This is a genomic window from Gordonia sp. NPDC057258 (genome assembly GCF_042668985.1).
Classification (GTDB): Bacteria; Actinomycetota; Actinomycetes; order Mycobacteriales; family Mycobacteriaceae; genus Gordonia; species Gordonia hongkongensis.
In genome coordinates this window covers 1-56,423 of the sequence record NZ_JBHUXZ010000033.1, presented here as the reverse complement: position 1 = coordinate 56,423, position 56,423 = coordinate 1, and the positions used below count along the sequence as shown (strand labels likewise).

At 68.4% G+C, this 56,423-nt stretch carries 52 protein-coding genes and 2 tRNA genes; 34 read left to right on the top strand and 20 right to left on the bottom strand.

Annotated elements, in window-relative coordinates; genetic code table 11:
* Positions 1–141: 141 nt before the first annotated feature.
* Positions 142–1,335: a PQQ-dependent sugar dehydrogenase gene (locus ACFUEJ_RS19455; protein WP_388031272.1), complete on the bottom strand. Its 1,194-nt coding sequence runs from the start codon at positions 1,333–1,335 to the stop codon at positions 142–144.
* 108 nt (positions 1,336–1,443) lie between these two features.
* Between ACFUEJ_RS19455 and ACFUEJ_RS19450 the strand changes: the two genes are divergently transcribed.
* Positions 1,444–2,658, top strand: a complete 1,215-nt coding sequence (locus ACFUEJ_RS19450; RefSeq protein ID WP_137809001.1) for a DoxX family protein — start codon at positions 1,444–1,446, stop codon at positions 2,656–2,658.
* Between the two features lie 70 nt (positions 2,659–2,728).
* On the opposite strand, the gene ilvD is transcribed toward ACFUEJ_RS19450, so the two are convergent.
* The 3 genes from ilvD to ACFUEJ_RS19435 form a co-directional block, all read right to left on the bottom strand.
* Positions 2,729–4,573, bottom strand: a complete 1,845-nt coding sequence (ilvD, locus tag ACFUEJ_RS19445; RefSeq protein WP_065632696.1) for a dihydroxy-acid dehydratase — start codon at positions 4,571–4,573, stop codon at positions 2,729–2,731.
* A 269-nt stretch (positions 4,574–4,842) separates the two neighbouring features.
* Positions 4,843–6,189 carry a magnesium transporter gene (mgtE, locus tag ACFUEJ_RS19440; protein WP_065632697.1) on the bottom strand — a complete coding sequence of 449 codons (1,347 nt, stop codon included), beginning with the start codon at positions 6,187–6,189 and terminating at the stop codon, positions 4,843–4,845.
* A gap of 80 nt (positions 6,190–6,269) precedes the next feature.
* Positions 6,270–6,725 (bottom strand): PH domain-containing protein, encoded by a 456-nt coding sequence (locus ACFUEJ_RS19435; RefSeq protein ID WP_068972332.1) that lies wholly within the window; start codon positions 6,723–6,725, stop codon positions 6,270–6,272.
* Between the two features lie 348 nt (positions 6,726–7,073).
* Here ACFUEJ_RS19435 and ACFUEJ_RS19430 point away from each other — a divergent pair, with 348 nt between their 5' ends.
* From ACFUEJ_RS19430 to ACFUEJ_RS19415, 4 genes are all read left to right on the top strand, one after another.
* The gene (locus tag ACFUEJ_RS19430) at positions 7,074–9,038 is read left to right on the top strand and encodes an acetolactate synthase large subunit (RefSeq protein ID WP_058252142.1); all 1,965 of its coding nucleotides are present in this window, start codon (positions 7,074–7,076) and stop codon (positions 9,036–9,038) included.
* On the top strand, positions 9,035–9,538 hold the full coding sequence (gene ilvN / locus ACFUEJ_RS19425; protein ID WP_058252141.1) for an acetolactate synthase small subunit: 504 nt from the start codon (positions 9,035–9,037) through the stop codon (positions 9,536–9,538). The genes ACFUEJ_RS19430 and ilvN overlap by 4 nt, the downstream gene beginning before the upstream one ends.
* Before the next feature lie 118 nt (positions 9,539–9,656).
* Positions 9,657–10,670 carry a ketol-acid reductoisomerase gene (gene ilvC / locus ACFUEJ_RS19420; RefSeq protein ID WP_065632699.1) on the top strand — a complete coding sequence of 338 codons (1,014 nt, stop codon included), beginning with the start codon at positions 9,657–9,659 and terminating at the stop codon, positions 10,668–10,670.
* A gap of 172 nt (positions 10,671–10,842) precedes the next feature.
* Positions 10,843–11,688, top strand: a complete 846-nt coding sequence (locus ACFUEJ_RS19415; RefSeq protein ID WP_226513657.1) for an alpha/beta fold hydrolase — start codon at positions 10,843–10,845, stop codon at positions 11,686–11,688.
* Between the two features lie 137 nt (positions 11,689–11,825).
* Here the strand turns inward: ACFUEJ_RS19415 and ACFUEJ_RS19410 are convergent, their stop codons facing one another.
* Positions 11,826–12,491, bottom strand: coding sequence for a trypsin-like peptidase domain-containing protein (locus ACFUEJ_RS19410; RefSeq protein ID WP_058252132.1), 666 nt, complete (start codon positions 12,489–12,491; stop codon positions 11,826–11,828).
* A gap of 340 nt (positions 12,492–12,831) precedes the next feature.
* Between ACFUEJ_RS19410 and serA the strand changes: the two genes are divergently transcribed.
* Together serA and ACFUEJ_RS19400 are read left to right on the top strand one after the other, a co-directional pair.
* Positions 12,832–14,427, top strand: coding sequence for a phosphoglycerate dehydrogenase (serA, locus tag ACFUEJ_RS19405; protein WP_058252194.1), 1,596 nt, complete (start codon positions 12,832–12,834; stop codon positions 14,425–14,427).
* Positions 14,424–15,431: a 3-isopropylmalate dehydrogenase gene (locus tag ACFUEJ_RS19400; RefSeq protein ID WP_226513656.1), complete on the top strand. Its 1,008-nt coding sequence runs from the start codon at positions 14,424–14,426 to the stop codon at positions 15,429–15,431. Before serA ends, ACFUEJ_RS19400 begins: the two co-directional genes overlap by 4 nt.
* Before the next feature lie 71 nt (positions 15,432–15,502).
* Here the strand turns inward: ACFUEJ_RS19400 and ACFUEJ_RS19395 are convergent, their stop codons facing one another.
* Positions 15,503–16,732, bottom strand: coding sequence for an MFS transporter (locus ACFUEJ_RS19395; RefSeq protein ID WP_226513655.1), 1,230 nt, complete (start codon positions 16,730–16,732; stop codon positions 15,503–15,505).
* Positions 16,733–16,883: 151 nt separating this feature from the next.
* Here ACFUEJ_RS19395 and ACFUEJ_RS19390 point away from each other — a divergent pair, with 151 nt between their 5' ends.
* The 5 genes from ACFUEJ_RS19390 (at position 16,884) to ACFUEJ_RS19370 (ending at position 20,285) form a co-directional block, all read left to right on the top strand.
* Positions 16,884–17,654, top strand: a complete 771-nt coding sequence (locus tag ACFUEJ_RS19390; protein ID WP_211540657.1) for a fumarylacetoacetate hydrolase family protein — start codon at positions 16,884–16,886, stop codon at positions 17,652–17,654.
* Complete coding sequence (locus ACFUEJ_RS19385; RefSeq protein ID WP_065632710.1) at positions 17,651–18,475, top strand: alpha/beta fold hydrolase; 825 nt, start codon at positions 17,651–17,653, stop codon at positions 18,473–18,475. The genes ACFUEJ_RS19390 and ACFUEJ_RS19385 overlap by 4 nt, the downstream gene beginning before the upstream one ends.
* Before the next feature lie 46 nt (positions 18,476–18,521).
* The gene (gltX, locus tag ACFUEJ_RS19380) at positions 18,522–20,000 is read left to right on the top strand and encodes a glutamate--tRNA ligase (RefSeq protein WP_068970241.1); all 1,479 of its coding nucleotides are present in this window, start codon (positions 18,522–18,524) and stop codon (positions 19,998–20,000) included.
* Positions 20,001–20,086: 86 nt separating this feature from the next.
* A tRNA-Gln gene (locus ACFUEJ_RS19375) sits at positions 20,087–20,158 on the top strand.
* Positions 20,159–20,212: 54 nt separating this feature from the next.
* Positions 20,213–20,285 (top strand) — tRNA-Glu (locus tag ACFUEJ_RS19370).
* Between the two features lie 130 nt (positions 20,286–20,415).
* Here the strand turns inward: ACFUEJ_RS19370 and ACFUEJ_RS19365 are convergent.
* Both ACFUEJ_RS19365 and ACFUEJ_RS19360 read right to left on the bottom strand, forming a co-directional pair.
* Entirely contained in the window at positions 20,416–20,913 is a 498-nt protein-coding gene (locus ACFUEJ_RS19365) for a PPOX class F420-dependent oxidoreductase (RefSeq protein WP_058252126.1), read from the bottom strand.
* A gap of 60 nt (positions 20,914–20,973) precedes the next feature.
* Positions 20,974–21,708 (bottom strand): IclR family transcriptional regulator, encoded by a 735-nt coding sequence (locus ACFUEJ_RS19360; protein ID WP_058252125.1) that lies wholly within the window; start codon positions 21,706–21,708, stop codon positions 20,974–20,976.
* A 107-nt stretch (positions 21,709–21,815) separates the two neighbouring features.
* Between ACFUEJ_RS19360 and leuC the strand changes: the two genes are divergently transcribed.
* The 3 genes from leuC (at position 21,816) to ACFUEJ_RS19345 (ending at position 24,727) form a co-directional block, all read left to right on the top strand.
* Complete coding sequence (gene leuC / locus ACFUEJ_RS19355) at positions 21,816–23,279, top strand: 3-isopropylmalate dehydratase large subunit (protein ID WP_065632713.1); 1,464 nt, start codon at positions 21,816–21,818, stop codon at positions 23,277–23,279.
* A 51-nt stretch (positions 23,280–23,330) separates the two neighbouring features.
* Positions 23,331–23,924, top strand: a complete 594-nt coding sequence (leuD, locus tag ACFUEJ_RS19350; protein WP_065632714.1) for a 3-isopropylmalate dehydratase small subunit — start codon at positions 23,331–23,333, stop codon at positions 23,922–23,924.
* Positions 23,925–24,097: 173 nt separating this feature from the next.
* Entirely contained in the window at positions 24,098–24,727 is a 630-nt protein-coding gene (locus tag ACFUEJ_RS19345; RefSeq protein WP_159371140.1) for an HU family DNA-binding protein, read from the top strand.
* Between the two features lie 103 nt (positions 24,728–24,830).
* Here ACFUEJ_RS19345 and ACFUEJ_RS19340 read toward each other — a convergent pair whose 3' ends face one another.
* The 3 genes from ACFUEJ_RS19340 to cofC form a co-directional block, all read right to left on the bottom strand.
* Positions 24,831–25,763 carry an NUDIX hydrolase gene (locus ACFUEJ_RS19340; protein WP_065632716.1) on the bottom strand — a complete coding sequence of 311 codons (933 nt, stop codon included), beginning with the start codon at positions 25,761–25,763 and terminating at the stop codon, positions 24,831–24,833.
* Between the two features lie 44 nt (positions 25,764–25,807).
* Positions 25,808–28,006, bottom strand: a complete 2,199-nt coding sequence (locus ACFUEJ_RS19335) for an RNA degradosome polyphosphate kinase (protein ID WP_065632752.1) — start codon at positions 28,004–28,006, stop codon at positions 25,808–25,810.
* A gap of 74 nt (positions 28,007–28,080) precedes the next feature.
* Positions 28,081–28,818, bottom strand: a complete 738-nt coding sequence (gene cofC / locus ACFUEJ_RS19330; protein ID WP_065632753.1) for a 2-phospho-L-lactate guanylyltransferase — start codon at positions 28,816–28,818, stop codon at positions 28,081–28,083.
* A 144-nt stretch (positions 28,819–28,962) separates the two neighbouring features.
* Here cofC and ACFUEJ_RS19325 point away from each other — a divergent pair, with 144 nt between their 5' ends.
* The gene (locus ACFUEJ_RS19325) at positions 28,963–29,970 is read left to right on the top strand and encodes an NAD(P)H-dependent glycerol-3-phosphate dehydrogenase (RefSeq protein WP_058252120.1); all 1,008 of its coding nucleotides are present in this window, start codon (positions 28,963–28,965) and stop codon (positions 29,968–29,970) included.
* Positions 29,971–29,984: 14 nt separating this feature from the next.
* On the opposite strand, the gene ACFUEJ_RS19320 is transcribed toward ACFUEJ_RS19325, so the two are convergent.
* Together ACFUEJ_RS19320 and ACFUEJ_RS19315 are read right to left on the bottom strand one after the other, a co-directional pair.
* Positions 29,985–30,578 (bottom strand): DUF3515 domain-containing protein, encoded by a 594-nt coding sequence (locus tag ACFUEJ_RS19320; protein ID WP_068970242.1) that lies wholly within the window; start codon positions 30,576–30,578, stop codon positions 29,985–29,987.
* An 84-nt stretch (positions 30,579–30,662) separates the two neighbouring features.
* Positions 30,663–30,908, bottom strand: coding sequence for an Lrp/AsnC ligand binding domain-containing protein (locus ACFUEJ_RS19315; RefSeq protein WP_058252118.1), 246 nt, complete (start codon positions 30,906–30,908; stop codon positions 30,663–30,665).
* A 225-nt stretch (positions 30,909–31,133) separates the two neighbouring features.
* On the opposite strand from ACFUEJ_RS19315, the gene ACFUEJ_RS19310 reads away from it, so the two are divergent.
* The 3 genes from ACFUEJ_RS19310 to ACFUEJ_RS19300 are packed head-to-tail and all read left to right on the top strand — an operon-like array spanning position 31,134 to position 33,440.
* Positions 31,134–32,177 carry a thiamine-phosphate kinase gene (locus tag ACFUEJ_RS19310; RefSeq protein WP_338855458.1) on the top strand — a complete coding sequence of 348 codons (1,044 nt, stop codon included), beginning with the start codon at positions 31,134–31,136 and terminating at the stop codon, positions 32,175–32,177.
* 31 nt (positions 32,178–32,208) lie between these two features.
* The gene (locus ACFUEJ_RS19305; protein ID WP_338855457.1) at positions 32,209–32,730 is read left to right on the top strand and encodes a gamma carbonic anhydrase family protein; all 522 of its coding nucleotides are present in this window, start codon (positions 32,209–32,211) and stop codon (positions 32,728–32,730) included.
* 26 nt (positions 32,731–32,756) lie between these two features.
* Positions 32,757–33,440, top strand: coding sequence for a uracil-DNA glycosylase (locus ACFUEJ_RS19300; RefSeq protein ID WP_065632720.1), 684 nt, complete (start codon positions 32,757–32,759; stop codon positions 33,438–33,440).
* A gap of 229 nt (positions 33,441–33,669) precedes the next feature.
* On the opposite strand, the gene ACFUEJ_RS19295 is transcribed toward ACFUEJ_RS19300, so the two are convergent.
* Both ACFUEJ_RS19295 and rpmB read right to left on the bottom strand, forming a co-directional pair.
* A complete protein-coding gene (locus ACFUEJ_RS19295; RefSeq protein ID WP_159371137.1) occupies positions 33,670–34,509 on the bottom strand; it encodes an enoyl-CoA hydratase/isomerase family protein in 840 nt (279 codons plus the stop codon).
* A 107-nt stretch (positions 34,510–34,616) separates the two neighbouring features.
* Complete coding sequence (gene rpmB / locus ACFUEJ_RS19290; RefSeq protein WP_004023092.1) at positions 34,617–34,808, bottom strand: 50S ribosomal protein L28; 192 nt, start codon at positions 34,806–34,808, stop codon at positions 34,617–34,619.
* Positions 34,809–35,089: 281 nt separating this feature from the next.
* Between rpmB and ACFUEJ_RS19285 the strand changes: the two genes are divergently transcribed.
* The 3 genes from ACFUEJ_RS19285 to ACFUEJ_RS19275 all read left to right on the top strand — a co-directional run bounded on the left by ACFUEJ_RS19285 (position 35,090) and on the right by ACFUEJ_RS19275 (position 39,875).
* The gene (locus ACFUEJ_RS19285) at positions 35,090–36,739 is read left to right on the top strand and encodes a DAK2 domain-containing protein (protein ID WP_065632722.1); all 1,650 of its coding nucleotides are present in this window, start codon (positions 35,090–35,092) and stop codon (positions 36,737–36,739) included.
* A complete protein-coding gene (recG, locus tag ACFUEJ_RS19280; RefSeq protein ID WP_137808991.1) occupies positions 36,736–38,982 on the top strand; it encodes an ATP-dependent DNA helicase RecG in 2,247 nt (748 codons plus the stop codon). Before ACFUEJ_RS19285 ends, recG begins: the two co-directional genes overlap by 4 nt.
* Before the next feature lie 125 nt (positions 38,983–39,107).
* Positions 39,108–39,875 carry an HNH endonuclease family protein gene (locus tag ACFUEJ_RS19275; RefSeq protein WP_388031250.1) on the top strand — a complete coding sequence of 256 codons (768 nt, stop codon included), beginning with the start codon at positions 39,108–39,110 and terminating at the stop codon, positions 39,873–39,875.
* An 18-nt stretch (positions 39,876–39,893) separates the two neighbouring features.
* Here the strand turns inward: ACFUEJ_RS19275 and ACFUEJ_RS19270 are convergent, their stop codons facing one another.
* From ACFUEJ_RS19270 to ACFUEJ_RS19255, 4 genes are read right to left on the bottom strand one after another with little or no spacing between them, the layout of a single operon-like run.
* Positions 39,894–40,259 (bottom strand): multidrug efflux SMR transporter, encoded by a 366-nt coding sequence (locus ACFUEJ_RS19270; protein WP_336276194.1) that lies wholly within the window; start codon positions 40,257–40,259, stop codon positions 39,894–39,896.
* Between the two features lie 48 nt (positions 40,260–40,307).
* Positions 40,308–40,913 (bottom strand): hypothetical protein, encoded by a 606-nt coding sequence (locus ACFUEJ_RS19265; RefSeq protein ID WP_288814920.1) that lies wholly within the window; start codon positions 40,911–40,913, stop codon positions 40,308–40,310.
* Between the two features lie 34 nt (positions 40,914–40,947).
* Positions 40,948–41,352: a DUF302 domain-containing protein gene (locus ACFUEJ_RS19260; protein ID WP_288814919.1), complete on the bottom strand. Its 405-nt coding sequence runs from the start codon at positions 41,350–41,352 to the stop codon at positions 40,948–40,950.
* 53 nt (positions 41,353–41,405) lie between these two features.
* Entirely contained in the window at positions 41,406–43,568 is a 2,163-nt protein-coding gene (locus tag ACFUEJ_RS19255; protein WP_288814918.1) for an MMPL family transporter, read from the bottom strand.
* A gap of 127 nt (positions 43,569–43,695) precedes the next feature.
* Between ACFUEJ_RS19255 and ACFUEJ_RS19250 the strand changes: the two genes are divergently transcribed.
* From ACFUEJ_RS19250 to ACFUEJ_RS19200, 11 genes are all read left to right on the top strand, one after another.
* Positions 43,696–43,986: a metal-sensitive transcriptional regulator gene (locus ACFUEJ_RS19250; RefSeq protein WP_197414683.1), complete on the top strand. Its 291-nt coding sequence runs from the start codon at positions 43,696–43,698 to the stop codon at positions 43,984–43,986.
* A gap of 105 nt (positions 43,987–44,091) precedes the next feature.
* Positions 44,092–45,390, top strand: coding sequence for a glutamate-5-semialdehyde dehydrogenase (locus ACFUEJ_RS19245; protein WP_288814913.1), 1,299 nt, complete (start codon positions 44,092–44,094; stop codon positions 45,388–45,390).
* On the top strand, positions 45,390–46,334 hold the full coding sequence (locus ACFUEJ_RS19240; protein WP_288814910.1) for a MoxR family ATPase: 945 nt from the start codon (positions 45,390–45,392) through the stop codon (positions 46,332–46,334). The genes ACFUEJ_RS19245 and ACFUEJ_RS19240 overlap by 1 nt, the downstream gene beginning before the upstream one ends.
* On the top strand, positions 46,334–47,728 hold the full coding sequence (locus ACFUEJ_RS19235; protein WP_078112911.1) for a VWA domain-containing protein: 1,395 nt from the start codon (positions 46,334–46,336) through the stop codon (positions 47,726–47,728). Before ACFUEJ_RS19240 ends, ACFUEJ_RS19235 begins: the two co-directional genes overlap by 1 nt.
* Before the next feature lie 48 nt (positions 47,729–47,776).
* Positions 47,777–48,556: a nicotinate-nucleotide adenylyltransferase gene (gene nadD / locus ACFUEJ_RS19230; RefSeq protein ID WP_058252105.1), complete on the top strand. Its 780-nt coding sequence runs from the start codon at positions 47,777–47,779 to the stop codon at positions 48,554–48,556.
* Between the two features lie 10 nt (positions 48,557–48,566).
* Entirely contained in the window at positions 48,567–48,929 is a 363-nt protein-coding gene (gene rsfS / locus ACFUEJ_RS19225) for a ribosome silencing factor (protein ID WP_004023080.1), read from the top strand.
* Positions 48,926–49,639, top strand: a complete 714-nt coding sequence (locus tag ACFUEJ_RS19220; RefSeq protein ID WP_205333487.1) for a histidine phosphatase family protein — start codon at positions 48,926–48,928, stop codon at positions 49,637–49,639. The genes rsfS and ACFUEJ_RS19220 overlap by 4 nt, the downstream gene beginning before the upstream one ends.
* A 13-nt stretch (positions 49,640–49,652) precedes the next feature.
* Complete coding sequence (gene octT / locus ACFUEJ_RS19215; protein WP_205333488.1) at positions 49,653–50,477, top strand: diglucosylglycerate octanoyltransferase; 825 nt, start codon at positions 49,653–49,655, stop codon at positions 50,475–50,477.
* Between the two features lie 4 nt (positions 50,478–50,481).
* Positions 50,482–51,342 (top strand): DegV family protein, encoded by an 861-nt coding sequence (locus ACFUEJ_RS19210; RefSeq protein WP_205333489.1) that lies wholly within the window; start codon positions 50,482–50,484, stop codon positions 51,340–51,342.
* 116 nt (positions 51,343–51,458) lie between these two features.
* On the top strand, positions 51,459–52,460 hold the full coding sequence (locus tag ACFUEJ_RS19205) for a ComEA family DNA-binding protein (RefSeq protein WP_205333490.1): 1,002 nt from the start codon (positions 51,459–51,461) through the stop codon (positions 52,458–52,460).
* Positions 52,461–52,463: 3 nt separating this feature from the next.
* Positions 52,464–53,861 (top strand): ComEC/Rec2 family competence protein, encoded by a 1,398-nt coding sequence (locus ACFUEJ_RS19200; protein WP_288813996.1) that lies wholly within the window; start codon positions 52,464–52,466, stop codon positions 53,859–53,861.
* A 12-nt stretch (positions 53,862–53,873) separates the two neighbouring features.
* On the opposite strand, the gene ACFUEJ_RS19195 is transcribed toward ACFUEJ_RS19200, so the two are convergent.
* On the bottom strand, positions 53,874–55,286 hold the full coding sequence (locus tag ACFUEJ_RS19195; protein WP_165629845.1) for an amino acid permease: 1,413 nt from the start codon (positions 55,284–55,286) through the stop codon (positions 53,874–53,876).
* A 165-nt stretch (positions 55,287–55,451) separates the two neighbouring features.
* Here ACFUEJ_RS19195 and holA point away from each other — a divergent pair, with 165 nt between their 5' ends.
* Positions 55,452–56,420 carry a DNA polymerase III subunit delta gene (holA, locus tag ACFUEJ_RS19190; protein ID WP_068970238.1) on the top strand — a complete coding sequence of 323 codons (969 nt, stop codon included), beginning with the start codon at positions 55,452–55,454 and terminating at the stop codon, positions 56,418–56,420.
* Positions 56,421–56,423: the final 3 nt, after the last annotated feature.

Sequence of the window (56,423 nt, the reverse complement as noted above, 5' to 3'; positions counted from 1 at the left end):
GACACAGGTCAGCGAATACCACACGCCCACAACACAATCAGGCGATCACGCGCCCCAACCCCACCCCACCTGAACTCCTTCCACGGATCCAGGCTGAGGTGCGAGGAGCGCCAGCGACGAGCCACGAAGGGCGCGTCCCGGTCACGTCCGGTCGTTGCCACCGCCGGAGGGCAGGAAGCGGAACACGCGATCGTCGGTGGGCTTCGCTGAACCCACCTCCTTGTTGACGGTCGCCACCTGCAGCAGCCCATTGGGGAGCGCGGCCATCCGGCCGAGCGCACCGTACCGCCGGTCGAGCACGACAGCAGGAGCGGTGATCGTCGGCTCCTCGCGAGTGGGCTCGTTGATGGCCTCGATCCGTTGGGTGCGCGTCGTCGAGACGAAGATGCTGCCGCCGGCGACCCCGCAACCCGCGATCTGCGGCCGGTCCGGCCACGTCCACAGCACCTTGGGCCCGCCTTCTTCGAGCACCTGCACGCGATCCTCGGTGGCCGTCTGGTCGGCGACGTAGACCGTCCCCGTGGAAGCGTTGGGACACAACGCCACCGACGACCCGAAGCCGGATGCGAGGATCGCCGGCCGAGGGCCGTCGCCAGAGGTGAACGAGGTCACCAGCAGTACCTTGCCGGCGAGGGACGACGGATCGTCCGCGGCCGCGGGATTCCCCGCATTGCCGGTGGCGACGACGAGTTCGGTCGGCGACCGGAAGTACATCGCGCCCATGTTCCCGGTGGCGCCCTTGGGGATGCCGGTCAGGATCGGCTTGGGCACGTCTCCCGGTGCCAGGCGGACGATGCGGTTGTCCGACGGGGTCGTGATGTAGGCGTAGATCAACCGGTCCTGAGAATAGGTGGGGGAGTAGGCGAAATCGATCAGACCGCCGTCACCGGACGCATCGACCGGCGTCTCTCCCAGGGTCCGGGCAGGCCCGTAGCGTTTGGTTGTGATGATCTTGCCGGTCGTACGTTCGGCGACCACGGTGACCTCGCCCTGCTCGTCGCCGGGCATCACACCGCCGGTGGACGCGAGGCACGTCGCGATCACCGCGGGGTCGGGGTCGACGCACGGGCCGGTCGGTGGCGGTTGCGTCTCGCGCGGGGTCTCCGGCGGTGGCGTCGGTTCGGGCTGGCCGCTCGGCCGGTTGTTGGGGCTGAACGCACCCGCCTCGCGTTGATTGTCCTGGGCGCTGAAGTCCGCGCAGCCGCCGACCAGCACCACGACCGCCGTCAGCAACGTCACCAGCACTCGCCACCGGGCCCACACCCGGCGGTCCGCCGTCGCGGCTGAACTCGTCCGGGCATCGTCGCGCGTGCCCGTCGGGCGCCCCTTCCACATGCCGTCCACAGTAATGGTGCTCCGGGTGGCGGTGCCCCGAGCGTAGTGCCCCGACTCACCCCGTCGGGGTCCGGTGACCGCAGTCCGCGAGCCTCTAGAGTCGGGCGTGTGAGCGAACGCGACACGTCGGGCACCAGCGAGCGCGACACACCGGCGACGAGCCCCTACGACGAACCGACCGGACAGATCCCGGTCCCGGGCGGCGCGACCGGCGCACCCGGCACCGGACCCGGGGCGGGCAGTTCGAGTCCCGACGCCGGCCCGCCGACGCCACCCGCGGTGACCGACCGAGACGACTTCTACAACCGGCACGCCCGGCGGTCGCCGGCCCCCTACTCCCGGGTGGACGACCTCGACGACCTCGATCCCGGCGACGTCGAGACCCGTTCGGTCGCCGCTGGTCCGGCCGCGACTCCTCGGCCCGGCCCGGCGCCGACGCGACCGGTCGCGGCGACCTCACGGCCTCCCGCCGGAACGGGTGCACCGTCCGATGACGACTTCGAGACCGTACAGTTCGCCAAACAGCCCGGCCCCGCGCGCGTGCAGACCGCCGACGACGCGGTCACCACCCCGGAGCCCGCCCTGCCGCCGGTCGGCACCGCGCGCTACGACTTCGTCGATGACGACGACGATCTGATCTCCCGCGCCCGAGCGCACGACGCCGCGTCCGACACCGAGGTGCTCGACGACGAGCCGCGCGGTCGACGTCGGTTCGGGCGGCGCCGAACCGACGACGACACCGATGATCGGCGCGGTGCCGGGGCCGACGACGACCTCGAGGACGCGCTCGCGAAATCGCGGCGCGGCACCATCGACCTGGGTTTGCTGCTGTTGCGTGTTGCGCTCGGCGGCCTGGTCGGTGCGCACGGCCTGCAGAAGCTCTTCGGGTTGTGGAACGGTCCGCGGTTGAGCGGCTTCGAGTCCATGCTCGTCGACGCCGGCTTCACCGCCGACTACGCCCAGATCCTCGCCATCGTCGGTGCGCTGTCGGAGACGATCGGTGGACTGATGGTGATCCTCGGGCTGCTGACCCCGATCGGGGCGTCGGCGATCCTCGGCACCATGCTCGTCGCCGCGGCCTACAAGATGTCGATGGCCGATGGCTTCTCGTTCTTCGCCGCCGCCGGCGGGGTCGAGTTCGAGCTCTTCCTCGCGGTGGCCGCGGCGGTCGTCATCCTGACCGGCCCGGGTCTGTACTCACTCGACTATCCGCGGGGTTGGGCGCGACGGCCGTTCGTCGGCTCGTTCCTCTGGCTCATCGTCGGCGTGGCGGCAGCCGTCGCGGTCTGGGTCCTGGCCAACGGGAGCAACCCGCTCATCTGAGTCGGCACCGACACAGAACGCGGGGGACGTATCGGAATCCGATACGTCCCCCGCACTCTGTGGTGAGGAGTCAGTCGACCTGACGCACCGCGCCGCGGTCGGCCGACGTCGCGAGCTTGGCGTACGCGCGGAGTGCGGTGGTCACCGTGCGCTGACGGTCCTTCGGCTGCCACGGCCGTTCGGAGGCCTCCATCTTGGCGCGGCGCTCGGCGAGCACCTCGTCGTCGACCAGGACCTCGAGGCGGCGGGTCTTGACGTCGATGAGGATCGGGTCGCCGTCCTCGACGAGTCCGATGGCACCACCCGACGCGGCTTCGGGGGACATGTGACCGACCGACAGGCCCGATGACCCGCCGGAGAACCGGCCGTCGGTGATGAGGGCGCACTTCTTGCCCATCCCGGTGCCCTTCATGAAGGCTGTCGGATGCAGCATCTCCTGCATGCCGGGGCCACCCGCGGGACCCTCGTACCGCACGACGAGTACCTCGCCGGCCTGGATGGTCTTGGAGAGGATGACCTGGACGGCGTCTTCCTGGCTCTCGACGACACGGGCCGGGCCCTCGAAGTGCCACAGGTCCTCGTCGATGCCCGCGGTCTTCAGGACAGCGCCGTCGGGGGCGAGGTTGCCGCGCAGCACGCACAGACCGCCTTCGACGGTGTAGGCGTGCTCGAGGTCGCGGATGCAACCGCCTGCGGCATCGGTGTCGAGCGAACTCCACCGGTTCGACGTCGAGAACGGAGTGGTGGTGCGGACGCCGCCCGGTGCGGCGTGGAAGAGTTCGACGGCCTCGTCGATAGCCTTGCCGCCGCGGATGTCCCAGTCGTCGAGCGCTTGGGCCATGGTCGGGGTGTGCACGGTCGACGCGGTGTCGTCGAGCAGGCCCGCGCGGCGCAGTTCCCCGAGGATCGCCGGGATTCCGCCGGCCCGGTGGACGTCCTCCATGTGGTAGTCCGAATTCGGCGAGACCTTCGACAGACACGGCACGTTGCGGCTGATCTCGTCGATGACTCCGAGGTCGAAATCGGCGACCTCTCCCTCCTGCGCGGCGGCGAGGATGTGCAGGACGGTGTTGGTCGAACCGCCCATCGCGACGTCGAGGGCCATCGCGTTGCGAAACGCGGTCGGCGTGGCGATGTTCCGCGGCAGCACCGATGCGTCGTCGTCGCGATACCAACGTGTCGCCGCATCGACGACGACCGTGCCGGCGCGCGCGAACAGGGCGCGGCGGGCCTCGTGGGTGGCCAGCGTCGAGCCGTTGCCGGGCAGTGCCAGTCCGAGAGCTTCGGTCAGACAGTTCATCGAGTTGGCCGTGAACATGCCCGAGCACGAACCGCACGTGGGGCACGCCGACCGCTCGACCTCGTCGAGTCCGGCGTCGTCGACAGCACTGTTCGCCGACGCCGAGATCGTGGTGATCAGGTCCGACGACGGATGTGCGACATCGCCGACGACGACTGCCTTGCCGGCTTCCATCGGCCCGCCGGAGACGAACACCGTCGGGATGTTCAGGCGCATCGCGGCGTTGAGCATGCCGGGAGTGATCTTGTCGCAGTTGGAGATACACACCAGCGCGTCCGCGGTGTGGGCGTTGACCATGTATTCGACCGAGTCGGCGATGATCTCGCGGCTGGGCAGCGAGTAGAGCATGCCGCCGTGACCCATCGCGATGCCGTCGTCGACGGCGATGGTGTGGAACTCCCGCGGCACGCCACCGGCGGCCCGCACGGCCTCGGCCACGATGTCGCCGACGTCCTTCAGGTGCACATGCCCCGGCACGAACTGGGTGTAGGAGTTGGCGATGGCCACGATCGGCTTGCCGAAGTCGTCGTCGGTCATCCCGGTGGCGCGCCACAGGGAGCGGGCGCCGGCGGCTTCGCGGCCGACGGTGGTGGTACGTGACCTCAGAGCAGGCATGGGTTCCTCGAATCGATCGTGTGGCTCAGGCGGCCCGGCGCGATCGGACGTGCGGTGACGGACCGGCGCCGGACTCTTCGGCTCAACACCGCGACCCCGGGTGTGTTCCCACGGGCTGTGGCCGGGGGTGAAACTGTGTTGACGGGCGCCGCCTCGCTGAGGGTGGGCGTGAGGGAGCACCGAGAAGCAGGCTACTCCGCTGTGACGATGGGTAACAAAACCATTCGGGCGTGCGGGCCGGGCCGCGCCGGTGCCGTCCTCGGTCGGGGTCAGATCCCCAGCACCGTCTTGGCGATCGAGAAGTAGAGGAGAAGGCCGGTGGCGTCGCAGAACGTCGAGATGAACGGCGTGGAGAACACCGCGGGATCGACGCGGATCGACTTCGCGATCAGCGGCATCACGCCGCCCACGGTCGCGGCAAGGGTGCACACCGACAGGATCGTCAGGCCGATCACCACACCGATCTCGAGGCCGTAGACGAGTGCGGCGACGGTGAACCCGGCGAGTCCGAGTAGCGCGCCCATGGTCAGTCCGACGCGGACCTCCTTGGCGGCGACGCGGGCGACGTCGCGCGGGGCGACCTCGTCGGTGGCGAGTGCGCGGGTCACGGTCGTCGCCGCCTGCGAACCGGTGTTCCCGCCGATCCCGGTGAGCAGCGGGATGAACAGTGCCAGCGCGACCCGCTGCTCGAGGGTGCCCTCGAAGATCTCCAGCACGTTGACGGTGAGGATCGCCGACACCGCGAGCACGAACAGCCACACGATCCGGGCGCGCGTGATCGACAGGATGGACGAGAACAGGTACGGGTCGCGGAGGGGTTCACGCGCGCCCGCACGGGCCTCGTCGGTGTCCCGGGCCTGCTCGACGACGTCGACGGCATCGTCGATCGTCAGGACGCCGACCAGGCGGCTGTCGCTGTCGACGACGGGCATGGCGAGGATTCCCCGGTCCACACACCTCTGTGCGGTGGCCTCGGCGTCATCCTCGGCATGAGCGAACATCGGCTTGTTCATCAGGTCGTGGACGGGTTCGGCCGGGTCGGCCAGGAGGAGGTCGCGCAGGCTGACCACACCGCACAGCGAGCGAGCGCCGTCGAGGACGGGCACCGTGTAGATCGTCTCCGCGGCGTGTCCGCGTTCTCGCACGCGGGCCAACGCGTCGCCGGCCGGTTCGTCCTCTCGGGCGTGGACGAACTCGGGACTCATCCGACGCCCCACCGAACCGCGCGGGTAGCCGAGAACCACCGCGGTCATGTCGCGTTCGGCCGGGGTTAACTGCTGGATCAGCGACTTGGCGACTCCCGCGGGCAACTCGTCCAGCAACTCGGCGCGATCGTCGGGGTCGAGGTGGTCGAAGGCGGCGGCCACGTCCGCGGTGCCCAGATCGTCGATGAGGCGGCGCTGCGAGCCGGCCGACAGATCGTCGAACACCTCCACCGCGAGGTCCTTGGCCAGCAGACGGAACGCGACGCCACGGGACTTGTGGGGGAGCCGGTCGAGCAGGGCGGCGATGTCGCCCGCGGGCATCGCGGACAGCGTCGTCCCGACGTCTGCGAGGCGACCTGCCGAGATCAGTTCGTCGAGTTCACCGGCGTCGAATGTTCGGGTGTGCTCCACGGCCGCACTCTATCGCCGGCAGGTGGAGGCCTCTGAGACCGAGCGGAGTCGGATCCGTGCCGGAAACGAGGAGACCGTGACTACTCGGCAGAGCGGGCCGCCTCGAAGGGGTCCGGAATGCGGCCACCACTGACGAGCGACAACGCGGGAAGATCACGGAAACCGATGGCGGGCAGACGAACTCGACTGCCATCCGTCAGGACCGCACGCACCGAACTCCACTTCGGGAACTGCAGTCCGGCGATGTCGGACCAGGCGATCTCGGTGGTCGAGAACATCCGCACCGAGGTGAGTCCGTTCTCGGTGACCACGGTCCGCAACCGGTGGATCCACAACCAGACCAGGACCGGGACGATCAGGGCGAAGGCAAACCACGGGGAGGCGCCGACCAGGAGCACGACCACCAGCGCGGCCATCGGGACCGTGAAGTAGGCGGTCCGGTTGATACGGAACGTCACCGGATAGTCGAATGCGACGTCGTCGGCAGGGGTCGCGCTGGTCTTCGGGTCTACGGGGTCGGTGGAATCAGTCGGCACCGCTCCATTGTGCCAACCGGCCCCGAGGCCTCTCGCCGACGGGTTCGTCGCGCCGGACCGAAATCGAAGGTGCGCAGACAACCGACTCGACCAGTGTTTTCCCAGATGGTGAGACGGCGTGGTCCGGAGTTTGACTCAGAACCGAACACAGTCCTACCGTGAACCCGTGATGCAGAACGGGATCCTCGTAGTAATCGGCTGGCGCGTCTTCGCCTGACCGGTCACCTCGCAGACCCCCAACCGGCATCGACGCGCCACCCTCGAACAGCGGAAGCTGTCGGGGGTTTTTTCATGCCAGGTACTTCCATCACCGATATCGGATTCCACAACCAAGATGAGGATCGTGCAGTGAGCGCACCAACAGCACGCACCGACGCCGGCCGCAACGAGCCGACGCGCAACGCAGGACTGCGGCAGCAGTCTCCGGCGGCGGGCAACCTCCGTGCGGTAACCCAGCACACCGTTGCTCCCGAGCGTGTCAGCGGCGCCCAGTCTGTGGTTCGTTCCCTCGAGGAGCTCGGTGTCGAGGTCGTCTTCGGCATTCCGGGTGGCGCGGTCCTGCCGGTTTACGACCCGCTGCTGGACTCGCAGAAGGTCCGCCACGTCCTCGTCCGTCACGAGCAGGGCGCAGGTCACGCCGCGACCGGGTACGCCCAGGTCGCCGGACGCGCCGGCGTCATGATGGCCACGTCCGGTCCCGGTGCCACCAACCTGGTGACCCCGCTGGCCGACGCCCAGATGGACTCGGTGCCGGTCGTCGCGATCACCGGCCAGGTCGGTCGCGCGCTCATCGGCACCGATGCGTTCCAGGAAGCCGACATCTCGGGTATCACGATGCCCGTCACCAAGCACAACTTCCTGGTCAGCCGGGCGATCGACATCCCGAAGACCATCGCCGAGGCGTTCCACATCGCCGAGAGCGGTCGTCCCGGCGCGGTCCTGGTCGACATCCCCAAAGACATCTTGCAGGCGCAGACCACGTTCTCCTGGCCGCCGCAGATCGACCTCCCCGGTTACCGTCCGGTGACCAAGCCCCACGGCAAGCAGGTTCGCGAGGCGGCCCGCATGATCAACGCCGCGAAGTCGCCGGTGCTCTATGTCGGCGGCGGTGTCATCAAGGCGAACGCGTCGGCCGAGCTGCTGGAACTGGCCGAGCTGACCGGCATCCCGGTGGTCACCACGCTGATGGCACGCGGCGCGTTCCCCGACAGCCACCAGCTGCACCTGGGCATGCCCGGCATGCACGGCACGGTGGCGGCGGTCGCGGGCCTGCAGCGCAGCGACCTGCTGATCACCCTCGGAGCACGCTTCGACGACCGGGTCACCGGACAGTTGTCGTCGTTCGCGCCGAACGCCAAGGTCATCCATGCCGACATCGACCCCGCCGAGATCGGCAAGAACCGGCCCGTCGACGTGCCGATCGTCGGTGACTGCAAGGCGGTCATCGCCGAGCTCACCGAGGCGCTGCGCGAGGAGCGGGCGACCAGCGGCTCGACTCCCGACATCTCGCAGTGGTGGTCCTACCTCGACAACCTGCGTCGGACCTATCCGCTGAGCTACGACCGTCAGACCGACGGCTCGATGTCGCCGGAGTTCGTCATCCAGGCCCTCGGCAAGGCCGCCGGCCCGGACGCGGTGTACTGCGCAGGTGTCGGCCAGCACCAGATGTGGGCCGCACAGTTCATCTCCTACGAGAAGCCGCGCACCTGGCTCAACTCCGGTGGTCTGGGCACGATGGGCTACGCGGTGCCCGCCGCCATGGGCGCCAAGGCCGCCGACCCCGACGCCGAGGTCTGGGCGATCGACGGTGACGGCTGTTTCCAGATGACCAACCAGGAACTCGCCACCTGCGCGATCGAGGGCATCCCGATCAAGGTGGCGCTGATCAACAACGGCAACCTGGGCATGGTGCGTCAGTGGCAGACGCTGTTCTACGAAGAGCGTTACTCGAACACCGATCTGTCGACGCACTCGCGGATGATCCCGGACTTCGTCAAGCTCTCGGAGGCGCTGGGCTGCGTGGCCTTCCGCGTCGAGCGCGAGGAGGACGTCGACGAGGTGATCGCGAAGGCGCGGGAGATCAACGACCGCCCGGTGGTCATCGACTTCATCGTCGGCAAGGACGCCCAGGTGTGGCCGATGGTCGCCGCCGGTACCGGCAACGACGAGATCATGGCCGCCCGCGACATCCGGCCGCTGTTCGACGACGACGAATCGGCGTCGGGTCCGGTGGAGATCCACCAGGCGATGGATGGCCATCAAACGGTCGACAACGCGCCGGCCGATCGCGCAAACCAGAAGGACGAGCAGTGAGCACCACCCATACCCTCAGTGTCCTGGTCGAAGACCGACCCGGCGTCCTCGCGCGGATCTCGGCGCTGTTCTCGCGGCGCGGATTCAACATCGAGTCACTCGCCGTGGGCCCCACCGAGCTCAAGGGCATCTCGCGGATGACCATCATGGTCTCGGTAGAGGACTTTCCCCTCGAGCAGGTCACCAAGCAGCTCAACAAGCTGATCAACGTGATCAAGATCGTCGAGCAGGACCCGGCGAGCTCGGTCTCGCGCGAGCTGATGATGGTCAAGGTGCGGTCGGATTCGACGGTGCGCACCGAGGTCATCGAGGTGGTGAACCTGTTCCGCGCCAAGGTGATCGACGTCTCGCCCGAGTCGCTGACGATCGAGGCCACCGGCACGTCGGAAAAACTCGAAGCACTTCTGCGGATGCTCGATCCGTATGGAATCCGGGAGATCGCGCAATCGGGCGCGGTGACCCTCGGTCGGGGACCGAAGAGCATGTCGGCCAACCGCTGACAGAGAATCCCGCTGTCGTCGCGCTCATCTGAGCATCGGCGAGGAGCGACAAGGGAATTACGAATCCCGACGGATTCCGAGAATCCGCCAGGGACACCACATATCGAAGGGAAACATAGTGGCCATCGAACTGTTCTACGACGACGACGCGGATCTGTCGATCATCCAGGGTCGCAAGGTCGCGGTGATCGGCTACGGCAGCCAGGGCCATGCGCATTCGCTGTCGCTGCGCGATTCCGGCGTCGACGTCGTGATCGGTCTGCGTGAGGGCTCCAAGTCGAAGGCCAAGGCCGAGGAGCAGGGCCTCAAGGTGCTCACCGCATCCGAGGCCGCCGCCTGGGCCGACGTCATCATGGTGCTGGCGCCCGACACCTCGCAGGCGAAGATCTTCACCGAGGACATCGAGCCGAACCTGCAGGACGGCAACGCGCTGTTCTTCGGCCACGGTCTCAACATCCACTTCGGCCTCATCAAGGCGCCGGAGAACGTGACCGTCGCGATGGTCGCCCCGAAGGGCCCCGGCCACCTCGTGCGCCGCCAGTTCGTCGACGGCAAGGGCGTTCCCGCGCTCATCGCCGTCCACCAGGACCCCAAGGGCGAGGGCCAGGCGCTTGCGCTGAGCTACGCCAGCGCCATCGGCGGTGGTCGTGCCGGAATCATCAAGACCACGTTCAAGGAAGAGACCGAGACCGACCTCTTCGGCGAGCAGGCCGTGCTGTGCGGCGGCACCGAGGAACTGGTCAAGACCGGCTTCGAGGTGATGGTCGAGGCGGGTTACGCCCCCGAGATGGCCTACTTCGAGGTGCTGCACGAGCTCAAGCTGATCGTCGACCTCATGTACGAGGGCGGCATCGCGCGCATGAACTACTCGGTCTCGGATACCGCCGAGTTCGGCGGTTACGTGTCGGGCCCGCGGGTCATCGACGCCGACACCAAGGAGCGCATGCGCGGCATCCTCACCGACATCCAGGACGGCACCTTCGTCAAGCGCCTCGTCGCCAACGTCGAGGGCGGCAACAAGGAGCTCGAGGGCCTGCGCAAGGACAACGCCGAGCACCCGATCGAGGTCACCGGCAAGAAGCTGCGCGACCTGATGAGCTGGGTTGATCGTCCGATCACCGAGACCGCCTGAGTCGCAGCGGTATTGCGCTGAACGTAGCGCCGACAGCGGGTCCGCACCGATGTGGTGCGGGCCCGCGTGCGTCTCCGCAGACCCACCCCTTTTCGGCAAACCCACCGGGGTCGCGGGGTGAGGAAATACCGAAAATGGGTGGGTTCGGCTCGACGGGTTTAATGTCTGACTCGTGGACAGCCAAGGGATCGTTCTGCCACCGCCGGTCTATGTCGACGTGGAGCGTGTTGCGACATATGTTCTCGAGCCGGCGGGGCACACCGACATCGATGTGGTGATGTGCCACGGGACTCCGTGGTCGGCGTACGTGTGGGCCGGCGTGGCGCAACAGATCGGCCTCGGTCGCCGAGTCTTCCTGTGGGACATGCCTGGATACGGGCAGTCGATGGTCACGGACGCACCGGTGGATCTGGCGACCCAGATGTCGAGATTCGCTGTGCTGCAGTCTCAGTGGGGTCTGACGCGGCCGCACGTGATCGCACACGACATCGGGGGCGCGGTGGCACTGGGCGCGCATCTGCTCCACGGTCGCGAGTACGCGTCGTTGTTCCTCTGGGACATCGTGACTCTCGATCCGTGGGGGTCGCCCTTCTTCCGACTGGTCGCCGACAACACCGAGGTCTTCGAGCAACTTCCCGACCCCTTGCACGCGGCGTTGGTGCGCGAGTACATCGCCGGTGCCGCGCGGCACCGGCTGACGGACAATGACCTCGACGAGCTGACTCGTCCGTGGCTCGGCGGGGACGGCAAGGCCGGGTTCTATCGTCAGATCGCGGCATTGCGGCCGGAGCATACCAGACCCGTCGCGGAACGCCTGTCTCAGGTTCGATGCCCGACGCGGATCGGCTGGGGCGCCGACGATCCGTGGATTCCCGTCGAGCAGGCCACGCAGCTACGAGACCTCCTGCCCGACCGCCGCGACCCCGTGATCCTCGACGGTGTCGGACATCTCGCACCCCTGGAGGTGACGGCAGCGGTCACCCGGGAGATCGAGGACTGGCTCGGGGTCACCCGGTGACCGAAGCCGGCTGACCACCCGGGTCGTGCTCGGCCCGAGCAGTCGTCCCGGCGCCTCACTGCGCACGTCACCCCGCACACGACGACGCCCCGGAGGGAAACCATCCGGGGCGTCGGTGGGGGTGGGACCCAGAGTCGTCAGGCGACCCGGAATCCCTTGTAAGCGTCGAGCGAAGCGATCCGCTTCAGGATCGGCTGGATGTTGGTGCCGGTCTCGGGGCCGAGGCAACCGAGGAAGTAGTAGGCGTTCACCATGCCCACCAGCCGGTCGCCGACGACCACGGGGCTACCGGAGTCACCTTCGATGACGCACATCTGGCTGACGTGCACGTCGCCGTCGGAGAACCAGGCGATGCCGCAGGTGTTGCCGGTGGTCCGGCCTTCTTTGCAGGCGATGGTCGGGAAGGCGAGCGGCGCCTGGTCGACCGAGCGGATCGTCACGCCGCGGACCGTGCGCAGCGGCACGACTCGCGAGGCGTCGAGTTCGATGATCGCCATGTCGAGATCCGGCGCGGTGTAGGTGATGGTGCCTGCCTGGCCGCGGTCCTGGAACGTCTCGGAGTAGACCTTCTGGCCGGGAGTGCCGCAGTGTCCCGCGGTGACGCCGATGAGCTTGTTGGTCTTCGAGCGGCCGATGGTGGTCAGGGTGCAGGCCGCGGCGGAGTTGCCGCCCTTGAGCACCAGGATTCCGGACCCGCCTCCCATGAAGATCTTCGCCGGTGCGGCGACCGCGACGCCCCCTCCCCAGCCGGCCAGCACCGTCGCAGCCAAAACCGCCAACAGTACTGTCAGCTTCTTCGTCATCCGCACTCCACTTCTCGGGTCTACCAGTTCTCGATCACGGGCATCGCCGCCCGTCGGGAACTTAGCGATGGGCGGCAAGCACACCGTACCGGGCGCCCCACGCGCGCACGGCGGCGTGGGATCGAGCCGCGGTCGGTTTGCAACACTTCTGTGATGCGCCGCGCGAGTTTGCCGTAATGCGCGTCACACTCTACTCGTGCCGGGGGACAGGGCTCTCGTTTCGGGGTAGACCGCATGCTCGACGGCACCTACCACACCTTTAAGCTGTCGTACGGAGTCGTCATCGACACTCCGTACCGACGTTCGTGAAACCGCACTCCCCGAACCTGGAGAAATGACTGTGAGCTCTGCTGGCCGCCCGGTTGTACTCATCGCCGACAAGCTGGCGCCGTCCACCGTGGAAGCACTCGGTGACGGTGTCGAGGTGCGATGGGTCGACGGCCCGGATCGTCCCAAGTTGCTCGAGGCGGTCGTCGACGCCGACGCCATTCTGGTCCGCTCCGCGACGACCGTGGATGCCGAGGTCCTCGACGCGGGCAAGAAGCTGAAGATCATCGCCCGGGCGGGTGTCGGTCTGGACAACGTCGACGTGCCTGCCGCGACCGAGCGCGGCGTCATGGTCGTCAACGCCCCGACCTCGAACATCCACACCGCGGCCGAACATGCCGTCGCGCTGCTGATGGCAGCGTCGCGCCAGATCCCGGCCGCGGACGCCACCTTGCGCGAGAAGACCTGGAAGCGTTCGTCGTTCAACGGCGTCGAGATCTTCGACAAGACCGTCGGTGTCGTCGGACTCGGCCGCATCGGCCAGCTGGTGGCCGCGCGGCTGGCAGCCTTCGAAACCCACATCATCGCCTACGACCCCTACGTGTCGCCGGCTCGTGCGGCCCAGCTCGGGATCGAGCTCGTCAGCCTCGACGAACTCCTCGAGCGCGCCGACTTCATCACCGTCCACCTGCCGAAGACCCCGGAGACCCTGGGCCTCATCGGCGCCGAGCAGCTCGCCCGGACCAAGAAGGGCGTCGTCATCGTCAACGCCGCCCGCGGTGGTCTCATCGACGAGCAGGCACTGGCCGACGCGATCAACTCCGGTCAGGTCCGCGCGGCCGGCCTGGACGTCTTCGCCACCGAGCCCTGCACCGACTCGCCGCTCTTCGAGCTGCCGCAGGTCGTCGTGACGCCCCACCTCGGCGCATCGACCAGCGAGGCGCAGGATCGCGCGGGCACCGACGTCGCCAAGAGCGTCCGGCTGGCGCTGGCCGGTCACTTCGTCCCCGACGCCGTCAACATCACCGGGGGCGCCGTCGACGAAGAGGTCGCACCGTGGCTCGAGGTCGCTCGCAAGGCGGGCGTGCTCGTCGGGGCCATCAGCAAGGAGCCGCCGACCTCCATCGTCGTCGACGTACGGGGCGAACTCGCCGCGAACAACGTCGACGTGCTCGGCCTGTCCGCGCTGCGCGGCCTGTTCTCCGCAGTGCTCGACGAGCCGGTCACCTTCGTCAACGCCCCCGCGGTCGCCGAGGGACGCGGCGTGACCAGCGAGGTCACCACCGCGCCGGAGAGTCCCAACCACCGCAGCGTGGTCGACGTGAAGGCCGTGTTCGCCGACGGCTCGACCCACAATGTCTCGGGCACCCTGTCGGGTCCGCGCCTGGTGGAGAAGATCGTCAACATCAACGGCCGCAACTTCGACCTGCGTGCCGAAGGGCACAACCTCATCGTCAGCTACGCCGACCAGCCGGGTTCCCTCGGCAAGATCGGAACGCTGCTCGGGAACGCCGGCATCGACATCCTGGCGGCCGGTTTGTCGCAGGACGCCGAGGGTGGCGGCGCGACCATGATGCTGCGCGTCAGCAGCGTCCTCGACGACGAGGTCGTCGCCGCGATCGGTGACGCGGTCAGCGCAACCCTCATCGAACAGGTCGACCTCGCATGAAACTCGCAGTCATCGCCGGCGACGGCATCGGTCCCGAGGTCATCGGCGAGGCGCTGGGCGTCCTCGACTCGGTCGTACCGTCGGTGAGCACCACCGAGTTCGACCTCGGCGCACGCCGCTACCACCGCAACGGCGAGCTGCTCACCGAGGACGACCTCGAGTCGCTTCGTCGTCACGACGCGATCCTGTTGGGCGCCATCGGCGATCCGTCCGTACCGTCGGGCGTGCTGGAGCGCGGTCTGCTCCTGACGATGCGATTCGCACTCGACCACCACGTCAACCTGCGGCCGTCGCGCCGCTTCCCCGGTGTCTCCTCGCCCCTCGCGGGCGACCCCGACATCGACTTCGTGGTCGTTCGGGAGGGGACCGAGGGGCCCTACACCGGCAACGGTGGCGCGATTCGTGTCGGAACCCAGCACGAGGTCGCCACCGAGGTCAGCGTCAACACCCGGTTCGGTGTGGAACGCGTCGTGCGCAACGCATTTCAGCGTGCCCAGCAGCGTCGCAAGAAGCTGACGCTGGTCCACAAGACCAACGTGTTGACCTTCGCCGGGTCGATGTGGAGTCGCGCGGTCGAGGAGGTGGGCGCCGAGTTCCCCGACGTGACCACCGACTACTGCCACGTGGACGCGGCGACCATCTACCTGGTCACCGACCCCGGCCGCTTCGACGTGATCGTCACCGACAACCTGTTCGGCGACATCATCACCGACATCGCCGCCGCGGTGAGCGGTGGTATCGGGCTGGCCGCGTCGGGCAACATCGACGCCACCGGCGCCAACCCGTCGATGTTCGAGCCGGTGCACGGCTCGGCACCCGACATCGCCGGGCAGGGCAAGGCCGATCCGACGGCCGCGATCCTGTCGGTCGCGCTCCTGCTCCAGCATCTCGGCGACGACGACGCCGCGGCCCGGATCGAGAAGGCCGTCGCCGACGACCTCGCCGAGCGCAGCGGTACGTTCAGCACCTCCGAGATCGGTGCGCGTATCCGCGAACGGCTCTGATTCGCAGGCAGATTCACCAGCAAGGGACGAACCCGCCACCGATTCGGTGGCGGGTTCGCCCGTTGGTGGGGTTACACGTCGACCAGCTCATCGGCTGCCCGCATCCGGTCGCGCGGGACCAGGGGCGTCGCGACAAGCGGTGCCAGGGCGGTCGCGGCAAAGGCGATCGGGAAACCGACGGTCGCGATGAGTGCTCCGAGAAGCGGTGTGGTCGCCGCGGTCACCAGATACTGTCCGGTGTTCTGCACGGCGAGTCCGCGTCCGCTCCATTCCGGTCCGACGTACTCGGCTATGGCGGTGAACGCCAAGCCGTTGTCGGCCACCGAGATGACACTCGCCACCGCCATGAGCGCGGGCGCGAGTGGGCTGTCGAACCAGTCGGCGATCGCGAGCGCGGACATGGCGGCGACACCGGCCACCGCGATCACGCGGACCGGTCGCATCCGCGACATCCAGGCGTCCGACCACCGTCCGGCGACGATCCGGCCCAGTGCACCGATGATCTGGGTCACGGTGATCAGGGTTCCGGCGCCGGCCGGTGACCACCCGTGCGCGACGATCAGCCAGGTCGGTACGAAGGTCCACAGCATGGACTGGGGGATGACCAGCAGCATGCTGACGATGTGGATGCGTGCGAGGAAAGAGTTGTCGCGGTAGGGATTCGTGCGCGGGGGAGGGTTGCCGACCGTCGACGCGGGAGCCGGCCGACGCGGCGGATCGGTGATGCCGACGACCACCGCGACGAGTCCTGCAGCAGTCACCACGGCTGGGATCGCCAGTGCCGCAGCGGGTCCCGAACTCGCTGCGACAACCGGCATGGTGAGAGCGCAGACGCCGATCCCCAGCGGTTGTGCCATCTGCCGGATGCCCATCGCAGTCCCACGCTGGTGTGCGGGAAACCAGCCGACGACGATGCGACCGCTGGCCCCGTTCGCCGCCCCCGAGCCGAGACCGCCCACGAAGAGCGCGGCACCCACGACGGCATAGGACGCATCGGCTGACGCGGCGACGGTCGCCCCGGTCGCGCCGGCGAGCGAGATCGACAGCGACAGCAGGAGGATCCGTCGTTCGCCGTAGCGGTCCAACAGGATTCCCCACGGGATCGTCGCCGCCATCAGTCCGACCGTCGGGATCGCGGCAAGCGCCGAGGCCTGGGTGAGGGTGAGTCCGGCGTCGGTGTGCAGCGTGGGGATCAGGTAGGCGACACCGCTGACCACACAAGTCGTGGTGAGCGCGGCGAGCAGCGAGCACCCGAGGATGATCCACCTTCGGGCAGTGGTGATGTCGTCGACATCGGTCATGGTCTACTCACCTCGCTGCCTGTCCGGACCCGGTGAACCGGGGTTGGATATCTCAATATATGAAACAGTGTGACCAAATTGTAAAACCGGCACCGACGTCCGCCAACTCGTCTCCCAACGTGTGGGATCGGCGGTGCGATAGGGTCTGGACATGCGCTTAGGTCGAATTGCGAGTCCTGACGGCGTGGCCTTCGTGTCCGTCGAGGGCGACGGAGACGACGCCGTCGTCAAGGAGATCGCCGAACATCCCTTCGGTACGCCGACGTTCACCGGCCGGTCGTGGAAGCTGGCGGATGTTCGGGTGTTGGCGCCGATCCTCGCCAGCAAGGTGATCTGCATCGGCAAGAACTACGCCGCACACGCGGCGGAGATGGGCGGCGAGGCGCCGGCCGACCCGGTGATCTTCCTCAAGCCCAACACCTCGATCATCGGCCCCGAGGTACCCATCGTGCGTCCGCCGTCGTCGCAACGGGTCGATTACGAGGGAGAACTCGCGGCCGTCATCGGACGCCCGTGCAAGGATGTGAAGGCCGCGCAGGCGAAGGACGTGATCCTCGGATACACGGTCGCCAACGACGTGACCGCCCGCGACCACCAGCAGGCCGACGGGCAGTGGACCCGGGGGAAGGGCTACGACACCTTCTGTCCGCTCGGCCCGTGGATCGACACCGCGCTCGACCCGACGGACGTCGAACTCGTGACGGAACTCGACGGCGAGGTCAAGCAGCGGACCCGGACATCGCTGATGCTCCACGACGTCGGTGAGATCGTCGAGTGGATCTCGCGCGTGATGACCCTGCTGCCCGGCGACGTGATCCTCACGGGCACCCCGGAAGGGGTCGGGCCCATGGTCGCCGGTCAACGAATCTCGGTGACCGTCGACGGTATCGGTACGCTCTCCAACCCGGTGGTGGACAAGTGACAGCTCCCAGCACGGCCCGTGTCAACGGGATCGACATCTCCTACAGCCTCGCCGGGTCGGGCCCGCTCGTGGTCATGGTCATGGGAACCGGAAGTCCCGGCCGCGTCTGGAAGGCGCATCAGGAACCCGCGCTGGTGAAAGCCGGCTTCACCGTCGTGACGTTCGACAACCGCGGTGTCGCACCGTCGTCGGAGTGCGCCGAGGGTTTCACGCTCGACGACATGGTCGCCGACACCGCGGCTCTGATCGAACACCTCGGCCGCGGTCCGGCGATCGTGATCGGCACCTCGTTGGGTGCCCGGATCACCCAGGAGCTGGCGCTGGCCCGCCCCGACGTGGTCAAGGCGGCGGTGATGGTTGCGACGTACGGCCGCAACACCCCACTGCAGGAAGCGATCTCGGCCGGTGAGCGGGCCCTCTACGACAACAAGATCAAGCTGCCACCGGAGTACGAGGCCGCCATCACCGCGCATCTCAACCTGTCGCCGCACACGCTCGACGACGACCGCACCGCGCGAGACTGGCTCGACATCATCGGGTTCTCCCCGCAGACGATCACCCCGGGCGTCCGCGCACAGCTCGAACTCCACAACAAGGAGTCCAACCGTCTCGCGGCGTACCGCGGCATCACCCGGCCCGCGCTGGTCGTCGGATTCGCCGACGACCGGACCCTGCCGGCGAAGCTGGCGCGCGAAGTCGCCGAAGCCATTCCAGGCGCGGAGTACGTCGAGATCGAGCGGGCCGGTCATTTCGGTTATCTCGAACAGCCGGCCGAGGTGAACCGGGTCCTGGTGGAGTTCTGCGAGCGCCACCGGGCCTGACGGCGGGCGTGCGGGGGCGGCGGTCGGCTTCGATACGCTGAGCCTCATGACCAGTAGTGAGGCCGTTCGCGTCCGATTCTGTCCATCCCCGACCGGCACTCCCCACGTGGGACTCGTGCGGACCGCGCTCTTCAATTTCGCGCAGGCCCGGCACGACGGTGGCACCTTCGTCTTCCGCATCGAGGACACCGACTCGTCGCGAGACAGCGAAGAATCCTACGAGGCCATCCTCGACGCCTTGCGCTGGCTCGGTCTCGACTGGGACGAGGGGCCGGAGGTGGGCGGACCCTACGGTCCCTACCGGCAGTCCGAGCGGCGGGAACTCCATGCCGACGTCGTCGCCCGCCTTCTCGAGGCCGGCGAGGCCTACGAGGCGTTCTCGACCCCGGAAGAGGTGGAGGCCCGGCACCGCGCCGCCGGACGCGACCCCAAGCTCGGGTACGACAACTTCGATCGTGACCTGACGCCCGAGCAACGTGCGGCCTACCTCGCCGAAGGACGTAAACCCGTTGTCCGCCTGCGGATGCCGGACACCGACCTCACCTGGGACGATCTCGTGCGCGGCACGACGACGATCAAGGCGGGTACCGTTCCCGACTTCGCGCTGACCCGTGCGACCGGCGATCCGCTCTACACGCTGGTCAACCCGGTCGACGACGCGATGATGAAGATCACCCATGTGCTGCGCGGCGAGGATCTCCTGTCGTCGACTCCGCGGCAGCTCGCGCTGTACGACGCGCTGATCCGTATCGGCGTCGCCGACGCCGTGCCGGCCTTCGGGCACCTGCCCTTCGTGATGGGTGAGGGCAACAAGAAGCTCTCCAAGCGCGACCCCCAGTCGAACCTCTTCCACCATCGCGACCGCGGTTTCATCCCCGAGGGTCTGCTCAACTACCTCGCGCTGCTCGGCTGGGGTTACAAGAGCGATGTCGACGTCTTCAGCCTGGCCGAGATGATCGCGGCTTTCGATGTGCGACAGGTCAACTCGAACCCCGCACGGTTCGATCAGAAGAAGGCCGACGCCATCAACGCCGAGCACATCCGGATGCTCGAGGTCGCCGACTTCACGGCGCGGCTGCGCTCGTATCTCGTCGCGCAGGGCAAGCTCCCCGAGAGCGCCGACGACGAGACCTTCGCGGCTCTGGCCGAATTGGTGCAGACGCGTATCCAGGTCCTCGGCGACGCGTGGGACCTCATCTCCTTCGCCTACGTCTCCGACGACGAGTTCACGATCGACGAGAAGGCGGCGAGCAAGAACCTGGGCGCCGACGCGGTGCCGGTCCTGGACGCCACCATCGCCGCGGTCGAGTCGCTGGACTCCTTCACCACCGCCGCACTGCAGGACGCACTGAATGCTGCGCTGGTGGACGATCTGGGGCTCAAACCGCGCAAGGCGTTCGGTCCGGTACGCGTGGCGGTGACCGGCTCCCAGGTCAGTCCGCCGCTCTTCGAATCGATGGAGATCCTGGGTCGCGACAAGACGCTCGCGCGGCTGGCCTCGGCACGGGAGATCGCAGCCAAATAGTGCCGCTGAGCTGCACGTTTGTGGACTTACGGTGACCCTTTGATACTCTCTTTCTCGGCAGTTTTCCGCAAGGAGAATCAAGCCAATGGGGTATGGTGTAATTGGCAACACAGCGGTTTCTGGTACCGCCATTCTAGGTTCGAGTCCTGGTACCCCAGCGGACAGAAAGAGATCGAGACCGTGCTAAGGTCTTGATCGCCGGAAGTTCCCATGGCCCCGTCGTCTAGCGGCCTAGGACGCCGCCCTCTCAAGGCGGTAGCGCGGGTTCGAATCCCGTCGGGGCTACGAGAAACACCCTTCCTCTGCGATGCAGGGGGAGGGTGTTTTTCATTGCGCGACAGACCATCTCGTCCGTGTTGCGATGATCACACCGAAACACGGACGAGGGTCAGAAGGTGTCGCGCCGGGACTGCGGTCAGAGGAATTCGGCGGTGGTGCCCGAGGCCGGCATCTCGGGGATGCCGAGCTTGCGGTGGTCCCAGGAACGGGTGCGGGACGGACGGATCCGGACGGCGACGCGCTTGTTCATCATCTGCTCGACGAATGGTCGCGATTCTTCGGTGTAGGGCGCTGTGTAGCGTTCCCAGACGCTGATGCCGACCTTCAGGCACGAGTCCGGGTCGTCGAGGATCTCGGCAGTGCCCTCGAAGGTGACGCCGCGCAGTGTGTCGTAGGTGTCACCGTCCTCGATCATCACCGAGCACCGGTTGTTGCGACGGATGTTGACCGCCTTCTGCGACTTGGATTTGGTCTCGAACCAGATCTCGCCGTCGATGATCCCGTACCACATCGCCACGAGGTGGATGCTCCCGTCCGCTCCGGTGGTGGCGAGGGTCGCGGTCCGACTGCGCGCCACGAACTCCGCGATCTCGGCCTCGGACATGACGATCTGATTGCGTTGGTTGACTCCCATTCCCCGACGCTAGCCCACCGGCGGGTTCATCGGAACCGCTCCGGGTGCAACGGCTCTGGGTCAGGGACGTGCGGCCTGGAGGCGTTTGTGGATGGCGTCGGCGGCGGCGAGCAGATCGGCGGCCCAGCGTGCACCGGGTCGCCGGCCCATTCGGTCGATCGGCCCGGACACCGAGATCGCGGCGACCACGTCACCGTTGCCGTCGCGCACGGGAGCCGACACGCTCGCGACTCCGGCGGCGCGTTCACCGGCGCTCTGGGCCCACCCGCGCCGGCGGATCTCGTGCAGTGCGCGCTCGCTGAAGACGCTGTCCGGCACGAGCGCGCGCTGGGTGGCGGGGTCGGCCCAGGCGAGGAGGACCTTCGCCGCGGACCCTGCGCTCATGGGGAACCGGGTGCCCACCGGCACGGTGTCACGCAGGCCGGTCGGTGGTTCCATCGCGGCGACGCAGACGCGTTCGGCCCCTTCGCGGCGATAGACCTGAACCGATTCGCCGGTGATGTCGCGGAGCCGGGGGAGGACCATGAGAGCGGACTCGGTGACGGGATCGTGTGCCGAGGAGGCGAGTTCGCCGAGGACGGGGCCGGGCTGCCAGCGGCCGGTGACATCCCTGGTCAGAAAGCGGTGCGTCTCGAGTCCGACGGCGAGTCGATGTGCCGTCGCCCGGGGCAGACCGGTGCGCTCGCAGAGCTCGGAGAGATTGCACGGCGCCTCGGCGATCGCGTGCAGCACCGCCACGGACTTGTCGAGCACTCCGATTCCGCTGCTGACCGCGGATGCGGTATCCTTTCCCATAGGACGATACTAGCTGTCCAAATAGTGAGATGCACGTTCGAAACACAGCCAGAACGTCAACACCGCGTGCAGAGTCCGAAGAACCCGAGCAGATAACGAGTGAAGCCATGAGCAACAGCCCAGCCCAGCCGCTGACTCTCGCCGAGAAGGTGTGGCGCGACCATGTCGTCGTCCCCGGTGACGTCGATGCGTCCGGCAACACCAATCCCGACTTGATCTACATCGACCTCCACCTCGTCCACGAGGTCACCAGTCCCCAGGCCTTCGAGGGCCTGCGCCTCGCCGGTCGTCCGGTCCGCCGACCGGATCTGACCATCGCGACCGAGGACCACAACGTCCCGACGGTGGACATCGACAAGCCCATCGCCGATCCCGTGTCGCGGACCCAGGTCGACACGCTGCGCAGCAACTGCGAGGAATTCGGCGTCCGCCTTCACCCCATGGGTGACGCCGAGCAGGGCATCGTCCACGTGGTCGGGCCGCAGCTGGGCCTGACCCAACCCGGCATGACCGTCGTGTGCGGTGACAGCCACACCTCCACACACGGTGCCTTCGGAGCGATCGCGATGGGTATCGGTACCAGTGAGGTCGAGCACGTCCTGGCGACGCAGACCCTCTCGCTGCGCCCGTTCAAGACGATGGCGATCAACGTCGACGGCGAGCTCCCGCCCGGCGTGACGAGCAAGGACCTGATCCTCGCGATCATCGCGAAGATCGGCACCGGCGGCGGGCAGGGTTACGTGCTGGAGTACCGCGGGGAGGCGATCCGCAAGCTCTCCATGGAAGCGCGGATGACGGTGTGCAACATGTCGATCGAGGCAGGCGCCCGGGCGGGGATGATCGCACCCGACGAGGTCACCTACGAGTTCCTCAAGGGCCGCCCGCATGCCCCCTCGGGTGCCGATTGGGATGCTGCCGTTGACTATTGGGACAGTCTGCGCACCGATCCCGGCGCCACCTTCGACGCCGAGGTGCACATCGACGCCGCCTCGCTGACCCCGTTCGTCACGTGGGGGACCAATCCGGGACAGGGTGCCCCGCTCGGCGCGGCGGTACCCGACCCGGCGGAGTACGGCGACGAGGTCAAGGCGAGTGCCGCGGCCAAGGCGCTCGAGTACATGGGCCTCGAGCCCGGAACGCCGCTGCGCGACATCAAGGTCGACACGGTCTTCGTCGGCTCCTGCACGAACGGCCGGATCGAGGACCTGCGCGAGGTCGCCGGCATCCTCAAGGGGCGCAAGGTCGCGGACGGGATGCGGATGCTCATCGTGCCCGGTTCGATGCGGGTGCGTGCACAGGCCGAGGACGAGGGACTCGGAGAGATCTTCCTCGCGGCCGGCGCCGAGTGGCGGCAGGCCGGGTGCTCGATGTGCCTGGGCATGAACCCGGACCAGCTCGCCCCGGGGGAGCGGTGTGCGTCGACCTCCAACCGCAATTTCGAAGGGCGCCAGGGCAAGGGTGGCCGAACGCACCTCGTGTCTCCGGGAGTGGCAGCGGCCACCGCGCTGCGCGGCACCTTGTCCGCGCCCGCCGATCTGGACTCGCAGCCGGCGCCCGCCGATCTCGGTTGAGTCACGGTCCGACCCACATTCCTGCCACATCATTCGAACAGGGGCTTTCTCATGGAACCGTTCACCGAACACACCGGAATCGGTGTCCCGCTGCGTCGCAGCAACGTCGACACCGACCAGATCATCCCGGCCGTCTATCTGAAGCGGGTGACGCGCACCGGCTTTGAGGACGGTCTGTTCGCCGGTTGGCGGACCGATCCCGATTTCATCCTCAACAACGAGCCCTGGAGCCGCGGGTCGGTCCTGGTTGCCGGTCCCGACTTCGGCACCGGGTCGTCGCGTGAGCACGCGGTCTGGGCGCTGTCCGATTTCGGCTTCCGCGTGGTGATCTCGTCGCGTTTCGCCGACATCTTCCGCGGCAACTCGGGCAAGGCGGGTCTGGTGGCCGCGCAGGTCGAGCAGTCCGACGTCGAACTGCTGTGGAAGCGCCTCGAGGAGACTCCGGGCCTCGAAGTGACGGTGAGCCTTGTCGATAAGACGGTCACCGCCGGAGACCTCGTGGTGCCGTTGGCAATTGATGACTACACGCGGTGGCGCCTGATGGAGGGTCTCGATGACATCGGACTCACGTTGCGCCAGGTAGAGGCGATTTCCGAGTACGAGTCGGCGCGTCCGGCATTCAAGCCGCGCACCCTCGCGGACTGATTTCGCACCGCCGCGGCGGGGTCATCTCGCCGCGGCGGCACCATCGTGAGCTGCCATGCCATTTCGCAACACGGCGTCCTAATTGGCGTGGAAGATGGACGTTTTCACATCCGACGTTTACCGTGTGTTGGTAGCTGGCCGAAACTCGGTCAGATCAGCTTGCGGAGGTACTCATGAACAAGGCGGAGCTCATTGATGAGCTGACCAAGAAGCTCGACGCGGATCGCAAGACTGCGACTGAAGCCGTCGAGCTCGTTGTCGACACGATCGTGCGCGCGGTCAACAAGGGCGAGAGCGTGACGATCACCGGCTTCGGCGTATTCGAGAAGCGGAAGCGCGCACCGCGCGTCGCCCGTAACCCGCGCACCGGCGAGACCGTCAAGGTCCGCGCGACCTCGGTGCCGGCGTTCCGTCCGGGCGCTCAGTTCAAAGCCGTTGTGGCGGGCAAGCAGAAGCTGTCCGCGACCGGTCCGGCTGTGAAGCGCGGAAGCGGAGCCACCACCACGGCAGCCAAGAAGGCTGCGCCGGCGAAGAAGACCGCCGCCAAGAAGACGACCGCCGCCGCCAAGAAGACCACCGCGGCGAAGAAGGCCCCGGCCAAGACCACGGCGGCCAAGAAGACCACCACCGCGGCGAAGAAGGCTCCGGCCAAGACCACGGCGGCCAAGAAGACCACCACCGCGGCGAAGAAGGCTCCGGCCAAGAAGGCGGCGCCGGCGAAGAAGGCCACCGCCGCAAAGAAAGCTCCGGCCAAGAAGACTGCCGCGAAGAAGACCGCGGCGAAGAAGACCACCCGTCGCTGACCTGCGGACAACCGCGGTCGACGATCCCTATTCAGCCCCCGGCGTACTTCCCCCGCCGGGGGCTGAATCGTGTTCGGGGTCAACCGGCGGGGGGCGCGGGAACTCAGGCTGTCGGGAGCGGCCCGGCGATGTGATCGGCCGCCACCAGCCGGCCGTCGAACAGGGACAGAACCCACACACTGCCCTTGCGGTTGGAGGCCTTGGGAAGCGGGATCGAGTCGCGCTCGGACCACCAGTCCATGAGGGGCGGGATCACCTTGCCCTGACTGCAGACCGCCAGGGTCGACGTCGTGTCGGCGGCGAGTTCGAGGATCCGGCGTTGCGCCGCTGCCGGATTGGTCCGATACGTCTCCTCCGACAGATCCGGCTCGCTGTGCAACTCGACCCCCAGCCGGTCGCGTAGCGGTTCCAGGGTCTGCTCACAGCGGACGCGATCGGCCGAGTGCACCCGGCTCGCCCCGAACGCGATCAGCAATGGGGCGAGGGCGGCGGCTTGCGCCCGGCCGAGTTTGTCGAGGGGCCGCAACCGGTCGTCGCCCTTGTAGGTCGAGCGCCGGCCGGCCTTGGCGTGCCGTACCAACAGGAACGTGTGCAGGTCCGCGGGTAGCCGCACGAACTCCTCGAGGATCGTGCGATCGAGCGGATAGCTCAACATCTCCCGGGCCTCGTCGACGGAGAGCCACCGCAGCTCGTCGACCTCGTGCCCGGCGACGAACTCTCCGTCGGACGCTCGCGCCGACCAGTAGCGCACATGCTTGCGGGTACTGCCGAGGTCGTAGTGGACGTCGTCCAGGTGCCGGCCGAGAACGACGTGTTGGCCCGTCTCCTCGGCGATCTCGCGCACCGCCGTGTCGATGAGGGTCTCGCCCGGCTCGGCCTTTCCCTTGGGCAGCGTCCAGTCGTCGTACTTGGGGCGGTGGACGACCGCGATCTCGACATCGTCGATCTCGGCGGCATCGTTCCCGGTCGGACCTGGGACAACCGGTCGCCAGACCACACCGCCGGCGGCCCACACCTCATTCGTCTTCTTCGCCATGTCGATGGTGATCGTAGAGGTCGAAGGTTACGCGTCGGTGCCGGTCACGAACTGGTCTCCGGCCGACGACGATTGCGCCGCATCATCTGTCGCTGATGGTCGCGCACCTCTTCGCCCTCGGCGGGTGAGGCCACCCAGCTCCCGTCGGACTGCAGGACCCAGCAGCGGGTCCGCGGATCGAGGGCGGAGGCGAAGATGTCACCGAGTTCACCGGCCAGACGCTCGTCACGGACGTTCACCATGACCTCCACGCGCCGATCGAGATTGCGGTGCATCATGTCCGCGCTGCCGAACCAGTACTCGTTCTGCGCACCGAAATACAGGATTCGGGAATGCTCGAGGAACTGCCCCAGGATCGACCGCACGTGGATGTTGTCGCTGTAACCCTCGACCCCGGGCCGCAGCGCGCTGATGCCACGGACGACGACGTCGACGGGTACCCCGCTCTGCGAGGCCCGGTACAGCGCATCGATCACCTGCTCGTCGACCAGTGCATTCGCCTTGAGCTGGATTCTCGCGCGCGTGTCGCCGTCGCGGAACAGCTCGATCTCGCGATGGATCCGTTTGATGATGCCCGCCCGGATGCCGTGCGGCGCAACGAGGATGTTGCGGTATTCCTGCTTGCGGGAGTAGCCGGTCAAGGTGTTGAACAGATCGGTCAGGTCGGCGCCGATGTCGGGGGCGGCGGTCAGCAGGCCCACGTCCTCGTAGAGCCGCGCGGTCTTCGGGTTGTAGTTGCCGGTCCCGATGTGGCAGTACCGCTTGATCGTCGAGCCCTCGCGACGCACCACCAGGCAGGTCTTGCAGTGGGTCTTCAAACCGACGAGGCCGTAGACGACGTGGACGCCGGCCTGTTCCAGTTTGCGGGCCCACTTGATGTTCGCCTGCTCGTCGAAGCGGGCCTTGATCTCCACCAGCGCGACGACCTGCTTCCCGGCCTCGGCGGCGTCGATGAGCGCGTTGACGATCGGGGAGTCGCCGGAGGTGCGGTACAGCGTCTGCTTGATGGCCAGGACCTGCGGGTCGGCCGCGGCCTGCTCGATGAACCGCTGCACGCTCGTCGAGAACGAGTCGTACGGATGGTGGACGAGTACGTCACCGTCGCGAAGAGTAGAGAACACGCTCTTGGGTGTCTCTCGCTCGCCGAACGCGGGGTGGGTGGCGGGGACGAACGGACGGTCCTTGAGATGCGGGCGGTCGAGCGCGTAGATCTCGAAAAGTGATGACAGATCGAGGAGTCCGGGCACCTGGATGACGTCGGCGGGGTCCACCTCGAGCTCGCGCAGCAACAACTCGAGCATGTGCTCGCTCATGTCGTCGGCGACCTCGAGCCGCACCGGCGAGCCGAACCGACGGCGCGCGAGTTCTCGCTCGAGCGCCTGGAGGAGGTCCTCGTCGCGGTCCTCTTCGACCTCGAAGTCGGCGTTGCGGGTGATCCGGAAGACGTGGTGCTCAACGATTTCCATACCCGGGAACAACGTCCCGAGGTTGGCCGCGATCAGACTCTCCAACGGTAGGAACACCGCGCTCCTGGCGGCCTTGTCGTCGTCGGACGCCCGAGCGGGCGACAGCCGGTCGACGCGGATGAAGCGGTTCACGTTGTCCGGTACCTTGACCCGCGCGAAGTGCTCGCCGCTCTCGTTGACGTCGCGGACCGTGACCGCGAGGTTCAGCGACAACCCGCTGATGTACGGGAACGGATGAGCGGGGTCGACCGCCAGGGGCGTCAGGACCGGAAATACCTCGTCCTGGAAATAATCGGTCATCCGCGCCTGCTGCTCGGCGGTGAGCTGCGACCAGGACACCACGTAGATGTCGTTGTCGGCCAACGCCGGTCGGACCGAATCGAGGAAGACGCGCGCGTGCCGGTCGGCGACGGTCTGCGCGCGTCCGGCGATGCGCATGAGTTGTTCTCGCGGCGACAGGCCGTCGGCGGACCGGACCGACAGGCCGGTCTCGTCGCGCCGCTTGAGTCCGGCCACCCGCACCATGAAGAACTCGTCGAGGTTCGAGGCGAAGATGGCGAGGAACTTCGCACGATCGAGGAGCGGCAGGGAGGTGTCCTCGGCGAGTGCGAGCACCCGGGAGTTGAAGTCCAGCCAGCTCAATTCCCGGTTGAGGTAACGGTCCTCGGGCAGGTCGGCGGATTCGTCGGGCACCAGGGTGGCGGCCGGCGGGGCATGCGGGATCGGTGTCGTGGTGACCGTGGCGGTCTGCGATACGTCATCGTCGGCGGGGCTCACCCCCCAATGATGACCCATCGCCGTCCCCGGCGTACACGCCCGCCGGTCGGACGCTTGTCGATTGCGGGTCGGGGTCAGAGATGACGCAGCGCAGCGACGGTGTGCGGTCCGAGGCCGAGCTCGCGGGCGACGCCCAGGTCCGCCGCGGTGTCGACGTCGGTGCGCAGGTCGGCCCACTCCCGGCCGGCCGGGTCGAGTTCGACGGCGCCGGCGGCCCGGTGGGCGGCCGCCGAACCGGGACCGAAACGGGGAGCGGGGACGCCGGTACCGGTGCCGTGCAGCAGCACCGTCCCGGATCCGTCCCGGTCGGTGACGAAGCTCGAGCGGTGTTCACCGGCGGCGCGCAACACGGCGGCGACGGACGTGCTCGTCGCCGCCGGCAGATCGGCCTGCACGTACATCAGGCCCGTCGACTCGGGCCACGCCTCGCGCGCCCAGCGCGCACCCTCGACGAACGCGGAGTTGAGACCGGCGTCCGCGGGTGCCCGGTGCGGCGACTCGCTCAGGCCGCGCATGCCCGAGCGCCGCGCCGCGGCGAGCACCTCGTCGTCGGGGCTGACGACGACGAGCCGAGAGATCCCGGCGCCGCGCAAGGCGTCGACGGTGTCGAGGAACATCGCCAGGACGAGGGAACCCCGGGCGACGGGGTCGTCACCCTCGAATGCGGTGGACAGCGTCGCCGCCAGTCGTGACTTCGCGCGGTGCAGATTCTTGACCGCCAGCACGGCCGCGACCGACGTCGCGACGGGCTCGTTGCCCCCCGCGTCGACGACCGTCGAGTCGGCGCCCGCGCCGACGGTGCTGTGTTCCATGCCGACCATCATGATGCACCGACCCCTGGTCGGTGACATTCCGGGTCGGCCATACCCGGCAGGCACTAGGGTGAGCAGGGTCGGCCGTCCGGCCGGCGCCGGCGGTGGGAATACGGAATTGGGCTTGCCCGGTGGGAGGTTGCGGTGCGCGCAGCGGTGATGGGTGCGGGTTCCTGGGGAACCTCGGTGGCGAAGGTGCTGGTCGATGCCGGTACCGACACCGTGATCTGGGCGCGGCGACCCGAACTCGCCGAGGCGATCAACACCGAGCACGTCAACGCCGACTATCTACCCGGCATCGCGCTGCCCGCCGCGCTCACCGCGACGAGTTCGGCGGTCGATGCCCTGCTCGGCGCCGACGTCGTCGTCTGCGGTGTTCCGTCGCAGTCGTTGCGCCCCAACCTGACGCAGTGGACGCCCTACATCGGGTCGGATGCGTCGTTGGTGTCGCTCGCCAAGGGCATCGAATCCAACACCCTGCTGCGGATGAGTGAGGTCATCGCCGAGGTGACCGGTGTCGCCGACGACCGGATCGCGGTGCTGACCGGGCCGAACCTGGCACGCGAGATCGCGGAGGGTCAACCGGCGGCGACCGTGATCGCCTGTGCCGACGAGGCGCGGGCGGTGACGCTGCAGAGCGCGTTCAGTACGCGATACTTCCGGCCGTACACCAACACCGACGTCGTCGGATGTGAGATCGGCGGCTCTGCGAAGAACGTCATCGCGCTGGCCTGCGGGATGGCCAGCGGCATCGGGTTCGGTCAGAACACCCTGGCGACGATCATCACTCGTGGGCTCGCCGAGACGATCCGGTTGGGCGTCGCGGTGGGCGCGCAGATCGAGACGCTGGCGGGTCTCGCCGGGATCGGGGATCTCGTCGCGACGTGTTCGTCGCCGTTGTCGCGCAACCGCACGTTCGGCGCGCGGCTGGGGGAGGGTGCCACCATGGCGCAGGCTCAGGAGGCCACCAACGGGCAGGTCGCCGAGGGCGTCAAGTCGTGCTCGTCGGTGCGTGCGCTGGCCGAGCGACACCAGGTGCCGATGCCGCTCACCGACGCGGTCCACCAGGTCTGTCACGACGGCATGTCGGTGGCCGACGCGGTCAATTCGCTGTTGGGCCGCAGCACCAAGCCGGAGATCTACCGGGACTGAGCGCCCGCCGCCGATCAGCCGAAGTCGAGCGGTCCCCGTTCGAGGGTGCGGTCGATCAGTCCCGAGATGTCGGTGATGGGTCCGTTGCCGGCGTTCGTCGGAATCCACATCGCGACATAGGGCCGGTGGTCGACGCACACATAGGCCTGGCCCGAGCCGTCGACCGTGTCCGTGATGAACCACTGGACCCCGGCCTGGCCGGCGGCGTGGATCTCCTGGAGATTGCTGGTGGGAGACAGCTCGGCAGGTCGGGTCACCCCGCACCGAAGTGTCATGTCGTCGCCCGGGCCGGTCGACGGCCACGTCGCGCGGTCGCCGGAGACCTCTTTGGTGCCGAAACCCTCGAAGGTGTCCGGTGCTTCGGTGAGCAAGCGGGTGCACTCCGCGGCGACCGGGCCGACGGAGTCGTAGGACTCGATCGGGGTCACCGGATCGGGGCGCATCGCGGCGAACACGATGAAGCCGGCGAGCACCATCACCGGAATGGCTACCAGGGTCGCGACGAGTGCGGGGCTGAGACGTCCGCCGCCGCCATACCGCGCGGAGTCCTCGGCGGATTCGCCGTCGACGGGATCCTGCTGGGTGTCATCCGAACCTGCTGACGTCACCCCACAACAGTAGGAGTCGGTCTGCCGAACCCGCGCACGGGGACCTGTCACGATCACCCGTCGTGGGCGGCCGGCCGACGCCCCTCAGCGCGTCGTGGGGACCACCGGGCAGGTCAGGGTGCGGGTGATCCCGTCCACCTTCTGGATCTGCGGAACCACGTTCTCGGTCAGGTGGGTGGCATCGGAGGCGTCGACCCGGACGATCACGTCGTACGGCCCACTGACCTCTTCCGACGAGGCGACCCCGGCGATCTCGGCGATGGTCGCGGCTGCGAGGGCGGCCCTGCCGACCTCGGTCTGGATCAGTATGTATGCCTGAACCACGGACATCCTCTCCGTCTGTGTCGTTCCCGGGCCACATCGTATGGGGCACATCGTCGACACGGGCTGTCGTACCGGCGGCTCGGCGCATGCGCGGTCGTCGGGCAGTGCACGACTGCCGCGGGCGGCCGGACTGTTGCGGATCGCTCTCGCCCGGCGGCCCCATACACTGTGGCACACATTGTCACCGACAACCCCGTGCGCGCGCGACCGGAAGAGGAAAGGCCCCGACGAGTGACCTTCGACGAGACAGGTCGGCAGGACCGCGCGATCGACCGGACCGACACGGCCGGGGCGATCGGTGAGCGTGCCGTGATCGCCGCGTTGACCGCGTCCGCGACCTCCGGTGAGCCCGCCGACGACATCGTGATCGGATCCGGTGACGACGCAGCCGTTCTCGACATCGGGGGATCGGCGGTGATCAGCACCGACACCGTCGTCGAGGGGCGCCACTTCCGATTCGACTGGTCGACGCCGGAGCAGGTCGGCGCCCGCGCGGTGGTGCAGAGTGCCGCCGACGTCGCCGCGATGGGCGGCCGCACAACGGGTCTCGTCGTGTCCATCGCGTGTCCGTCGGACACGCCGGTCGGCGTCGTCCTCGACCTCAACGACGGCGTGGTCCGCGCGGCACACGGACAGGGGGCCCGGGTGCTGGGCGGCGACCTCGTCGCGGCCGGTCAGGTGGTGGTGAGTGTCACCGCGGTCGGCGCGCTCGAGGGTCGGCCCCCCGTCTCGCTGGGCGGTGCCCGGCCTGGTGACGTCCTCGCGGTGAGCGGTCCGCTGGGGGCCAGCGCCGCGGGACTCGCGGTGCTGTCCGATCCGCGTCCGGTGGTCAGCGATTGGTCGGAACTGGTTGCACTGCACCGAGTTCCGAACCCCGACCTCACCCAGGGGCCGGTCGCCGCGGCGGCAGGTGCGCACGCCATGACCGACATCTCCGACGGTCTGGTCGAGGAACTGCTCACGATGTCGAGGGCTGCCCAGGTCGCCATGACCGTGCATGGCGACGCCGTACCGCGGCGCCCGGATCTGGCTGCCGCGGCAAGCGAACTCGGGGCGGACGTCGACCGCTGGGTACTGGCCGGCGGCGAGGACCATCACCTGCTCGCGGCGTTCGGCGGGCCCGCGGTGGTGCCGCCAGGGTGGACCGTCATCGGCTCGGTGGGGGAGAAGTCCTCGTCGGCGCCCGAGGTCTGGGTCGACGACCGCCGGGTCGGTGGGCCCGACGGTCTCGAACTGCACGGGTGGCAGTCCTTCGCCGACCCGACTGGTGACTGAGGTCCCCGGGGCGCACCATTAGAGTCGCCTCATGGCGATCTACGCACTCGACGACCGAGAACCGGTCCTGGGACAGGACACCTACGTGCACCCGGACGCGGTGGTGATCGGCGCGGTCACCCTGGACGACGGTGTCTCGGTGTGGCCGGGCGCGGTACTCCGCGGCGACTACGGGACCATCACCGTCGGCGCCCGCAGCAACATCCAGGACGGCACCGTCATCCACTGCACGGTTCTCGACCCGACCGTGATCGGCGAACGGTGCGTCGTCGGACACAACGCGCACATCGAGGGCGCGACGATCGGAAACGACTGCCTCATCGCCTCGGGATCGGTGGTCCTGAACGGGTCCACGGTCGGCGATGGCGCGATCGTCGGAGCCGGCGCGGTGGTCCCGTTCAAGTTCGACGTTCCCTCGCGACGGATGGCGCTCGGTGTACCGGCCCGGCTCCGCGACGGCTACGTGGTACCGGAGGGGCACACCGAACTCAACTGCGAGATGTACTTCCAGAACGCGCAGCACTATCGCACCGCCCTGAAACGACTGGACTGACGACCGCCCACGACGGAGGCAATCGAGTGACCGCACCACCCAAACCCCTTGCCGAACTGATCGACCCGGGCTGGGCGCAGGCGCTCGCCCCGGTCGAGCCGCTCATCACCGAGATGGGCCGGTTCCTGCGCACCGAGATCGCCGAGGGGCGGCGCTATCTGCCTGCGGGACAACATGTCCTGCGGGCATTCACGCGCCCCCTCGACGACGTGCGCGTGCTGATCGTCGGGCAGGATCCATACCCGACGCCCGGACACGCCGTCGGACTGAGCTTCTCGGTGGCGCCCGACGTGCGCCCGATCCCGCGTTCCCTGACGAACATCTACACCGAGTACTGCGCCGATCTCGGCTACCCCATGCCGACCACCGGGGATCTCACGCCGTGGGCGGACAACGGTGTGCTTCTGCTGAACCGCGTGCTCACGGTGGCCCCCGGCGAGCCGGCCTCTCACCGGGGGAAGGGCTGGGAAGAGGTGACCGAGTGCGCGATCAAGGCGCTTGCCGCCCGCGACGAGCCGCTCGTCGCGATCCTGTGGGGCCGGGACGCCGCGGGACTGGAGAAGTGGCTGCCCGACGTCCCGACCATCGTGTCGGCGCATCCGTCACCGTTGTCGGCCTCGCGCGGGTTCTTCGGGTCCCGACCCTTCAGCCGGGCCAACGAGGAACTGATGGACCTCGGGGCCGAACCGGTGGAGTGGCGTCTGCCGTGACCCTTCGAGGCTCGTCGACCTCGACGCGCTCCTCGCACCTCAGTACCTGCGGCCTGGCGGCCGTCGTGGACTACGAAAGAACACTGTTTGAGCGTCCACATCTCTGCTCCCTGAGGTGCGAGCGAAGCGAGCCACGAAGGGCTCCGCAACCTGTCTCACCAGGCCCTTCGTGGCTCGTCGCTGGCGCTCCTCGCACCTCAGGGAGCAATGGTTATGTCGTTCTTTCGGATCAGGGGGCGGTGGTGGCACGGCCCCGGGTGAAGTCCGGCGCGCGCTTGCCGACGAAGGCGTCAACTCCCTCGATGCCCTCGGGCAGTCCGGACCGTTCGGAGATGGAGCGGGCTTCGAGGGCGAGGTGCTCGACCAACGTGGTGTCGGCGGAGACGGCCAACAGATGCTTGGTCATCGCGTCGGCGTCACGGGGACCCGACGCGATGGCCTCGGCGGCCGTGCGCGCGGCGGACTCGACCTCGTCGTCGGCGACGATCTCCGACAGCAGCCCCCACTGCTGGGCCTCGTCGGCGCCGATGACGCGGTCGGTCAGGATGATCTGGCGTGCCCGGGCAGCGCCGACGGCGCGGGGGAGGGTCCAGGTGAGACCCCCGTCGGGAGTGAGACCGATACCGCGGTAGGCGGGCCGCAGCCGGGTCGACGGACCACCGACGGCGACGTCGGCGTGCAACACCAGCGACATGCCCGCGCCGGCGGCCCAGCCCTTCGCGGCGACGACGACGGGGCGGTTCGCCTCGTACAGGGCGCCGACGAGCTGATGGAAGTTGTCGGCGATCTCGCGCAGATAGGTCGGGCGGTCGTCCGCACCGGCGAAGGCGCGGACGTTGCCGCCGGCGCAGAAGTTCTTGCCCAGCCCGACGAGCAGGACCGCCCCCACGTCACGCTGTCCACGCGCGACCTCGCGCAGTGCCTGGGTTCCCGCGGCGAGGGCGGCGTCGTCGAGCGAGTTGCCCGCGCCCGCCGTCGAGACCGCGATGGTGAGGACGCCGTTGCGCTCGTGCACCAGAGCGTCGGTGTCGTCTACGGCAGCGGGGGCGGTGGGGTTCGATGAGGCCATGCGCGAAACCCTATCGCGCACACACCAAAGACCCGATGCCGGGGAGCTTGCGCTCATGGCATCGGGTCTCGTGCTCTCGAACTCCCACCCGCGGACGGGCGAGGAGGTCAGACAGCTGCGGTCTTGCCGGCCTTCAGGCAGGAGGTGCAGACGTTCTTGCGCTTGCGGTTGCCGGGGGCGACCTCCACGCGAACGGACTGGATGTTCGGGTTCCAGCGGCGGTTGGTACGGCGGTGCGAGTGAGACACCGACTTGCCGAAGCCCGGGCCCTTGCCGCAAATATCGCAGACGGCAGCCATCGTCGAACTCCCTTGGTAGATGATCATGGTCTGGTGTTCAGCCGCTCGGATCGATCGGCACCACCGGTGGGTGTGCGCGCTCGAGGCGAAAGGCAACCCTGCAAGGATAACCAGGTCGTGGTGGCGTGACCAAATCCGAGCCGATCCGCCACCCGGTCCCGCTCGGGCGCGCCGCACGGTCGGACACCCCGAGTAACCTTGCCCACAACCTCACCAGCCGGTCACGTTGCGCGCGAGAGCACAGTACGTCGCGCGCCGCGTCTGCGAGAAAGAGCCACCGTGTGATCGCCCGCACCGTCAACCCGCAGTTGCTGCGCGATTGGGCCCGAGTCTCGGTCGAACAGCTCGAGTCGCTGCGCGGCGAGATCAACGACCTCAACGTGTTCCCGATCCCCGATTCGGACACCGGGAGCAACATGCTCTTCACGATGCGGGCCGCGGCCGAGGCGGTCGAGAAGACGCCGCCCGACGCGTCGCTGCCCGAGGTCGCCCGCGCGATGGCCGACGGCGCGGTGGCGCAGGCGCGGGGCAACTCGGGGATCATCCTCTCGCAGGTGCTGGTCGGACTCGCGGACGGTGCGGAGATCCTGGGCGACACCGACGCCCTGACCTTCGCCGAGTTCTCGACGCTGGGTCTGCGTCTCGGTTCGCTCGCGGCGACCCGTGCGGTGAGCGAACCGCGCGAGGGTACGGTCCTCACGCTGGTGCGGGTCGCCGCCGAATCGGCCGCGGCGCACGAGCACGAGTCCCCGGCCGACCAGGTGCGCGCCGTCGCCGACGACTGTGCCGAAGCGCTCGAACGCACCCCGGAACAGCTGTCGGTGCTCGCGAACGCGGGCGTGGTGGACGCGGGCGGGCGTGGCTTCCTCGCGATCGTGGACGCCATGGTCAAGGTCATCACCGGCGTCTCGCACCGCCGCCGGCGTTACCGGGGCATCCTCACCGACAGCACCACGCTCGGTCACGGACCGGACGACAGCTGCCTCGACGGGAGCGACCAGGACTTCGAGGTCATGTACCTCCTCGACGGCGCGGCCGGCGAGCAGATCGCCGAACTGCGCGAACGTCTGGACGAACTCGGCGACGCGGTGGTGATCGTCGGCGACAGTTCCAGCGGTGAGGGCGAACGCTTCTCGGTACACGTCCACACCTGCCACCCGGGTGCGGCGGTCGAGGCCGGCGCGGGCCTCGGGCAGCTCTCGGATGTCCGGATCACTTGCTTCGCTCTCGATGCCATTCGGGCACAGGCGGATTCGGCTGAGCCGCCGCCCCGGCACAAACGGGCGGTGGTGGTCGTCGTGTCCGGTGACGGCGCGGCCGAACTGTTCGGCGAGGCCGGTGCGGTCGTGCTGCGCGCCGACGACGGACTCTCCGCCCACGAGCTGGGCCGCGCGATCCGCGACACCGACAGCGCGCACGTCGTCGTCATGGCCAACGGCGCATTGACATCGCAGGATCTCGTCACGGTCGCCACCGAGGTGCGGTCCACCCAGCGCTCGGTCCTGATGCTGCCGACGTCGTCGATGACCCAGTGCCTCGCCGCTCTCGCCGTGCACGATCCGAGCGAGGTCCCCGACGTCGACGCCTACGCGATGGCCGAGGCCGCCGCCGGGGCACGCTGGGGATCGCTGCAGTCGGCGACCACGAGGATGATGACGCTGGCGGGGATGAGCGAGGTCGGTGACGTGCTGGGGCTGATCGGCGACGACGTGCTCGTCGTGGCGCCGGATCAGACGTCGGCGTGCACCGCCCTCGTCGACCTCATGCTCTCCACCGGAGGCGAGCTCGTCACGGTGCTCGCCGGGGTCGAGGTCGACGAGGCCGCCCTCGAGGCCGTCGCGGAGCAGATGCGGCGCAGCTACCCCGGCATCGAATTGGCGGTGTACCGCACCGGACAGCGCACCGATCTCGTCCAGGTGGGTGTGGAGTGACCGAACTGGCACTGTCGGATTCGCTGTCCGACGTCCTGGGGACCAAGCCCGCCGAACAGCTCGCCACCGTCGGCGTGCACACGGTCGGGGAGCTGTTGCGGTACACGCCCCGCCGGTACATCCGACGCGGCCACGTGGTCGACCAGGAGCGGCCCGAACCGGGTGAGTGGCTGACGATCGTCGGACGGATCACCAAGTCCGATCTCATCAAGATGAGGAGCCGCAAAGGGTCGTTCCTCAAGGTGAAGGTCACCGACGACAACGACGTCTACGAGGCCAGCTTCTTCAACGCCCACCGCCTCAAGGGGCTGTTCCGACCCGGTGCACGGGTGATGATGGCCGGCGCGGTCAAGTACTTCCGCGACCAGATCCAGTTGTCGCATCCGGAATGGATGATCCTTCCCGACGGCGATCCGGAGATCGAGGACGTCGTCGGTTCCAAGATGCTGACCGAGATGTACGCGATCGAGGAGCAGATCACCGGAGAGCGCGGCGATCACCCCCTGGTCACCATGTTCGACCGCGACATCCTGCCGATGTACCCGGCCAACAAGAACATTCAGACCTGGGACATCCTCGGCGCGGTCCGTCGGGTCCTGAGTGAGAGCGCGCCGATTCCCGACGCACTCACCGAAGCCGAACGCCGCGCGCGGGGTCTCGTCAGCACCGACGAGGCGATCCGCAAGATCCACCTGCCCGATGCCGAGGACGACGTGAAGGTCGCCGCCCATCGGCTGAAGTTCGATGAGGCGCTGGCCATCCAGACCGTGCTGGCGCAGCGCCGGTTGGCGGGGCGGAGCGAGTCGGCGCCACCGTGTCCACGCGTGCCCGGCGGTCTCGAGGACAAGTTGCGTGACCGACTCCCGTTCACCCTGACCGACGGTCAGGTCGAGGTGGGGGAGGAGCTCGCCGAGGATCTGGCCCGCGCGCAGCCGATGTCGCGGCTGTTGCAGGGCGAGGTCGGGTCCGGGAAGACACTCGTGTCGTTGCTGGCAATGCTGCGGGTCGTCGACAACGGGTACCAGTGCGCCATCCTGGCCCCGACGGAAGTGCTTGCCGCACAGCACTACCGGACGATGAAGACGATGCTGGGCGACCTCGCCGAGGCGGGCGAACTGACCGCGGCCGACGGCGCGACGCGCCTCGCGCTGCTGACGGGTTCGATGAAGACCAAGGGCCGGCGCGAGACGCTCCTCGACGTGGTGACGGGCCAGGCCGGGATCGTGATCGGGACCCACGCGCTCCTCGAGGACAAGGTCGAGTTCTTCGACCTCGGACTCGTCGTGATCGACGAACAGCACCGCTTCGGCGTGGAGCAGCGAGATGTGTTGCGCGGCAAGGGCCGCAACGGGCGGATACCGCATTTCCTCGTGATGACCGCGACGCCGATCCCGCGGACCGTCGCCATGACCGCCTTCGGTGACCTCGAGACCTCGGTCCTCCGGGAGCTGCCGCGCGGCCGGCAGCCGATCACCACGTCGGTGGTGCCCACCGGGAAATCCTCATGGGTCGACCGGGTGTGGTCGCGCGCCAACGAGGAGATCGACGCCGGCCGTCAGGTCTATGTCGTGTGCTCGCGCATCGGCGACGGGCCCGAACCCGAGTCCGACGACAACGAGGAGAAGGGCCCGCGGCCGACCTCGGTCCTCGAGCAGTACGAGGCCCTCGTCGCCGGCCCGTTCGCGCACCGACGCGTGGAGCTCCTGCACGGCCGCCTACCCGCCGACGAGAAGAACGCCGTCATGGATGCCTTCGGTCGGGGCGAGGTGGACGTGCTGGTGTCCACCACCGTCATCGAGGTGGGTGTCGACGTGCCCAATGCGACCACGATGGTCATCGTCGACGCCGATCGGTTCGGAGTGAGCCAGCTGCATCAGTTGCGCGGTCGTGTGGGACGTGGGCGGCATGCGGGTCTGTGCCTGCTGATGACGAATGCCCGGGACGGCTCGCCGTCGATGGACCGCCTCCGCGCCGTGGCCGGTTCGAACGACGGATTCGAGCTCGCGCGAGTCGATCTCGAGCAACGCCGGGAGGGTGATCTGCTCGGGTCCCTACAGTCGGGCGTCAACACGTCGTTGCGGTTCCTGTCCCTGCTCGAGGACGTCGAGGTCATCGAGGACGCCCGCGGACTCGCGGAAGAGGTGGTGAGCGAGGACATCACGCTGCTCGAACACCGACCGCTCGCGGATCTCGTCGACGGAATCCTCGTGCCGCACAAGATCGCGTACCTCGACAAGTCCTGACCGGCTCGGCCCGAGCCCAGTTGTCGCGCATCGGTGCGCCTGGCGCCACGTTCTGCGACACCGGTACCGGGCCGATCGACACACGGAACCAGAAGGTTGCCGCGTGCGTCTGAGAATGCATGGTGATGCGTTCGCCGACGCTGCGACGACTCCGCATGCGGATCCGATGGATGCGCTGGACGCCGCGGGACTCGCCGTCCTGGTCGCCACGGCAGTGGGCGGTGCTCGTCGCCGCCGTCGTCACGGCGGTGGTGGTCGCCGTCGGCGTCGACGCCTTTCGGGCCGGTCCCGACACCGACCCGAGGATTCGGGCGATGGCGGGGCAGGCGGCGTCGTCGCTCGCCTCGATCCCGATCAGTGCGGGTCGTACCGACCGACAGGATTACGACCGGGCCGCGTTCGGCAGCGCCTGGTCGGACGCCGGGTCCGTTCCCGGAGGCGGCAACGGGTGCGACACCCGTAACGACGTGCTGGCTCGGGATCTCCACGACATCCGAGCCGGCCCGACGCCGAGTTGTCCTCGTGCCGTACTGGCGGGCGAACTGCGGAGCCCGTACACCGGCGACTTCGTCGTCTTCCGGCGCGATCGGAGCGCGTCGGCGGTGCAGATCGACCACATCGTCCCGCTGTCGTATGCCTGGGACATGGGAGCGTGGGCGTGGCCGCCCGACCGGCGGCTGGACTTCGCGAACGACCCCGCCAATCTCGTTGCCGTCGACGGGCGTTCGAACCAGGAAAAGAGCGACTCCGAACCCGCGCGCTGGATGCCACCGGCCCGTGGATTCTGGTGCCAGTACGCGATTCAGTTCGTGATCGTCACGGCTACATACGGATTGGCGATCGACGAACCCTCCCGACGCGTCCTGTCGGAGGCGCTGCGGTGTGCGGACTGACGACCATGCGCCGCCGCGTCAATGCGCCCCCGCGCCCTCCGAGTTGTGCAACAGGTTCAGTCCGACGACACCCGTGAGGATGAGGAAGATGCATCCGAGCCGAGCGAGGCCGGCCGGTTCTCGCAGGAACAGGATTCCATAGATCGCGGTACCGACCGCGCCGATCCCCACCCAGACCGCGTAGGCCGTGCCCAGGGGGATCGAGCGGATCGCGTAGGCGACACCGGCCATGCTCACGATCACCCCGATGATGAACAGGGCCGTCCACATCGGACGTGTGAAGGTGTTCGACTTCTCCAGAGCTGCCATGTAGATGATCTCGACCAGACCCGCGGTCACCAGGACAAGCCACGCCACTTCGCGATCGCTCCCGTCTTCGGACATCTGTACGGCGTCACAGTAGGCGGGAGACGGGCGGGATGCGCGCCGAGATCAGTCCGAGAACGACGGAGGTCCTCCCGCCGGCCGCTTCACCTGTGCGAATGCCGAGACGCCCGCGAGCGTCACCAGAGACGAGAAAAGTGCGTCCGCTTCGTCACCGGTCGGGATGTCGGAGAGGACGGGACCGAAGAAATGGTTGCCGTCGATCCCGGTGATGGGGCTGCCGCCGGCCTCGCCCAGCGCATCCTGACTGCGTCGATGCGACGCGCGCAGGGCGTCGTCGAACGACTCGTCGTCCATTGCCGCCGACAGCTCCGCGGGGAGGCCGGCCTCGGTGAGGATTCCCGAGACCACCTCGGGCGTCGTCTCGTCGCCCGCGCGATGAACTCGGCGGCCGGTCGCGGTGTAGAGGGCTCCGATCCCTTCCGGACCGCTCTCGTCGATGGCGGCCATGAACACACGACCGAGCTGTCGCGAGGTGACGAGCTGTCGGCGCTGCTCGTCGGAATGGGGCTCTTTGTCCTCGTTCAGGATCGCCAGACTCATCACGTGCCAGTCGACGGAGGCGTCGTGCGCGCCCACCTGGTCGACGAGCCATCGCGACGCCGCCCACGCGAAGGGGCACACAGGGTCGAAGTGGAAATCGAAATGTGTCATGTGAACTCCTGTCTGGGAAGGGTCGGACGGCAGGTCAGGGTTGATTCGACAGGGCGTCTATCGCGGCGCGGAGCTTCTGTGCCGCATCACGAGCCACCGGTTCGAGACCGGGCTCACCCGAGACCTGAACCATGACGTCGGGGTCCATCGCCTCGACGAGGGTCTGGTTCGGATCGTCCGGATCGGACCGGACGACGACGTTGCAGGGCAGCAGCAACCCGATCTGCCGCTGGACGCCGAGCGCCCGATGCGCCAGCGGCGGATTGCACGCGCCGAGTATCAGGTACGGCTCCATGTCCTCGTCGAGTTTCGTCTTGAGCGTCGCCTGGACGTCGATCTCGGTGAGGATGCCGAATCCCTGATCGGCGAGCGCGGCTCTGGTCCGTTCGACCGCCTCCGGGAAGGGGTGCGGCAGCGTGGTGGTCAGTGCGAGTGACATCGTGTGTCCTTTCTTGTCGGCCCTCAAGGGGCGTGTACCCGATTCGGGTGAGGTCAATGCTTGAAGCTGATCGACGGGAGGATCCGGCGCAACCAGGATGGTGTCCACCACGCCGCCCGGCCGGTGATGCGTAGCAGCGCCGGCAGGAGGGTGAGGCGAATCAGGACGGCGTCGAGCAGGACTGCCACACCCAGGATGATCCCCATCTCCTTCGGAGGGAGTGGTTGGGCCAGGGCGAAGGTGAAGAAGACGGCGACCATGACCGCAGCTGCGGCGAAGATGATCCGCCCGGAGTGGGCCATGCCGTCGACCTGCGCGGTCGATGGATCCCCGGAGCGTTCGTAGTGTTCTTTGGCGGTGGCGAGGAGGAACACGGTGTAGTCCATCGCGATCGCGAAGATCATGGCGAAGAAGAACACGGGGGCCCAGCCGTCGAGAAATCCCTGAGGTGTGAAGCCCAGCAGGTCTGCCAGGTGCCCGTCCTGGAAGATCAGCTTCGCGACGCCGAAGGCCGCGGCGGTGGACAGCAGGCTCACCACAGTGCCGATGAGTGCGATCAGCGGCGCTTGGAGTGACACCAGCAGCAGGACGAAACCGAGGACGAGAATGACGGCGACGACCAGCGGGAAGTAGTCGTTCAGAGCGTGCTGCAGGTCGAGGTTCTCGGTGGGCGCGCCGCCGACGAGAGCGCCGTCGGGCAATGCGTCACGCAGGTCGTCGACGATTGTGGCCATCTGGCCGGCGGACGGGTCGACGGTCGGAAGAGCCTGCATGAGAACGAGGTCCGAGTCGTCCGCGGCCGGCGTCGCGGGAGTGACCATGGTGATCCCCGGGGACTGCGCCGCGACCGCGGCGGCCTGCTGCGCCTCGTCGGCGGGTGCGACGATTTGCAGCATCCCCGGTGCGCCCTCGCCCATCTGCGACTGCACGAGTTCATAGCCCTGGCGGACGGGCGCGTCGGCCGGGACGACGCCGATGGAGGGCATAGCGACCTTCAACCCGACGACCGGGATCGCGAGCGCGACGAGAACAACCAGGGAGCCGGTGGCGACAGCCCACGGATGGCGCTGCAGGAAGCCGCCCCAGCGTGCGAACACCGGCGATCGGTGCTGCTGGCGGCGCGCGTACGGCAGCGAGACCGCGTTGATCCGGCCACCCAGGGCGCCCAGCGCGGCGGGTAGGAGAGTGAGGGTTGCCGCGAGGACGAAGGCCACCGCGAGCATGATGCCCACCGCCATCGTGCGCACCGCCGGTGCCGGAACCAGCAGCACGGCCGACAGGCTCACCAGAACCGTGATGCCGGACAGCAACACCGCCTTGCCTGCGGTGTCCATCGTCTGCGCCACCGCCGCGCGCATGTCGTCGCCGTGCTCCCGGACCGAGTCGCGGAACCGCGACACCAGGAACAGTGCGTAGTCGATGCCCAGCGCCAGCGCGAACATCATCGCGAAGTTCATGGCCCACACCGAGATCGGGGTGACCTGGTTCAACAACACCAGGCCGCCCGCGGATGCGACGAGACCGGCGATGGTCAGCAACAATGGGAGACCGGCCGCGACGAGCGACCCGAAGGCGAGCACCATGATCGTCAGCGTGACCGGCCATGAGAACAGCTCGGCCTTGATCATCGCGTCGTGATTGGCCTCGTTGAAGTCGCTCCACAGGACCGAGGCACCCGTCGGGTACACCTCGATCCCGTTTCCGGACAGGGCGATCAACGCGTCCTTGTGCTCATCGACAGCGCGCACCATCTCGTCGGTGTCGGCGGCCGCGCCCACTATGACGATCCCGGTGTGGCCGTCCGGGCTGATCGACGTGCCGGGCTGTGGCGGGACGACCTGGGCGAACCGGCTGTCCGTCCCCGCCAGTGCAGCGATCTCGCCGACCACCTCTCGAATCGCGGGACCGTCGACCGTGTCGCGCTCGGAGTGGACGACCACATGGACCGCTGCCGACGAGTTCCCGCCGAAATGTTGCTGAGCCAGCTCGCGGACCTGCACGGACTCCGACCCGTCGGCCTGCCAGCCCGCGCCCGCGAGTGCGGAAAACACCGACGGCGCCGCGGCTCCCAGGACGAGCAGGACGAGGAGCCACATGCCGAACACCCAGCGGGCGTGCGCGGCCATGGCCGCACCCCACCGGCCGAGGCCCCCGGGCGGGGAGCCCGCGGGGTCGGTAGTGGTCGCCTCGTCGGACAGAGGTGTGATCGGCGCCATGGATTTCCTTTCGTATATACCCCTGGGGGTATCCGTCTGGCGGCCAACATACCCATGGGGGTATCTTGACGTCAAGAATTCAGCACCCAACCGGACGTCGGTGGTGCACGACAGCGAGGAGGCCTCGATGGCCGATGACAAGAGGCCCCACGTGGCCGTCGGCGACGATGCGATGAGTGCCGTCCTCAACCGTCTACGCCGAGCGCAGGGGCAGCTCGCCGGCGTGATCGCGATGATCGAGGCCGGGCGTGACTGCAAGGATGTGGTCACCCAGCTCGCCGCGGTGTCCCGCGCGCTCGACCGCGCCGGCTTCAAGATCGTGGCCTCGGGAATGCGGCAGTGCATCGAGACCGTTGACGGTGAGCAACCGCCGTTGACCGAGGCAGAGCTGGAGAAACTCTTCCTCGCACTCGCCTGAGGCGCCGACCGTGGATCTCGTTGGGGACTCCGAATCTGCGGCGTTACTCTGAGAACGGCACTGTCCGGGCGGTAGCGCCCGGAACCACCGAAGTCGAGGATGTTGATGAGCGCACCCACCGCAGAGCAGTCCGTCGCCGAAGGCGGCTCCGGCGCCGAGAAGTCCGACACGGAGAGGGTCGTTCTCGGGCTTGCCCGTGCCGCCAAGTCGGCGTCCCGCTCGCTGAGCGGTCTGACGGCCGCGGGCAAGAACGAGGTCCTGCTCGCCGCGGCCGACGCCATCGAGGCGGCCACCGACACCATCCTCGCCGCGAACGCCGAGGACATCGCACGTGCCGAGGCGGCCGACATCGAGGTGAGCCTGCTCGACCGGCTGCGGCTCGACGCGTCGCGCGTGGCCGGTATCGCCAACGGTCTGCGGCAGGTCGCCGTGCTCCCCGACCCGATCGGTGAGGTGGTTGCGGGGAAGACCCTCCCCAACGGACTGCAGCTGCGCCAGCTGCGCGTGCCCCTGGGGGTCGTGGGCATCGTGTACGAAGCGCGCCCCAACGTCACCGTCGATGCGTTCGGGATCTCCTTCAAGTCCGGGAACGCGGTGCTGCTGCGTGGCTCGTCGTCGGCCGCGGCGTCGAACGCCGAACTCGTGCGCGTGCTGCGGGAGACCCTGTCGGCCAAGGGGGTCAGCGCGGATGCGGTGTCGCTGCTGCCCAGCGACGATCGGTCCAGCGTGACCGCGCTCATCCGGGCGCGCGGACTCGTGGACGTGGTCATCCCCCGTGGCGGCGCGGGCCTCATCGAGGCCGTGGTGTCGAATGCGACGGTCCCGACGATCGAGACCGGCGTCGGCAACTGCCACGTCTACGTCCACGCACTCGCCGACCTCGATGTCGCGGCGCGTGTCATCCTCAACTCCAAGACCCGCCGGCCGAGTGTCTGCAACACCGCGGAGACCGTGCTCATCGACAAGGCCGTCGCGGCCGATGCGCTGCCGCGGATCACCTCGGTGCTGCAGACCCAGGGCGTGGTCATCCACGGCGACGAGCCGGGTATGGAGCCGGCCACCGAGGACGACTGGTCCATGGAATACCTGTCGATGGACATCGCGATGAAGGTGGTCGACGGGCTCGACGCCGCGGTCGCCCACATCGACACCTACGGAACCGGCCACACCGAGGCGATCATCACCACCGACCTGGCGGCCGCCGACGAGTTCACCCGGCGCGTGGATGCCGCCGCCGTCATGGTCAACGCATCGACCGCCTTCACCGACGGCGAGCAGTTCGGCTTCGGCGCCGAGATCGGCATCTCCACCCAGAAGCTCCATGCCCGCGGCCCGATGGGTCTGCCAGAACTGACCTCGACCAAATGGGTGGTCTGGGGCAACGGCCACGTGCGGCCCGCCTGATGAGCGCGACGACCCCGGACGCGGGGACCGCGGGATGCACCGGCTCGGGCCCGGCCGTCGTGCCGTCGTTCGAGGGTGTCGACGACGTCGTCGGTCGCCTTCGCGCGACGGGTTACCTCGCCGACGACGCGACCGCGACCTCGACCTTCCTGGCCGACCGTCTCGGCAAGCCGTTGCTGGTCGAGGGGCCGGCGGGTGTCGGCAAGACCGAACTCGCCCGGTCCATCGCGGCGGCCACGGATGCCGAACTCATCCGCCTGCAGTGCTACGAGGGCATCGACGAGGCCCGCGCGCTGTACGAGTGGAATCACGCCAAGCAGATCCTGCACATCCAGGCGACGGGGGACCGCGCGTGGGATGAGGCCAAGGCCGACATCTTCTCCGACGAGTTCCTCCTGCCGCGGCCGCTGCTCAAGGCGATCTCGCGCGAGGGTGCCACCGTGCTCCTCATCGACGAGGTCGACAAGGCCGACGTCGACATGGAGGGTCTGCTGCTGGAAGTGCTCAGCGATTTCGCGATCACCATCCCGGAGATGGGAACCGTTGCCGCTCAGCGTCGTCCGATCGTCTTGCTGACATCGAACGCGACCCGCGAGCTGTCCGAGGCACTCAAGCGTCGTTGTCTGTACCTCTACATCGACTTCCCGGATGCCGAGCGCGAGAAGGAGATCCTCGCGTCGCGGGTGCCGAACCTGTCGGATTCGCTCAGCGCCGAGCTGGTGCGGATCGTCGGTGTCCTACGCACACTCGACATCCGCAAGAAACCGTCGGTGGCCGAGACGATCGACTGGGCGAACACGCTGTTGGCGCTGGGAGCCGGGGAGAAGGCCACGGCGAAGAGCGGTGGCGGATTCGACGACGGACTCATAGCGCGGACGCTCGGTGTCGTGCTGAAGCACCGGCCGGACCTCAAGACGGCTCTCAAAGAACTCAAGCTGGGCTGATGACGGCTCCGCTCGTCGCGCACCTCACCGATTTCGTCGACGAGTTGCGTCGTCGCGGGATCGTGGTCGGGCCGTCGGCGCTGATCGATGCGGCGAGTGCCATGGAGGTTCTCGACCTTCTCGAACGCCCCCGTCTACGCGAGGGGCTCGCGACGACACTGCTCGTCGATCACGCCCATCGCGGTGTATTCGACCGGGTCTTCGACCTGTGGTTCCCGCTCGGCGCCGGAATGCGCACCGTGACCGAGGATCTCCCGCGCACCCCCGACGGTGAGCTCGATGTCGAGGCGGTCCGGGACGCGCTGGCGGAGATGCTCGCCGACGACGCGTCGGCGAACGACGGCCGGCTCGACCAGGCCATCGCGATGATCGTCGACGAGTTGGGGCGGTACGGATCGACTCGGGGCGAGGCGTTCTCGGCCTATCAGGCCATCACCGCGGTGAGTCCGCAGACACTGATCGCGAAGATCGCGGCGGCCATGGCCGGGGATGGCGACGGGGACGGCGGGCGGGCCGGTACGGAACCGCTCTACCGGCAGGCGGCGCGCCAGAAGGCCAACGATCTGCGTGCGGCGATCGAGCGAGAGACCCAGCGGCGCATGGCCGACCGCAACGGCCGCGAGAAGGTCGGCGCCTATGCGGTGCCCCCGTTACCGGAGAACGTCAACTTCCTGTCGGCGGGTGCCAAAGAACAGGTGGAGATCCGCAAGACCATCGAACCGCTGGCCAGATTGCTGGCCGCGAAGCTCGAGACGAGGCGACGGCGCGCTCACCGCGGCGCGGTCGACGTCCGGAAGACGCTGCGCGCCTCGATGTCCACCGGTGGGGTACCCATCGAACTCAGTCACCGCAAGCCCCGACCGGGGCGGCCCGAACTCATCATCATCTGCGACGTCTCGGGGTCGGTGGCCGGGTTCAGTCAGTTCACGTTGCGCTTGGTGTATGCACTGCGGCAACAGTTCTCGAAGGTGCGGGTGTTCGCCTTCGTCGACACCGTCGACGAGGTGACCGATTACTTCGACCACGGCGAAGAGGATTTCGGTGCGGCGATGCACCACATGATCTCCACCGCGCGGATCTCCACCCGCGACGGTCACTCGGACTACGGCAACATGCTGGCCGGGTTCGTCGCCGACTACGGCGATACGCTGACCCACCGGGGTGCGTTGCTGATCCTGGGGGACGGGCGGAACAACTATCACGATCCGCACGCCGACGCGCTCGCCGAACTGGTGGAACGGGCCCGGCACGCCTACTGGCTCAACCCGGAGGCCAAGCAGCACTGGGGCACGGGTGACTCGGTCGCGACCGATTACGCGGACGTGATCGACATGTTCGAATGCCGGAACGCCACACAACTGGGCACGGTCATCGCCGACCTCCTGCCGATCTGACCAGCGCTGCCGATTCGCACCAGTGCTCGACGCGTAGACTGACCGTCCATGTCACCCGACCGCCCGCGTGCGCGCCGTATCGGCGTGATGGGCGGCACGTTCGACCCGATCCACAACGGGCACCTCGTCGCGGCCAGCGAGGTCGCCCACCGGTTCTCGCTGGACGAGGTGATCTTCGTCCCGACCGGCCGTCCCTGGCAGAAGATCGGCGAGGCGACGACGGTGAGCCCGCCGGAGGACCGCTACCTCATGACGGTCATCGCGACCGCGTCGAATCCGCAGTTCAGCGTCAGTCGTGTCGACATCGACCGCGACGGCGACACCTACACCGTGGACACGCTCCGCGACCTGCGAGCGCTGCTTCCGGAAGCCCAGCTGTACTTCATCACCGGTGCCGACGCGCTGGAATCCATCCTGTCGTGGCAGGACTGGGAGGAGCTGTTCGGCCTCGCCCGATTCGTCGGCGTGAGCCGCCCGGGGTACGAGCTCGACGCCACGCACCTGGCCCACCATCTCGAGGCCATGCCCGCCGACACCCTGCATCTGCTGGAGATCCCGGCGCTGGCGATCTCGTCCACCGAGTGCCGGACGCGCGCGTTGCAGGGTCGGCCCGTCTGGTACCTGGTGCCCGACGGTGTCGTGCAGTACATCGCCAAGCGGAAGCTGTATCGTGCGCCCCGGGCGTCGTCGCCCGGTGTCTCCGCCCCGGCGCTTCCGGGGGCCAACCGCCCCGAGCGGCTCCCGCCCGAGGAAATTCCTCCCGGGGAGTTGCAGGGCGATACCGACGGGTCGGGCCGCGCCCTGGGCGAACAGGCCGTGACCGAATGAGAGGACAAGTGTGACTGCGTCAGCTGAAGCGCTGGAGATGGCCAAGGTGGCCGCCCTGGCCGCGGCCGAGAAGCTCGCCCATGAGGTGACGGTGATCGACGTGTCGGAGCAGTTGGTGATCACCGACGCCTTCGTGATCGCCTCCGCCGACAACGAGCGTCAGGTGAACTCGATCGTCGACGAGGTCGAGGAGAAGCTGCGGGAGGCCGGCCACAAGCCGCTGCGGCGCGAGGGCACGCGCGAAGGTCGTTGGGCACTGCTCGATTACGCCGACATCGTGGTGCACATCCAGCACACCGACGAACGACGCTTCTACGCGCTGGAGAGTCTGTGGAAGGACTGCCCGGTGGTCGAGGTGGACGGGCTGTCGTGAGTGGCGGTCCCGACTCACACGACACCGCCGTCGAACGTCTCACCCCGGTGGTGCGGCGCCTGATCCTGTTGCGGCACGGGCAGACCGAGTACAACGCGGCGAGTCGGATGCAAGGCCAGATCGACACCGACTTGTCCGAACTCGGTGTCCGGCAAGCTGGTTCGGCGGCGGTCGAGCTCGCCAAGCGGCAACCGGTGGTCATCTTATCGTCGGATCTGCGGCGGGCCCGCGACACCGCCGAGGCGCTCGCACAACGAACCGGTCTGCCGGTGACCACCGACGTACGCCTACGGGAGACACACCTCGGTGAGTGGCAGGGTCTGACGCACCTAGACGTCGATGCCGCGATGCCGGGCGCGCGCGCCGTCTGGCGCGATGACGCGACCTGGACGCCGCCGGGTGGGGAGAGCCGCGTCGACGTCGCCCGCCGCTCCACCCCCCTGGTCGACGAGTTGATCGAGCTGTTGCCGGAGTGGGGCGTCGGCGACAACCCGGAGGCGCCGGTGGTGCTGGTGGCCCACGGGGGAGTGATCGCGGCGATGACCGCGGCGCTGCTCGGGCTGCCGGTCGAGAACTGGCCCGTCTTCGGGGGGCTCGCGAACACGAGTTGGGTGCAGCTGTCGGGGCACGGCATGCCCGGCGAACTGCCGCGGTGGCGCCTGGACGTGTGGAACGCGTCCGCCGAGGACTCCGACCCGGCGGTGCAGTGAGCGACGTCCGCCGATGACCGAGGCCGCCGGACCCGGTCCATCCGCTGCCGATGCGCGGGAGCGATGTGTGCTGGTGTTGTCCGACTCGCTCGCGTACTACGGTCCGCAGGGCGGTCTGCCCGCGGATGACCCTCGGATCTGGCCGATGCTCGTGGGCGCTGCGACGCGTTCGGAGGTGCGGCTGTTCGGCCGGATCGGGTGGACGAGCCGGGACGTCTGGTGGGCCCTCACCCAGGACCCGAACATCTGGGCCACCGTGCCCCGCGCCGACGTCGTCGTGCTCGCATTCGGAGGGATGGACACTCTGCCCTCGCCGCTTCCGACGGCTTTCCGGGAGCAGATCCGCTACATCAGGCCGAACGGGTTGCGGCAGCGAATACGCGCGGCCTATGCGTGGATACAACCGCGGGGGTCGCACCTCGGATGGCCGCTCGCGCTGCCGCCGCACGTCACGATCGAGTACCTGGAGAAGATCCGCGCGGCGCTCGCCCAGTTGCGTCCGGACCTCCCGATCGTCGTGTGCCTGCCGCCCACCCACCGCAGCCCGTATTACGGCAACGTCCATGCCGGGCGGATCCCGACGACCGCGGCGATGTCGCGATGGGCGTCGAGCCACGGCCTACCGAGTGTCGACTTCTACCCGGTCACCCGGGACGCCTTCGACGACGACACCGCCGAGATGAATCCCGACGGAATCCACTGGGGTTTCTCGTGCCATCGGGGCATCGCCGACGTTGTCGCCCCGGTCGTCGACGCCGTCCGGCGGCGCGCGAACCGCGACGCCGGGGGCCCGACCCCGACGCCCGTGGAGGCCCGGCGCGTGAACCCGTTAACGTAGACGCGTGCCTGTCGTCGTCGTCACAGACTCCTCGTCCCGACTGCCGCGGTCGGTGACCGAGCACTACGGGATACGGCAGGTCCCATTGCACCTCGCCGTCGGCGACGAGGACTACCGCGAAGGTGTCGACGACATCCCGGCCGACATCGTGACGACGCCGGGCGTGACCACCTCCGGCGCCAACCCCAACGATCTCTCCGAACATTTCGAGTCCGCGCTCGAGGCGAGTCAGGGTGCCGGCGTCGTCGCCGTCCACATGTCGCGCCGGTTGTCGGGGACCTGGAGTTCGGCGCGGATGGCTGCGGAGAAGTTCTCCGGGCAGGTTCGGGTCGTCGATTCCCGATCTGTCGGTCTCGCAGTCGGTTTCACCGCCGTCGCGGCCGCCCAGGCCGCCGCCGGGGGAGCCGACCGGGACCGCGTGTACGAGTCCGCCATCCGACAGGCAGCGACCGTCGACTCGCTGCTGTGTGTGCAGCAGCTCGACAATCTGCGCAACAGTGGCCGGATCAGCGCCGCGGGCAAGCTCTTCGGATCGGCGCTGTCCATCAAACCGATCCTGCACATGGTCGACGGGACCCTGACGCTGAAGGAACGTCATCGCACGTTCTCCAAGGCGCTGGACAAGATGGTCGACGCCGCCGCCGACTCCGCGGGCGGGCGCGCGGTCACGGTCGGCATCCAGCACTGTCAGAGCCCGGACGTCGCCGAGGAACTGCGCGCGGCCGTCCACGCCAAGCTGCGGGTGGTGACCTCCGAGCTGACCGTTGATCTCGGTCCCATCCTCGGCGCCCACGTCGGCCCCGGCGCGGTGGGCGTCGTGATCGCCGCGCACCTCGAACCGATCGAGGGTCTCGGCGAGTCCTAGCGGTCCGGCGCGCCGGGCTCGGCGCCATCCACAGCTCGCGCTGACCGTCCACAGATCGCGGGTTCTGCGGTTCGCGTGCGGAGCAGCGGCGGCTGTGCGACCTAGCGTGTGGCGTCATGAGCGCATCAGGACGGCGGAACCCGCTGGACCGGCTGGCGCCGGTGGCCGATCTGCCGGACCGACGGGACGGTACGGCAGGCATCGACCCCGTGTCGCCGCCGCTCGCGCCGGACATCGACGACCGGCTCGGCCCCGTCGAGGAACCCGAGCATCCCGGGTGGGGGATCGGCGGGATGCCGACGTGGCTTGACACGCCGGCGCGAACCCAGCGGCGACGGTCGGACGCCGACGGCGGCGACAGTGTCGGCGGCGACGGTGCCGAGGATGACGATGACTTCGACGACGATCCCATCCCTCGGCGGCGCTTCGCGGTCGCGCCACCGGCAGCTCTCGCGCTGATCGCGGTCGGTGTCGTCGTCTGTGCCGTCGCGGCCTTCGGACTGTTCCGCGGGTCGGGGTCGGCGCCGGTCGTGGATTTCGGTGCGGTGGCCGGCACCTCGTCGATGTCGGACCCGTCGACGCCGCCGGCCGTGCCGACCGAATCGATCCCGGCGCAGATGGTGGTCAGTGTCGTCGGTTTGGTGCACACGCCGGGTCTGGTGCAACTCACGCCCGGGGCGCGGGTCGCCGACGCGATCGACCGGGCGGGAGGTGCGCGCAAGAACGCGGATCTGCTGTCGCTGAACCTCGCGCAGGTCCTCCGGGACGGCGATCAGATCCTCGTCGGCTACGCGGGCGGGCAGGGCGAGATGTCGCTGCGCAGCGCCGTCGTCGGGGCTTCCGGCGCGCCGCCCGCACCCGCGGGTGCACCCCCGGCAGATGCAGGGGCGCCCGCCGGCGGTTCGGGTGGTCCGCCGGCCACCGGCGGACTCGTGAACCTCAACACCGCCACCGAGGCCGACCTCGACGAGTTGCCCGGGGTGGGGCCGGTGACCGCGAAGGCCATCCTGTCGTGGAGGGATCGCAACGGGCGCTTCAGCTCCGTGGACCAGCTCGCCGAGGTCGACGGGATCGGTCCGGCACGCCTGGCCAGACTGCGCGATCTCGTGACGGTCTGACGGGTGGACTACCGCCTGCTGGTACCGGCGGTGGCGGTGTGGTCGGTGACGGCGTTCGGGCTGGTGATGCCGCCCGGGTACACGCTCGGGCTGGCGATCTGTTCGGGCGCGGTGGCCTCGGTCGGCACGCTGGTCTGTGCCGGCGGCCGGTTCGGATGGGACGCGGTCGGTTTGATCATCGTCGTGGCCGGACTCGCCGCGGTGTGCGCGACTTCCTTGGCGATCCGGCAGGAGGTCCGCTCCGATCACCCGCTGGCCGCGTCGACCGGGAAGTCGACGGTCGTACTTACCGTGCGTGGGGACCCGGTGGTTGTCGGGCCCTCGTCGGCCGGACGCGTCCGTCTGCGCGTCGACGTGGAACAGGTTGGTTCGCATCGTGTTCCGACGGCTTCCGCCGACCTGATGGGGGATCTCGGGGAGTGGTCGGGACTGTTGCCCGGGCAACGGGTGCTCACGGTCGCGCGGGTGCGGCCGCCGCCCGAGCACTCGCTGCTGGTGGCGACCCTGACTGCGCAGCAGCCCCGGGTCGTCGGCTCGCCGCCCGCCCACCAGCAGGTGGCCGGTGCGATCCGGGAACGGTTGCAGGTGTTGGCCGCGCGGGCGCTCGACGAGGACGCGGCCGGACTCCTGCCCGGCCTCGTGCTCGGCGACGAGAGCTCCCTCGACGACGGCCTGCGGGACGATTTCCGCGACGCCGGCCTGAGCCATCTGACCGCGGTGAGCGGCAGCAATTTCGCGATCGTCTGCGGGGCAGCGCTTCTCGTGGTTCGCAGTGCGGGTGTGCCACCGCGGGCGGCCGCGGTCGTCGGGCTGGTGGTGATCCTGGCATTCGTGGTGCTCGTCCGGCCGTCGCCTAGTGTCGTGCGTGCCGCGTTGATGGGAGCGGTGGGTGTGTTGGCGCTCTTCGCCTCTCGTCGGGCGCAGGCGTTCCCGGCGCTCGGTGCGGCGGTCGTCGGCGGACTCCTGTGGTGGCCCGAGCTGGCGCTGCAACCGGGGTTCGCCTTGTCGGTGGCCGCCACCGCCGCCATCGTGCTGTGGGCCCCACGATTCCGTGACCGGTTGCGCGAGTGGCGTTGTCCGCCCGGTGTCGCCGAGGTGATCGCGATGGCGGTCACCGCGCAGGTGGTGACGGCGCCGATCGTGGTCGTGGTGACCGGCACGTTCTCGGTGGTGGGAATCGTTGCGAACCTTCTGGTCGCCCCGGTGGTCGCGGTGATCAGCGTGGTCGGCACCCTCGCCGCACTCATCGGCGCGATCGGGCCGCCCGACGGCGTCGGCGCGCTCGTGGGTGAACTGCTGGTGCGCGCCCTCGCCCCCGAACTGTGGTGGATGGTCGTGTGCGCGCGCACCCTCGGCGGCGTGGGCTGGGCGAGTGTGGAGGTGCCCTCGCCGTTCGGATGAGGCTGCCCGCAGTCAGACCTCGCGGTCGGCCAGCTCGCCCGCGGTGCGGTTCCACACCATGTAGCCGACGCCGACGGCGGCGAACCAGACCGCCCCGACGATCAGTGCGATCCGACCGTCGCGGTCGAAGAACAGCAGGACGAAGACGAGCGCGAGGAAGGCGAGGGCGAGCCACGTGGTGATCGGGGCGCCGGGGACCCGGTAGTCCGAACGCGGCAGTTCGCCGCGCGCGACCTTCCGGCGGTAGGCCATCTGGCACAGCAGGATAGTCGACCAGATGACGATGATCCCGACCGTCGACACCGCGGTGATGTAGGCGAAGGCGTGTGCGGGATCGATGACGTTCACCACCACGCCGATCGCCATGACGGCGGCACTCAGCGTGATGCCGACGGCCGGGACCTTGCGGTTCGAGAGTCGGGTCAGCTGCCGCGGGGCGTCGCCGGTGTGGGCGAGGGAGCGCAGCATGCGCCCGGTCGAGTAGATGCCCGAGTTGCACGACGAGAGGGCAGCGGTGAGCAAGATGAAGTTGACGATGCCCGCGGCGCCGGGGATGCCGATGTAGGAGAAGACCGAGACGAAGGGGCTCTCGCCGGCCTGGAAGTCCGTCCAGCTGCGGACCGAGAGGATCACCAGCAGCGAGCCGACATAAAAGATCCCGATGCGGAACGGAACGGTGTTGATCGCCTTGCGCAGCGTGACGCGCGGGTTCTGTGCCTCTCCCGCGGTCACGCCGACGAGCTCGACGCCGACATAGGCGAACATGACGATCTGCAGGCTCAGCATCGCGTTGCTGAAGCCGGTCGCGAAGAAGCCGCCGTCGTTCCACAGGTTCGTCACCGACGGACCGGTCTCGGGCCCCAGCCCGGCGATCGGGAGCAGCACACCGATGCCGACGATGATCATGCCGAGGATGGCGGTGACCTTGATGGCGGAGAACCAGAACTCCGCGCGTCCGAACACCCCGACGGAGATCAGGTTCGCGCCGAACAGCACGATGAGCGCGATGAGGGCGGTGACCCACACCGGCACCGAGGGCCACCAGTAGTTGATGTACTTGCCCGCCACGGTGATCTCGGCCATGCACGTCGTCGTCCACACGGCCCAATAGGTCCACCCCTGGCTGAAACCGGCGAACCGTCCGAGGAACTCGTCGGCGTACTCGCTGATGCCACCGGAGATCGGCCGGTAGATGAGGAGTTCGCCGAGAGCGCGCATGACGATGAAGATCGCGAGGCCGGCGAGCGCGTACGCCAGGATGAGTGCCGGTCCCGCCTTCTCGATCGCGCCACCCGCGCCGTAGAAGAGGCCGGTGCCGATCGCGCCGCCGATGGCGATCATCTGCACGGTGCGGGCGGTGAGCCCGCGTTGGTATCCCTCGTCGGTGTCGGCACCCGTGTCGGTGCCGGGATGCTCGACAGTCACGCGGGCAACTCCTCCGAATGTCGGTGGGCCGATGGCAGAAGCTCACCGTAACGGCCCGCGATCGACCGGATTCACTTGCCCACAGGACCCGTCCACTTTGTCGTATTCGGTTGGCCGGGCGGCGGTCCGGTGATCGTGTCGGCGCCGTCTGGCACCATTGTCGCCGTGACCGATCGCCTGCACCTGCTGCTCGGAGACGACGACTTCCTCACCGGCCGGGTGATCTCGGCCGTGGTCGACGCCGCGTCGAAAGCGGCAGGTACCCCGGTGCCGGTGACCCGGGTACGTGCCGGCGACGTGAGCGAACACGAACTCGCGGAGTTGCTCAGTCCGTCGCTGTTCGCCGAAGAGCGGATCGTCGTCGTCGAGGCCGCCGCCGACGCGGGCAAGGAGCCGGCCGCGCTCATCGCCGCGACCGCGTCGTCGCTGCCCGAGGGCATCACGCTGATGGTGATCCATCACGGCGGGGGCCGGGCGAAGTCGATGGTCCCCGCGTTGAAGAAGGCCGGGGCCGTCGAGCACGAGACGACCGCCCCGAAGTGGCCGTCGGAGCGAATGACTTTCGTGCGCAACGAGTTCCGTTCGCTGGGCGTAAAGGTCGGCGCCGATGTCGTCGAGCAGGTGGTCGAGGGCGTCGGATCGGAACTGCGCGAGCTGGCCGCCGCGTGCGCGCAACTCGTGGCCGACACCGGCGGCAAGGTCGACCGCGACACCGTGCGCCTGTACTACCAGGGCCGTCCCGAGGTGACCGGATTCGAGGTGGCCGACCGGGCGGTGACGGGCGACCGTGCCGGCGCGCTGGAATCCCTGGCCTGGGCGCTGCACCACGGCGTGCCGCGGGTGCTGCTTGCCGACGCCCTCGCCGAGGCCGTCCACGCCATCGCTCGCATCCGACCCATGGGGTCGATCAACCACTTCGATGCGGCCCGCGAACTCGGCATGCCGCCCAACCGGGTCAAGAACGTGCAGGCGAAGGCCAAGGCGTGGGACGCGGAGTCGATCGCGCGGGCGGTCGGCGTGGTCGCGGCGCTCAACGCGGATGTGAAGGGGCAGGCCGCCGACCCCGATTACAGCCTCACCCACGCCGTCGCCACGGTCGCCGACCTCCGGCCGGACGGGCGTCGGCGGAGCTGACGC

What these genes read in the sequence shown, in the direction of transcription:
- ACFUEJ_RS19455 (WP_388031272.1), bottom strand. Translation starts at nt 1,335, where the DNA reads ATGTGGAAGGGGCGCCCGACGGGCACGCGCGACGATGCCCGGACGAGT.
- ilvD (WP_065632696.1), bottom strand. Translation starts at nt 4,573, where the DNA reads ATGCCTGCTCTGAGGTCACGTACCACCACCGTCGGCCGCGAAGCCGCC.
- ACFUEJ_RS19410 (WP_058252132.1), bottom strand. Translation starts at nt 12,491, where the DNA reads ATGACGAAGAAGCTGACAGTACTGTTGGCGGTTTTGGCTGCGACGGTG.
- ACFUEJ_RS19400 (WP_226513656.1), top strand. Translation starts at nt 14,424, where the DNA reads ATGAAACTCGCAGTCATCGCCGGCGACGGCATCGGTCCCGAGGTCATC.
- ACFUEJ_RS19395 (WP_226513655.1), bottom strand. Translation starts at nt 16,732, where the DNA reads ATGACCGATGTCGACGACATCACCACTGCCCGAAGGTGGATCATCCTC.
- ACFUEJ_RS19390 (WP_211540657.1), top strand. Translation starts at nt 16,884, where the DNA reads ATGCGCTTAGGTCGAATTGCGAGTCCTGACGGCGTGGCCTTCGTGTCC.
- gltX (WP_068970241.1), top strand. Translation starts at nt 18,522, where the DNA reads ATGACCAGTAGTGAGGCCGTTCGCGTCCGATTCTGTCCATCCCCGACC.
- ACFUEJ_RS19365 (WP_058252126.1), bottom strand. Translation starts at nt 20,913, where the DNA reads ATGGGAGTCAACCAACGCAATCAGATCGTCATGTCCGAGGCCGAGATC.
- ACFUEJ_RS19360 (WP_058252125.1), bottom strand. Translation starts at nt 21,708, where the DNA reads ATGGGAAAGGATACCGCATCCGCGGTCAGCAGCGGAATCGGAGTGCTC.
- leuC (WP_065632713.1), top strand. Translation starts at nt 21,816, where the DNA reads ATGAGCAACAGCCCAGCCCAGCCGCTGACTCTCGCCGAGAAGGTGTGG.
- leuD (WP_065632714.1), top strand. Translation starts at nt 23,331, where the DNA reads ATGGAACCGTTCACCGAACACACCGGAATCGGTGTCCCGCTGCGTCGC.
- ACFUEJ_RS19345 (WP_159371140.1), top strand. Translation starts at nt 24,098, where the DNA reads ATGAACAAGGCGGAGCTCATTGATGAGCTGACCAAGAAGCTCGACGCG.
- ACFUEJ_RS19340 (WP_065632716.1), bottom strand. Translation starts at nt 25,763, where the DNA reads ATGGCGAAGAAGACGAATGAGGTGTGGGCCGCCGGCGGTGTGGTCTGG.
- cofC (WP_065632753.1), bottom strand. Translation starts at nt 28,818, where the DNA reads ATGGAACACAGCACCGTCGGCGCGGGCGCCGACTCGACGGTCGTCGAC.
- ACFUEJ_RS19315 (WP_058252118.1), bottom strand. Translation starts at nt 30,908, where the DNA reads ATGTCCGTGGTTCAGGCATACATACTGATCCAGACCGAGGTCGGCAGG.
- ACFUEJ_RS19305 (WP_338855457.1), top strand. Translation starts at nt 32,209, where the DNA reads ATGGCGATCTACGCACTCGACGACCGAGAACCGGTCCTGGGACAGGAC.
- ACFUEJ_RS19295 (WP_159371137.1), bottom strand. Translation starts at nt 34,509, where the DNA reads ATGGCCTCATCGAACCCCACCGCCCCCGCTGCCGTAGACGACACCGAC.
- rpmB (WP_004023092.1), bottom strand. Translation starts at nt 34,808, where the DNA reads ATGGCTGCCGTCTGCGATATTTGCGGCAAGGGCCCGGGCTTCGGCAAG.
- ACFUEJ_RS19275 (WP_388031250.1), top strand. Translation starts at nt 39,108, where the DNA reads ATGCGTTCGCCGACGCTGCGACGACTCCGCATGCGGATCCGATGGATG.
- ACFUEJ_RS19270 (WP_336276194.1), bottom strand. Translation starts at nt 40,259, where the DNA reads ATGTCCGAAGACGGGAGCGATCGCGAAGTGGCGTGGCTTGTCCTGGTG.
- ACFUEJ_RS19265 (WP_288814920.1), bottom strand. Translation starts at nt 40,913, where the DNA reads ATGACACATTTCGATTTCCACTTCGACCCTGTGTGCCCCTTCGCGTGG.
- ACFUEJ_RS19260 (WP_288814919.1), bottom strand. Translation starts at nt 41,352, where the DNA reads ATGTCACTCGCACTGACCACCACGCTGCCGCACCCCTTCCCGGAGGCG.
- ACFUEJ_RS19255 (WP_288814918.1), bottom strand. Translation starts at nt 43,568, where the DNA reads ATGGCGCCGATCACACCTCTGTCCGACGAGGCGACCACTACCGACCCC.
- ACFUEJ_RS19250 (WP_197414683.1), top strand. Translation starts at nt 43,696, where the DNA reads ATGGCCGATGACAAGAGGCCCCACGTGGCCGTCGGCGACGATGCGATG.
- ACFUEJ_RS19245 (WP_288814913.1), top strand. Translation starts at nt 44,092, where the DNA reads ATGAGCGCACCCACCGCAGAGCAGTCCGTCGCCGAAGGCGGCTCCGGC.
- ACFUEJ_RS19240 (WP_288814910.1), top strand. Translation starts at nt 45,390, where the DNA reads ATGAGCGCGACGACCCCGGACGCGGGGACCGCGGGATGCACCGGCTCG.
- ACFUEJ_RS19235 (WP_078112911.1), top strand. Translation starts at nt 46,334, where the DNA reads ATGACGGCTCCGCTCGTCGCGCACCTCACCGATTTCGTCGACGAGTTG.
- nadD (WP_058252105.1), top strand. Translation starts at nt 47,777, where the DNA reads ATGTCACCCGACCGCCCGCGTGCGCGCCGTATCGGCGTGATGGGCGGC.
- octT (WP_205333488.1), top strand. Translation starts at nt 49,653, where the DNA reads ATGACCGAGGCCGCCGGACCCGGTCCATCCGCTGCCGATGCGCGGGAG.
- ACFUEJ_RS19205 (WP_205333490.1), top strand. Translation starts at nt 51,459, where the DNA reads ATGAGCGCATCAGGACGGCGGAACCCGCTGGACCGGCTGGCGCCGGTG.